62 protein-coding genes and 5 pseudogenes (1 of these 67 only partly in view) are annotated in these 54366 nt (G+C 61.3%); 28 read left to right on the plus strand and 39 right to left on the minus strand.

Annotated elements, in window-relative coordinates; genetic code table 11:
* Nucleotides 1-794: 794 nt before the first annotated feature.
* The gene (locus tag FJ414_RS21290) at nt 795-2153 is read left to right on the plus strand and encodes a phospholipase D-like domain-containing protein (RefSeq protein ID WP_140646294.1); all 1359 of its coding nucleotides are present in this window, start codon (nt 795-797) and stop codon (nt 2151-2153) included.
* Between the two features lie 310 nt (nt 2154-2463).
* Here FJ414_RS21290 and FJ414_RS21295 read toward each other — a convergent pair whose 3' ends face one another.
* Nucleotides 2464-2805, minus strand: coding sequence for a hypothetical protein (locus FJ414_RS21295; RefSeq protein ID WP_140646295.1), 342 nt, complete (start codon nt 2803-2805; stop codon nt 2464-2466).
* 120 nt (nt 2806-2925) lie between these two features.
* Between FJ414_RS21295 and FJ414_RS21300 the strand changes: the two genes are divergently transcribed.
* Nucleotides 2926-3111 (plus strand): hypothetical protein, encoded by a 186-nt coding sequence (locus tag FJ414_RS21300; RefSeq protein WP_140646296.1) that lies wholly within the window; start codon nt 2926-2928, stop codon nt 3109-3111.
* Nucleotides 3112-3317: 206 nt separating this feature from the next.
* Here the strand turns inward: FJ414_RS21300 and FJ414_RS32020 are convergent, their stop codons facing one another.
* Both FJ414_RS32020 and FJ414_RS21305 read right to left on the minus strand, forming a co-directional pair.
* On the minus strand, nt 3318-3674 hold the full coding sequence (locus FJ414_RS32020; protein ID WP_348640017.1) for a DUF6471 domain-containing protein: 357 nt from the start codon (nt 3672-3674) through the stop codon (nt 3318-3320).
* A gap of 445 nt (nt 3675-4119) precedes the next feature.
* A complete protein-coding gene (locus FJ414_RS21305) occupies nt 4120-4344 on the minus strand; it encodes a hypothetical protein (RefSeq protein WP_140646297.1) in 225 nt (74 codons plus the stop codon).
* 440 nt (nt 4345-4784) lie between these two features.
* Between FJ414_RS21305 and FJ414_RS31855 the strand changes: the two genes are divergently transcribed.
* Entirely contained in the window at nt 4785-5135 is a 351-nt protein-coding gene (locus FJ414_RS31855; RefSeq protein WP_246672458.1) for a hypothetical protein, read from the plus strand.
* A gap of 1004 nt (nt 5136-6139) precedes the next feature.
* Here FJ414_RS31855 and FJ414_RS21315 read toward each other — a convergent pair.
* Nucleotides 6140-6598, minus strand: a complete 459-nt coding sequence (locus FJ414_RS21315) for a hypothetical protein (RefSeq protein WP_140646298.1) — start codon at nt 6596-6598, stop codon at nt 6140-6142.
* A 151-nt stretch (nt 6599-6749) separates the two neighbouring features.
* Between FJ414_RS21315 and FJ414_RS21320 the strand changes: the two genes are divergently transcribed.
* Complete coding sequence (locus FJ414_RS21320) at nt 6750-7502, plus strand: hypothetical protein (RefSeq protein WP_140646299.1); 753 nt, start codon at nt 6750-6752, stop codon at nt 7500-7502.
* 44 nt (nt 7503-7546) lie between these two features.
* The gene (locus FJ414_RS21325) at nt 7547-7876 is read left to right on the plus strand and encodes a hypothetical protein (protein ID WP_140646300.1); all 330 of its coding nucleotides are present in this window, start codon (nt 7547-7549) and stop codon (nt 7874-7876) included.
* Between the two features lie 2 nt (nt 7877-7878).
* Here the strand turns inward: FJ414_RS21325 and FJ414_RS21330 are convergent, their stop codons facing one another.
* From FJ414_RS21330 to FJ414_RS31860, 3 genes and pseudogenes are all read right to left on the minus strand, one after another.
* Entirely contained in the window at nt 7879-8472 is a 594-nt protein-coding gene (locus FJ414_RS21330; protein WP_140646301.1) for an SOS response-associated peptidase, read from the minus strand.
* Between the two features lie 42 nt (nt 8473-8514).
* Nucleotides 8515-9339, minus strand: coding sequence for a Ku protein (locus FJ414_RS21335; RefSeq protein WP_140646302.1), 825 nt, complete (start codon nt 9337-9339; stop codon nt 8515-8517).
* 246 nt (nt 9340-9585) lie between these two features.
* Nucleotides 9586-9690, minus strand: a pseudogene (locus tag FJ414_RS31860) (ATP-dependent DNA ligase); the annotation flags it as partial.
* A 277-nt stretch (nt 9691-9967) separates the two neighbouring features.
* Here FJ414_RS31860 and FJ414_RS21345 point away from each other — a divergent pair.
* The 3 genes from FJ414_RS21345 to FJ414_RS21355 all read left to right on the plus strand — a co-directional run bounded on the left by FJ414_RS21345 (nt 9968) and on the right by FJ414_RS21355 (nt 10856).
* Nucleotides 9968-10159 (plus strand): hypothetical protein, encoded by a 192-nt coding sequence (locus FJ414_RS21345; protein WP_140646303.1) that lies wholly within the window; start codon nt 9968-9970, stop codon nt 10157-10159.
* A 197-nt stretch (nt 10160-10356) separates the two neighbouring features.
* Nucleotides 10357-10542, plus strand: a complete 186-nt coding sequence (locus FJ414_RS21350) for a hypothetical protein (RefSeq protein WP_140646304.1) — start codon at nt 10357-10359, stop codon at nt 10540-10542.
* Nucleotides 10543-10661: 119 nt separating this feature from the next.
* Nucleotides 10662-10856 carry a hypothetical protein gene (locus tag FJ414_RS21355; protein WP_140646305.1) on the plus strand — a complete coding sequence of 65 codons (195 nt, stop codon included), beginning with the start codon at nt 10662-10664 and terminating at the stop codon, nt 10854-10856.
* A 69-nt stretch (nt 10857-10925) separates the two neighbouring features.
* Here FJ414_RS21355 and FJ414_RS31550 read toward each other — a convergent pair whose 3' ends face one another.
* The gene (locus FJ414_RS31550; protein ID WP_181181668.1) at nt 10926-11099 is read right to left on the minus strand and encodes a hypothetical protein; all 174 of its coding nucleotides are present in this window, start codon (nt 11097-11099) and stop codon (nt 10926-10928) included.
* A gap of 272 nt (nt 11100-11371) precedes the next feature.
* Nucleotides 11372-12067 (minus strand): annotated as a pseudogene (locus FJ414_RS21360) (IS1595 family transposase); the annotation flags it as partial.
* Nucleotides 12068-12130: 63 nt separating this feature from the next.
* Here FJ414_RS21360 and FJ414_RS31865 point away from each other — a divergent pair.
* From FJ414_RS31865 to FJ414_RS21390, 4 genes and pseudogenes are all read left to right on the plus strand, one after another.
* A pseudogene (locus FJ414_RS31865) lies at nt 12131-12371 on the plus strand (IS1 family transposase); the annotation flags it as partial.
* Nucleotides 12372-12713: 342 nt separating this feature from the next.
* Nucleotides 12714-12989, plus strand: coding sequence for a hypothetical protein (locus FJ414_RS21370; protein ID WP_140646306.1), 276 nt, complete (start codon nt 12714-12716; stop codon nt 12987-12989).
* A 374-nt stretch (nt 12990-13363) separates the two neighbouring features.
* Nucleotides 13364-13672, plus strand: coding sequence for a hypothetical protein (locus FJ414_RS21375; protein ID WP_348640014.1), 309 nt, complete (start codon nt 13364-13366; stop codon nt 13670-13672).
* Nucleotides 13673-14703: 1031 nt separating this feature from the next.
* Nucleotides 14704-14979 carry a hypothetical protein gene (locus FJ414_RS21390; RefSeq protein WP_140646308.1) on the plus strand — a complete coding sequence of 92 codons (276 nt, stop codon included), beginning with the start codon at nt 14704-14706 and terminating at the stop codon, nt 14977-14979.
* Nucleotides 14980-15985: 1006 nt separating this feature from the next.
* On the opposite strand, the gene FJ414_RS21405 is transcribed toward FJ414_RS21390, so the two are convergent.
* The 15 genes from FJ414_RS21405 to FJ414_RS31870 form a co-directional block, all read right to left on the minus strand.
* Nucleotides 15986-16753, minus strand: coding sequence for an SDR family NAD(P)-dependent oxidoreductase (locus FJ414_RS21405; protein WP_140646310.1), 768 nt, complete (start codon nt 16751-16753; stop codon nt 15986-15988).
* Complete coding sequence (locus FJ414_RS21410) at nt 16750-17715, minus strand: sugar kinase (RefSeq protein ID WP_140646311.1); 966 nt, start codon at nt 17713-17715, stop codon at nt 16750-16752. Before FJ414_RS21410 ends, FJ414_RS21405 begins: the two co-directional genes overlap by 4 nt.
* A gap of 21 nt (nt 17716-17736) precedes the next feature.
* On the minus strand, nt 17737-18723 hold the full coding sequence (locus FJ414_RS21415) for an ABC transporter permease (RefSeq protein ID WP_140646312.1): 987 nt from the start codon (nt 18721-18723) through the stop codon (nt 17737-17739).
* Complete coding sequence (locus FJ414_RS21420) at nt 18720-19751, minus strand: ABC transporter permease (protein ID WP_140646313.1); 1032 nt, start codon at nt 19749-19751, stop codon at nt 18720-18722. Before FJ414_RS21420 ends, FJ414_RS21415 begins: the two co-directional genes overlap by 4 nt.
* On the minus strand, nt 19748-21274 hold the full coding sequence (locus FJ414_RS21425) for a sugar ABC transporter ATP-binding protein (RefSeq protein WP_181181669.1): 1527 nt from the start codon (nt 21272-21274) through the stop codon (nt 19748-19750). Before FJ414_RS21425 ends, FJ414_RS21420 begins: the two co-directional genes overlap by 4 nt.
* Nucleotides 21275-21342: 68 nt before the next feature.
* On the minus strand, nt 21343-22344 hold the full coding sequence (locus tag FJ414_RS21430; protein ID WP_210239677.1) for a sugar ABC transporter substrate-binding protein: 1002 nt from the start codon (nt 22342-22344) through the stop codon (nt 21343-21345).
* A 62-nt stretch (nt 22345-22406) separates the two neighbouring features.
* Nucleotides 22407-23066 carry an L-fuculose-phosphate aldolase gene (locus FJ414_RS21435; RefSeq protein WP_140646314.1) on the minus strand — a complete coding sequence of 220 codons (660 nt, stop codon included), beginning with the start codon at nt 23064-23066 and terminating at the stop codon, nt 22407-22409.
* A 27-nt stretch (nt 23067-23093) separates the two neighbouring features.
* A complete protein-coding gene (locus FJ414_RS21440) occupies nt 23094-23870 on the minus strand; it encodes an SDR family oxidoreductase (protein WP_140646315.1) in 777 nt (258 codons plus the stop codon).
* 202 nt (nt 23871-24072) lie between these two features.
* Nucleotides 24073-24927: a GntR family transcriptional regulator gene (locus FJ414_RS21445; RefSeq protein ID WP_246672459.1), complete on the minus strand. Its 855-nt coding sequence runs from the start codon at nt 24925-24927 to the stop codon at nt 24073-24075.
* A gap of 72 nt (nt 24928-24999) precedes the next feature.
* Nucleotides 25000-26244: an MFS transporter gene (locus tag FJ414_RS21450; RefSeq protein ID WP_140646317.1), complete on the minus strand. Its 1245-nt coding sequence runs from the start codon at nt 26242-26244 to the stop codon at nt 25000-25002.
* On the minus strand, nt 26241-26693 hold the full coding sequence (locus FJ414_RS21455; RefSeq protein ID WP_140646318.1) for a MaoC family dehydratase: 453 nt from the start codon (nt 26691-26693) through the stop codon (nt 26241-26243). The genes FJ414_RS21450 and FJ414_RS21455 overlap by 4 nt, the downstream gene beginning before the upstream one ends.
* Nucleotide 26694: 1 nt before the next feature.
* Nucleotides 26695-27129 carry a zinc ribbon domain-containing protein gene (locus FJ414_RS21460; protein WP_140646319.1) on the minus strand — a complete coding sequence of 145 codons (435 nt, stop codon included), beginning with the start codon at nt 27127-27129 and terminating at the stop codon, nt 26695-26697.
* On the minus strand, nt 27129-28280 hold the full coding sequence (locus FJ414_RS21465; RefSeq protein ID WP_140646320.1) for a thiolase family protein: 1152 nt from the start codon (nt 28278-28280) through the stop codon (nt 27129-27131). The genes FJ414_RS21460 and FJ414_RS21465 overlap by 1 nt, the downstream gene beginning before the upstream one ends.
* Nucleotides 28277-29926 carry an acetoacetate--CoA ligase gene (locus FJ414_RS21470; protein WP_246672460.1) on the minus strand — a complete coding sequence of 550 codons (1650 nt, stop codon included), beginning with the start codon at nt 29924-29926 and terminating at the stop codon, nt 28277-28279. Before FJ414_RS21470 ends, FJ414_RS21465 begins: the two co-directional genes overlap by 4 nt.
* A complete protein-coding gene (locus tag FJ414_RS31870) occupies nt 29923-30222 on the minus strand; it encodes an acetyl-coenzyme A synthetase N-terminal domain-containing protein (RefSeq protein WP_246672461.1) in 300 nt (99 codons plus the stop codon). Before FJ414_RS31870 ends, FJ414_RS21470 begins: the two co-directional genes overlap by 4 nt.
* A gap of 134 nt (nt 30223-30356) precedes the next feature.
* Here FJ414_RS31870 and FJ414_RS21475 point away from each other — a divergent pair, with 134 nt between their 5' ends.
* On the plus strand, nt 30357-31532 hold the full coding sequence (locus tag FJ414_RS21475; protein WP_140646321.1) for an acetyl-CoA C-acetyltransferase: 1176 nt from the start codon (nt 30357-30359) through the stop codon (nt 31530-31532).
* A 252-nt stretch (nt 31533-31784) separates the two neighbouring features.
* Here FJ414_RS21475 and FJ414_RS31875 read toward each other — a convergent pair.
* From FJ414_RS31875 to FJ414_RS21495, 4 genes and pseudogenes are all read right to left on the minus strand, one after another.
* A pseudogene (locus FJ414_RS31875) lies at nt 31785-32110 on the minus strand (tyrosine-type recombinase/integrase); the annotation flags it as partial.
* A 96-nt stretch (nt 32111-32206) separates the two neighbouring features.
* A complete protein-coding gene (locus tag FJ414_RS21485) occupies nt 32207-33163 on the minus strand; it encodes an alpha/beta hydrolase (RefSeq protein WP_246672462.1) in 957 nt (318 codons plus the stop codon).
* Between the two features lie 59 nt (nt 33164-33222).
* Nucleotides 33223-33504, minus strand: coding sequence for a hypothetical protein (locus FJ414_RS21490; protein ID WP_140646323.1), 282 nt, complete (start codon nt 33502-33504; stop codon nt 33223-33225).
* A gap of 55 nt (nt 33505-33559) precedes the next feature.
* Complete coding sequence (locus FJ414_RS21495) at nt 33560-33883, minus strand: DUF768 domain-containing protein (protein WP_140646324.1); 324 nt, start codon at nt 33881-33883, stop codon at nt 33560-33562.
* 289 nt (nt 33884-34172) lie between these two features.
* Between FJ414_RS21495 and FJ414_RS21500 the strand changes: the two genes are divergently transcribed.
* The 6 genes from FJ414_RS21500 (at nt 34173) to FJ414_RS21525 (ending at nt 38946) form a co-directional block, all read left to right on the plus strand.
* Nucleotides 34173-34499 carry a low affinity iron permease family protein gene (locus FJ414_RS21500; protein WP_140646325.1) on the plus strand — a complete coding sequence of 109 codons (327 nt, stop codon included), beginning with the start codon at nt 34173-34175 and terminating at the stop codon, nt 34497-34499.
* 293 nt (nt 34500-34792) lie between these two features.
* Nucleotides 34793-34966, plus strand: coding sequence for a DUF982 domain-containing protein (locus FJ414_RS32120; RefSeq protein ID WP_348640015.1), 174 nt, complete (start codon nt 34793-34795; stop codon nt 34964-34966).
* A gap of 160 nt (nt 34967-35126) precedes the next feature.
* On the plus strand, nt 35127-35288 hold the full coding sequence (locus FJ414_RS31880; protein WP_246672463.1) for a DUF982 domain-containing protein: 162 nt from the start codon (nt 35127-35129) through the stop codon (nt 35286-35288).
* A 514-nt stretch (nt 35289-35802) separates the two neighbouring features.
* Nucleotides 35803-35991, plus strand: a complete 189-nt coding sequence (locus FJ414_RS21515; protein WP_140646326.1) for a hypothetical protein — start codon at nt 35803-35805, stop codon at nt 35989-35991.
* Between the two features lie 317 nt (nt 35992-36308).
* On the plus strand, nt 36309-38423 hold the full coding sequence (locus FJ414_RS21520; protein WP_140646327.1) for a catalase: 2115 nt from the start codon (nt 36309-36311) through the stop codon (nt 38421-38423).
* Nucleotides 38424-38682: 259 nt separating this feature from the next.
* Nucleotides 38683-38946 (plus strand): hypothetical protein, encoded by a 264-nt coding sequence (locus tag FJ414_RS21525; RefSeq protein ID WP_140646328.1) that lies wholly within the window; start codon nt 38683-38685, stop codon nt 38944-38946.
* 28 nt (nt 38947-38974) lie between these two features.
* Here FJ414_RS21525 and FJ414_RS21530 read toward each other — a convergent pair whose 3' ends face one another.
* The 3 genes from FJ414_RS21530 to FJ414_RS21540 are packed head-to-tail and all read right to left on the minus strand — an operon-like array spanning nt 38975 to nt 40579.
* Entirely contained in the window at nt 38975-39187 is a 213-nt protein-coding gene (locus tag FJ414_RS21530; RefSeq protein ID WP_140646329.1) for a hypothetical protein, read from the minus strand.
* A 49-nt stretch (nt 39188-39236) separates the two neighbouring features.
* The gene (locus FJ414_RS21535) at nt 39237-39836 is read right to left on the minus strand and encodes a hypothetical protein (protein WP_140646330.1); all 600 of its coding nucleotides are present in this window, start codon (nt 39834-39836) and stop codon (nt 39237-39239) included.
* 14 nt (nt 39837-39850) lie between these two features.
* Nucleotides 39851-40579 carry a DUF4142 domain-containing protein gene (locus FJ414_RS21540; RefSeq protein ID WP_140646331.1) on the minus strand — a complete coding sequence of 243 codons (729 nt, stop codon included), beginning with the start codon at nt 40577-40579 and terminating at the stop codon, nt 39851-39853.
* Between the two features lie 415 nt (nt 40580-40994).
* Here FJ414_RS21540 and FJ414_RS21545 point away from each other — a divergent pair, with 415 nt between their 5' ends.
* Both FJ414_RS21545 and FJ414_RS21550 read left to right on the plus strand, forming a co-directional pair.
* On the plus strand, nt 40995-41591 hold the full coding sequence (locus tag FJ414_RS21545) for an isochorismatase family cysteine hydrolase (RefSeq protein ID WP_181181670.1): 597 nt from the start codon (nt 40995-40997) through the stop codon (nt 41589-41591).
* Between the two features lie 378 nt (nt 41592-41969).
* Nucleotides 41970-42887: a hypothetical protein gene (locus tag FJ414_RS21550; protein WP_140646333.1), complete on the plus strand. Its 918-nt coding sequence runs from the start codon at nt 41970-41972 to the stop codon at nt 42885-42887.
* Nucleotides 42888-42993: 106 nt separating this feature from the next.
* Here FJ414_RS21550 and FJ414_RS21555 read toward each other — a convergent pair whose 3' ends face one another.
* The 3 genes from FJ414_RS21555 to FJ414_RS21565 all read right to left on the minus strand — a co-directional run bounded on the left by FJ414_RS21555 (nt 42994) and on the right by FJ414_RS21565 (nt 45475).
* Nucleotides 42994-44004, minus strand: a complete 1011-nt coding sequence (locus FJ414_RS21555; RefSeq protein WP_181181671.1) for an HWE histidine kinase domain-containing protein — start codon at nt 44002-44004, stop codon at nt 42994-42996.
* Between the two features lie 59 nt (nt 44005-44063).
* Nucleotides 44064-44807, minus strand: a complete 744-nt coding sequence (locus FJ414_RS21560; RefSeq protein ID WP_140646442.1) for a Crp/Fnr family transcriptional regulator — start codon at nt 44805-44807, stop codon at nt 44064-44066.
* A 449-nt stretch (nt 44808-45256) separates the two neighbouring features.
* A complete protein-coding gene (locus FJ414_RS21565) occupies nt 45257-45475 on the minus strand; it encodes a hypothetical protein (RefSeq protein WP_140646335.1) in 219 nt (72 codons plus the stop codon).
* A 373-nt stretch (nt 45476-45848) separates the two neighbouring features.
* Between FJ414_RS21565 and FJ414_RS21570 the strand changes: the two genes are divergently transcribed.
* The 3 genes and pseudogenes from FJ414_RS21570 to FJ414_RS32125 form a co-directional block, all read left to right on the plus strand.
* Nucleotides 45849-46064 (plus strand): hypothetical protein, encoded by a 216-nt coding sequence (locus FJ414_RS21570; RefSeq protein WP_140646336.1) that lies wholly within the window; start codon nt 45849-45851, stop codon nt 46062-46064.
* Between the two features lie 216 nt (nt 46065-46280).
* The gene (locus FJ414_RS21575; RefSeq protein ID WP_140646337.1) at nt 46281-46661 is read left to right on the plus strand and encodes a response regulator; all 381 of its coding nucleotides are present in this window, start codon (nt 46281-46283) and stop codon (nt 46659-46661) included.
* A gap of 216 nt (nt 46662-46877) precedes the next feature.
* A pseudogene (locus FJ414_RS32125) lies at nt 46878-47036 on the plus strand (DUF6766 family protein); the annotation flags it as partial.
* A 299-nt stretch (nt 47037-47335) separates the two neighbouring features.
* Here FJ414_RS32125 and FJ414_RS21580 read toward each other — a convergent pair.
* The 3 genes from FJ414_RS21580 to FJ414_RS21590 all read right to left on the minus strand — a co-directional run bounded on the left by FJ414_RS21580 (nt 47336) and on the right by FJ414_RS21590 (nt 48782).
* Nucleotides 47336-47656: a DUF982 domain-containing protein gene (locus tag FJ414_RS21580; RefSeq protein ID WP_246672464.1), complete on the minus strand. Its 321-nt coding sequence runs from the start codon at nt 47654-47656 to the stop codon at nt 47336-47338.
* 91 nt (nt 47657-47747) lie between these two features.
* The gene (locus FJ414_RS21585; RefSeq protein ID WP_246672465.1) at nt 47748-48272 is read right to left on the minus strand and encodes a gamma-glutamylcyclotransferase family protein; all 525 of its coding nucleotides are present in this window, start codon (nt 48270-48272) and stop codon (nt 47748-47750) included.
* 198 nt (nt 48273-48470) lie between these two features.
* On the minus strand, nt 48471-48782 hold the full coding sequence (locus FJ414_RS21590) for a hypothetical protein (RefSeq protein WP_140646338.1): 312 nt from the start codon (nt 48780-48782) through the stop codon (nt 48471-48473).
* Nucleotides 48783-48942: 160 nt separating this feature from the next.
* Here FJ414_RS21590 and FJ414_RS21595 point away from each other — a divergent pair, with 160 nt between their 5' ends.
* On the plus strand, nt 48943-49146 hold the full coding sequence (locus FJ414_RS21595; protein ID WP_140646339.1) for a DUF2934 domain-containing protein: 204 nt from the start codon (nt 48943-48945) through the stop codon (nt 49144-49146).
* Nucleotides 49147-49315: 169 nt separating this feature from the next.
* Here the strand turns inward: FJ414_RS21595 and FJ414_RS21600 are convergent, their stop codons facing one another.
* Nucleotides 49316-49918 (minus strand): diguanylate cyclase, encoded by a 603-nt coding sequence (locus FJ414_RS21600; RefSeq protein ID WP_140646340.1) that lies wholly within the window; start codon nt 49916-49918, stop codon nt 49316-49318.
* 452 nt (nt 49919-50370) lie between these two features.
* Between FJ414_RS21600 and FJ414_RS21605 the strand changes: the two genes are divergently transcribed.
* Complete coding sequence (locus FJ414_RS21605; protein WP_226892159.1) at nt 50371-50946, plus strand: response regulator; 576 nt, start codon at nt 50371-50373, stop codon at nt 50944-50946.
* 52 nt (nt 50947-50998) lie between these two features.
* Here the strand turns inward: FJ414_RS21605 and FJ414_RS21610 are convergent, their stop codons facing one another.
* Complete coding sequence (locus tag FJ414_RS21610) at nt 50999-51430, minus strand: hypothetical protein (protein WP_140646342.1); 432 nt, start codon at nt 51428-51430, stop codon at nt 50999-51001.
* A 334-nt stretch (nt 51431-51764) separates the two neighbouring features.
* Here FJ414_RS21610 and FJ414_RS21615 point away from each other — a divergent pair, with 334 nt between their 5' ends.
* Together FJ414_RS21615 and FJ414_RS21620 are read left to right on the plus strand one after the other, a co-directional pair.
* The gene (locus tag FJ414_RS21615) at nt 51765-52820 is read left to right on the plus strand and encodes a chemotaxis protein CheB (RefSeq protein ID WP_140646343.1); all 1056 of its coding nucleotides are present in this window, start codon (nt 51765-51767) and stop codon (nt 52818-52820) included.
* Nucleotides 52774-54366 carry the 5' portion of a CheR family methyltransferase gene (locus FJ414_RS21620; RefSeq protein WP_140646344.1) on the plus strand. The gene runs 1980 nt beyond the window's last position, so only the first 1593 of its 3573 coding nucleotides appear in the window; its start codon is at nt 52774-52776; its stop codon lies beyond the right edge, outside the window. Before FJ414_RS21615 ends, FJ414_RS21620 begins: the two co-directional genes overlap by 47 nt.

Consider the following 54366-nt stretch of genomic DNA (forward strand, 5'->3'; position numbering starts at 1 on the left):
CCCTTGTGAGCATCATGCAGCAACGTGGCCGAGCAGTCGGCCTCGACTTTACGAATGGTCGAGCCGATTAGTACCCATTGTCAATCGGTGGCTGTGCGGGCAAACCCAGCCTGCTCCTTTCGACATCGGCGAAGGCTTCCGCTGAGGTCTGAACCTCGAACAGGTGAATGGTTGCGGTCCCCTTTTCGACGACGCGGACTACCCACTCAGTGCCGGCAGATTTCACCCGCACGTCGTCCGGTTCGCCGCCCACCATCCCATGCCACCGTGATACGAATTCAAGTCAGTACTGCTGACAACCAGCTATGGTGTGGATTTTGTCAATCCAACCCTTTTTAATGGTTGATATTCATATAGCTAATGACAACGAAAACACTCAATAAACTTGGAATTCGCGGCCTTTTACCAAGAAATAGACCATCTATAAGCCGCCACAATCAATGTTCTGGATCAGAGTTTTCAGTCATTTGGTCCAAACATCTCTGTTCTTTTATTACTGCTATGCGTTGACTTCGTAGCTCTTGATCACCCCTGACACGACTATGGCCAAGTCCGTCAGGATCGCGACGGACATTACGCCGGTCCAATTTGACCATCGCTTTCAGGTGAGGGAAAAGCCCGTGTTGACGACCGCTTTGCGGCGCAAAGCGGCCATGTCTGTTGTCGGCCGCAAGCGGTCGGACCGCTTCCGCCGCTGCAGCATTCATGTGTGGTGAATTGCGCGGGCGCAAAGGATAGCGGCCCTCGTCCTCAGCTCGGAACCTCCCGTCGCACTCGAAGTTCTTGTGTTGCACATGGCCACCATCCACAGCGCGGGCGGCACGGGGTGTAAGGGTTTGACTCGGGAAAAGCCGACCGTACTCAGAGGAAAGATCGGTCGTTGGTTCGACGTACTTAAGTATGTTGCCATCGCGATTGTCGTGAGTTCGATCACTGTGATCGTGATGAACTTGATCCCCGATTCCCGGAGTATCCGCGCAATCGTTCCCCACCGTTTTGACGCAGCCGATCCTCAATTCGCGAGGAGCATGACCAGCTATTCCCAGGGACAAATGTTCGACGCCAACGCGGTGCAGACGCTGGTCAATGGCGATGAGATCTTTCCAGCAATGCTGGAAGCCATCCGCACTGCGCGTTCGACCATCAACATGGAAACCTACATCTATTGGTCGGGAAAGGTGGGCTACGAGTTCGCCGTGGCCTTGGCGGCGAAAGCCCGAGAAGGCGTCGAGGTTCGTGTGCTCGTCGACTGGGTCGGCAGTCTCCCCTTCGATGAAGAACTGATCCACATCATGACGAGTGCTGGAGTGCGGTTCCAGCGCTACCGGCCCATCTACTGGTATACCCTGGATCGCGTGAACAACCGAACGCATCGCAAACTGCTCATCGTCGACGGTCGGATAGCGTTCACCGGCGGTGTCGGCATTGCGGACAATTGGCTCGGAGACGCTCGCAATCCGACAGAGTGGCGTGACACGCACTACCGCATCGAGGGACGTGCCGCAGCCGCATTCCAGGCGGCATTCGCCGAAAACTGGCTGGAGACCGCGGGCGAGCCGTTGCAGGGCGAGAAGTTCTACCCGCCGCTCGCAGCTGCGGGGAACCTGAGCGCTCAACTTATCTTGTCTTCGCAACCAAATGGCTCCGAAGACATGGAGCTGATGATGTTGGCTGCGATGGCTGCTGCCAAGGATCACTTGCGGATCGGAATGGCTTATTTCGTTCCGGACGACATCGCCCTGCAGCAGATACTGGATGCCCGAAAAAGGAGCGTGATCGTCGATATCATCGTCCCCAACTCGCTGACGGATGTTCCTATCGTTCGAAAGGGCTCGCGCTACTTCTGGGGCGAATTACTCAAGGCGGGCGTGCGGATTTATGAGTTCCAGCCCACGATGTACCATCCTAAGCTGCTGATCGTCGACGACGTCTGGGCGAGCTTCGGTTCCGCCAACCTTGATGAGCGATCCCTTGGTCTTAACGATGAGGCCAATCTGAATATCTATGGCAAGGACTTTGGACAAACCCAAATCGATCTGTTCAACCGGGACCTAGCACGGTCTAAGCAGATCAGCCTCGAGGAATGGCAAGCCCGCCCCTGGACTGAAAGGGTGACGGATTGGATGGCTAGCCGACTGCATTCCCAGCTTTAGCACACGATCGCCGCCCGATCGGGTAAGACCGTCGGAAGGTGGTCGTCGGCTGGAGGCCAGGAGATGCGAAGGAATCTGGCGGGAGCGGTCGCTATCGGCTGATCGGGTGATGTCTGCTTTCGTTGAAGCTTGTTAGGTGCTTGTCGAGCGCTGCGGCAATGCTCTGTAGAAAGCTGATCCACTCAGACGGGAATGATCTGGGGATCACCTTCAAAGTCCATGCCGTGCGCCTCTTCACAAGCCACGTGCCGCCGAAGAGAAAAACGCCGCGCATCGACGAGCCATAGTGAGGACTGGAGCGCCGCTCAGCCTACCGATTTGGACGGTCTTCCGCCATGACGTTGTAGAGCATGAGGAACGCCAACAGTGAGACGATACCGCCTAAGAGATCGGCCCCTGTCAGTCGGCAGAAATAGACGAAATCAAACGCTAGCACGGCCATCGCTCTATCCTCGGAAAACGCACTAGGATGGGAACCGTTAGACAAGCCTAATGTTCCGCTCCGGAGGAGCAGCGCCGGCCTAATCTGCGTTCGGTACCCGTCCTGCTTGACCTCATGAATCCAGTCTTCGCCCTTCGGAGGATCCCTGAAGAGCTTGGGCTTCATTGGATGGATAATGGGCAACCGTTCACCGTCGGCGCGCTCAAGCATCACAGCCCCAACTCTACGATTTCACTCAATAACGCGATGAAGTTTCAGTTCCATTAGCATTCGCTGGAACAAGTCTTCCCGAGAATCGGTTATAACCCAGCATGGCCTTGGAGATATCCGATGGGGAAGAAGGCGATCCTAATTGCCGAGAGCGTTTCGGAGGAGCGGCTGGTTGAGGCCGATTTTTACGCCCGGCGATGTGGGCTACCACGCGACGAAGTGCTTCAAATCATCGAAAGCGCCTACAGCGCGACGGGCTTCAAAAAGCAGGACAAATCTAAGCACCGCAAGCGTTCGAAACGGTAAATCGGAACATTTGCAATATACATGGTTCCTCCTGACCAGGAGGAGAACGCCATGGCAGACGAAGAGCAAACAACTCAAGGCGGCGTGAGAGCCCGCCCTGTGGGAAACGGGCTCTCGCCGGAACGGTTGCAATCGTTCCGACCCAGCGCGCTGCTCGTCCGAAGTGCGCCGTGCAAGAGCAATTTCTGAGACGGCGGAATGTTCCATTAGCAATCGCTTGACGTGCGCCGCCACCGCCCCAGACTCTTCGGATGAAGAACGATCCCGAGTGCCGCGCCGCGCTCCAGTTGATCAGGGCGACGATTGAGGAGCACTGCGGTATTATGGCGCGGCGACAGAACTAAACCCACATGCCAGCGGGTGGCTAGCATGATCGGCGCGGTTTTCTTCGGCATCATATGGATGGCCTTTGTCTCTTTGAAGCCGTGTGCCTTCATACGCTCGGCCAGCTCGTCATATGTCAGATCGGCCCGCGTTAGTTCGACCTTCAGATGACGCGCCTCCCGTTCGGCCCATTCTTGTTCCGTAGTTGCGAATCCGATGGGGACGAAAGCGATCCTAATTACCGCGAGCGTATCGGAGGAGCGGCTGCTTGAGGCCGATTTTTACGCCCGGCGATGTGGGCTACCACGCGACGAAGTGCTTCAAATCATCGAAAGCGTCTACAGAGCGAGAGGTTGCCCACGCCGCCTTAGGGTGATCCCCGAATTGCAATGAAGGGACCAGCCCACTCTGATGGAGGTTTCTGAAATGTGTTCGCAGACGGAACTTTTGAGTTCCAGGGTGGGACGTTCGTCTCACGTCCATACAGCTGACCAGCAAGGGGCAGCGATGCGCGGAACGACGCAGAATTTCCGTAGTTCTCGCACTGCCTGCCGCGCACGCCTTGCGTGGCAGGCTACTTCCCGGCTGCCCATCGGCATCGGTCGACGGGCCTTTGATTGGGCGGAAATTTACCATCCCTGGCGGCGGGTAGCCGTGCCAGCGTCGGGAGGGATGGCCATGCTCTCAGGTCAGCGTCGGTTCGCCCACCGTCATCTCGGTGAGAAAGGACGCGGCGATCAAGTCGTCCGCGTCGATGCGTAAGGAACCTTCTCCGCGCGCCATGATGGCCGCGACCTTCTGGAAGGTCTTGATCTCATGGTCGGTGATGCGGGCGTCCCGCATCCTGGCTTTGAGATCGGCGACACGCATTCCGAGCGAACGGGATGTTCCGATTTCTCGATTCGACATTTTGGTCAGTCCTCCTCCCCCCGCCCGTGCCTGTTTCGCCGCCGCCCGAATCCGCGGCCTGCCACAGTCTGGTGTTTGCAGTTGAGGAGCATCAGCATGCCCGCTTATGAGAATCCGCTGATATTATGAATGAACGATGAATGACACGCGGCTGTATTTCAGCCCTCGGCTGTTTCCCGTCCACAGCTCACCGTGAGTTGTTTGCCTACCGTGGCAACAATGGGGATGGAACATAAGCCACATCACCGGCTTAGTCCGTCGGGTAGCTCACCTCGCCAGACGGTCGCGCTGCCTTCGGGCTGCCCACAGCCCGAGAGCCCGCTATCGTCCCTCAACGGTGGCGGGCTCAAATCGGAGCTTCTCCTATCAGCGGAACCTAATGTTCGCCTGCCGCTTATGGCGAGATGAGCACTCGCGGGATAAATTTCTTCGACAAATGGATGGCAGAGCATCTGCCGGATGCGGTGACCGACGACCCGGCCGCGATAAACGATCTAGCCGACCAGGCTATGGAAGCCGCGGACCGAGAGGGCATCGCGATAAGCGAAATCTATGAGGAAGTCGGCAGCGTCTTCGAAGTGATCGCGGCGGCGATGCAGCATCGCGATGGCAGCTTGCTCGAGGCAGATCCCGCCACCTTTGATCTCTTGGCAGACCGGTTGTCCCGAGAAGCAAACATCTCCAACGAGCAAGCCCACGATCTTATTGGGCGTTTCGGCACCGATTGGGAAATGCTGCTCAACGAAGCCCATTTTATGAAAGAGCTTGAAGGCCGGCTGGCGAAGGAATGACAAAGCACGGGCAATTCGTTAGGGCTGCCGAAGCAGCAAGCGTCCACTGACACGAAGCGCTCTAACGAAATGCTCCAGGGGTGCTTAAGACTGGGTCGGATCACAAGCGCGGTAGCGCATCAGAGTCACGTCGCAAGCGAAAGCGCGGATCGCACAGCGAGAAACAAGAGAGCAATGGTTTCCAAGGTAGCCAATAGCCTTGGTGTCAGAAATGCTTTAGCGTACCCTTCTGTACTAGTTTGCAAGGGATGGGATAATGCAAGTTGATCGTTTTCGAAAGATGCTTCGGGAGTTTTCGAGGCAGGCTAGAACCGGTCAGATAGCGACTAACACCATCACGGGCAATGCCGTCGCTAACATTGCCGACCAGTTAGAGCGCGACTTGGGAAACTCCATCGCAAATCGCCGGATAAAGAGCGACACCACAATATCGTTCGCTCCTGATATTTGTCCCTGTTGCGGTAAGTAACCCGAATGACGGGATGTATGTGGCATCTCCGTATCCCAAAATGCGGAGCACCCGGCGCCGGCGGCGTGAACGTCACGCCGTCGAACGCGGCCGGTCCACCTAGGTTATGGTGTTACAGCGGGCCAGAATATAAAAGCCAACAACACCACGAATATCACCAGGGCTGCAACAGCGCCCCACATTAGAACATTTCGAGTGCCGCGCTGCTCTTCGTGTCGGGAAATATTGTTGGGCATTGTCGAATCCTGGTGACGTCGGTTTCATCAGCAACGCTAGCTTCATATGCTGGTTCCGAGGCCTTCAGCGAATTGGCCTCATGAGCCCAGCGCTCCGCTTCCGCTCGCGACAGCCCGATAAGCAAACTGTCGTAGCGGAGTGCGGGCAAATCCGTCGACCGGTCATATACCAGCCACTCATCGGCTGGATCACACATTGTCTCGAACCTCATCGCCGCGCTCCCATGCGTTAGGGTGTCCTAATCTTCGCTTGCCACCGTTGTTCCAACCTCAACCTGGAAAGTCGCTGTCCAAGCCGTTCATCGAGGCAGCGACAGGATTTCGAGGCGAACTGGTCCACCTCGATTACAACTTGTGCAAAAAAGCGCCCGCTCCACAGAACTGAACAGCGCGGCCTTGCCATAGCGTTTGATGAGCGCCTCGGGTTTCACCGATGCACGATGCGAGCAGTTTTTGCACCAGGCCCGAAGCGTGTGCCAGCTTCGGAGATCGCCAAGCGCCACATCGAGACCGGCGTGGATGCTACCGTCCACTATCGTCTCGAGAGGAACTGTTGGCTCGCCAGGTGTGAGCAGCTTCTCCATTGCGTAATTGGCGTTTCGATGAATGAGCAGCATTCCCGGCCGACGCCGAATTGCCGCCTGCCATCCGGCCTGCGACACGACGAAATCCGGTGATCGCGATATGGTTTCGATAAGGGCGACCTCGTCGCGATCCCACACCTCGATTCGGAAATTGTCCTCTGCTGTTTTCCACATAGCTCCGCAGCCGGACGCTTGGGCGACCGCCTATTCCTCCGAAATGCTGATCCCCTTTGAATAGAGAACAAATTCCTAGCCGGTCAATGGCAGCTTGACAGTTTTGTTCCTATTTTGTTCACTTCTTGCATGATAGCCACAGGAGGCAGGAATGCCGCTTCGACTGGTGATTGAGAATGCAACCTGGGAAGAGTTGTGCCGCGGCGTCGCGGCCGCGGAGGCTGTTTTCGCCCGCTCGGGAATTTCATACGAAGATGCTGTCAACGGGATGCTGGCAGCCGATCCCTGGATGAAAGAGAAATTTCCTGACTTTCCAGAGCCCAGCAAGAAACAGGAGACGGCAGCCAGCGTCTGGTACGAGGCCGAACGCGCCGCTTGCCAAGCTTGCTGTGCGGGATGGCCCGAAGACAAGGTCGTTCGCCCGCACCGGGTTTTGGGGATCGGTCCAGTTGAACCGAGGGTGAAGACGGCGAACCTTGCTACATGGCCGGACAGGCAGGGGCGATACCGGGAGATCATCGAGCGCTTGGAGACGGCCATCGGTCCCGACCGGCAACTCGATATCGATACCTGTTGCGTAATGGGCTGGATCGATGGGCCGTGCACACCCGAAGACGCGGCCGAAATGGAGCTCCCCTGTCTCACGGGCAAACTGGCACAGATTTTGGAGATCACGAAAAAATCCCTTCCCAAATGGACGATCGAAGTCGACCACGAACCATGCGATGCTCGCATCATCGAGCCGGATCGCGACAGGGATGAGCACGACGATTTGAGCGTGGCTGCGTGGCGTTGCTCAGATGGCTATCAACACATGGAGAAGCCTCCTGCCAACGCGGCAATTGCACTTACACTCGCGGCAATGCGCCTGCAGGCTGACAGTTTTCTGCCCCCGGCATGGTGAGACGAAATCGCAGTATTCCGCCGCCAACGGTCATCGATCGCGAGATGCCGCACCAGGTCGCCCTGCCCGACGACATCTGCACAGCATACAACTTCACGCTGATCCGACGGTTTCTCGAGGAGCAAGGGCTATCATGCCGGACGCGATCGGTGATTGCGATCTGGGAAGACGGCAAGCAGGAGCAATGGCGACTGCACTGTTTCGCAGATCGCGATGCCGCCGCCGCCTTCCTTGACCACTTCGGCGGGTTCATGTTCGATCCCAAGCATGACCGTGAGAATGGCCGAGCACGTGGCGCCTGGCGCCGCAACGGCGTCTATCAGCGGATCTTCGCGATTGGACCGCTCAATGTGCCGGAAATTCTGCGGAACTGAACTCAGGCGCGCTCTGGCCGCACCGTTTCAACGGATAATGATCCCGCCGGCAAGGGTCGCAACAACTCGCTTTCCGGTCTCGACAGATCGAGCCAGCCTCTCCAATTCTCAGGCTGAAGAACGACCACCTGCCGATTGTGATACGGCGCGACATCCGGCCCAGGATCGGTCGTCAACATCGTGAAGGTGGGCGGCTTGTTGCCGGCCGCCTCACGCCAGAGCCCGGCAATGGTTAGGAATGGAGCACCGTTCAACGTGAAGCGGTGTTTGGCTTTTGGATATTTCGTGCCCGTGAACTCGAAGAACGCCGATGCCGGCACGAGGCAGCGTTTGCTGTCAGCAAAACGACGTCCTTCGGACCGGAAGTTGAACACCGGCCCTCCCTTCGGGCCGGCCGGCGGAAAACCAAACGTCATCGACGCAAGTTCAACGCCGTCCCCGGCAGCACGCATGATCGGCGCCGGATCGTTGATGCGAATGTCGTCAGCTTGGGGAAGATCAAGCTCGGTTTGATGGGTCGGGATATTCAGCGCCAACGATTCCATCATCCGGCAATATTCTGCCCAGGCGACGTGCTGCTCGTAGTCGTTGCACATGGAGTTTCCCGCGGAAACGACGAAGATGATCTTGGGAAGCTACTAGGCCGATTTTCGTGCAGGCTTCGACTTTGGCGCCGGCCTAATGCCCTCCTTGGCGAGGCTCTTCTTCAGTACGGCGGCGAGGTCGACAACATTCTCCTCGGGTTTCGGTGCCGGCTTGGGCGGCTTCTTGCCCTTGCGCTTGGCGTCGATCATTGCGATCAACGCATCCTCATAGGTATCTTCGAACTTCGATGGGTCGAACTTAGTCACCTTCTTGTCGATCAGGAGCCCGGCAATTTCGAGCAAATCCTTGTCGTACTTCGGGCTCTTCAGATCGTCGAAGACGCTGTTTTCCGAAATCATCTCGTTATGCGTGCGCAGTTCGGTCAGCAGCATTCCCTTGCCGAATGGCTGAATAATCACCTCCCTGCCGCGCTGGTAGAGGACAACGCAGGATCGCGCCGCGACCCGCTTCTTGACCATGGCTTCACGCAGCACCGAAAACGCCTCCACAGCGGCGCCGTCGGCCGGAATGACGTAATAGGGCTTTTCCAGATAGCGCGTGTCGATCTCGTCAGTCGAAACGAACCCTTCAACATCGAGCGTGTGCTGCGACGTGAGCTTCAGTTTCTTGATTTCGTCCGGCTCGATTTCGAGAAACTCGCCCTTCTCCACCTCATAGCCTTTGATCTGGTCTTCCGCGGGAACCACGTCGCCTGTCTGCTCGTCGACATAGGCGCTCTTGACGGGAAGTCCGTCCTCGCGGCTCAGGATCTTGAAATGGACCTTGCCGGCCTCGGTGGTCGCCCCGACCAGCTTGACCCCGCAAGTCACCGATCCGACCTTGAGGAATCCTTTCCATACCGCGCGTGGTGCCGCCATTTGGCCAACTCATGATTTGTGGAACATCCTGACGGGGGAAACTTGGCCTCGCCACAATGGTTCCGCGTCGGCTCAAAGACGCGCAGATGCAAGAAGATGCCCGTCGTCGGAAGGAAATGCAGCGACGGGCATCTGGCCTGAGCCAACGGCGGCGAGAGGGGAACGCGTCCGCCTGGAACACAGGCCGGCAGGGCCAAACTTGTTCCCAGGTGAGCCGTGGTCCGCACTCCAATCCTCTCTGAGCTACTGAGAGCGGTAGCCGTCGAACTTGAGCTCGTGCATCCAGCCATCGCCTTCTGGCGGCTTGTCCACGAGCGTCGGCATCAACGGCGGTATGAACGTCAGACGCACCGAGGTTACCCCGACGCCATTTCGAATTTGATTCAATATGGCATGGCCGTTTCCGTTCCACCATGCGGATGCATATGCGCCGCTTCACGCGCCTGACCAACGGCTTCTCAAAGGGCGATTATCTGGTTGAAAACCCAAAGCGAAATAGGAATATAATCAGCACGGGCCGGCAAGCTATCTCTTGGTATGAAAACGTACAATCGAATCAGCTTGAACAACCGATCTCGACGGAATTATAAAAATCGACGTTACCCTTGCTCTCTGGGGAGGCACTGCGATGGATAACGTGGTTCTATTCCGCAGCCCGGCCGCGCGGGTCGAACTGGCGGAAGTCTCTGGCGAATGGCTCGTCCGCGTCATCGAAAACGACCAAGAACTCACCCGATCATTTGAAGTGGAAGAATATGCGCTATCCTACGCGGAAGGACAGCGCATGCGCCTAGGTCTGAATAACGTCACACGGTCTTAACAACGAAAAAGTCCCGGCGCTGAGGGGTCGGCGCCGGAGCTTTTGGGGCATGCAAGCCGCATCAGCATGACCTTGCGTTAGCTTGCGCTAAGTGAAATGGGAATATGGTCCTCGACAGGCCGCACAGCCAAAACTTTCGACTGGATTGGAACCTTCCTGGCTAACGGGAGTTGGATCCGATTCGGGGACGAAATCTCATGGCACAAAAGGCTAGCGGCGAAGCCATCCGCTCGATGATCCGAGACGAGCAAAACCGCCGCGCATTACACAAGCTTTTAGGGCTGGAAATCGATCCGGTGTTGCCGCTTAACTTCGTCTCGCTACTCAAGGCTCTTGAGGAAGCGGAGGAAGGCGAAGGGGATGACGACGACTCGACGCATTAGTGGCATCGTTGGCCCGCTCCTCGCTCATGCAACGGTGAGACTCGCGAAATAGGTCGTGTAGGGATATAAATCGCTCATTCGCGGGGGATGGTTTTCGCCCCGCCATTTATGAGGGGACAATGGCGAAACGCGGCCTATCTCCATTCGATGCCGACATCTTGCGGACGGCCTTCCATAAGGCCGTGAAGGACGAGAGCACGCCGGAGAGCAAGTGGCGAGAATTGGCCGCGCAGCTGATTGCTACATATACCGGCTCATCGACTGTCGATCCCGACTTGGTGGAATGGATAGTGCAAAGCGAAAGTCACCAGTAGGCGGCCGACGCTGTACCGGCATGACCTTACGTTAGCTTGCGCTCATATCGCGAACGAAGGGCGATTGCCTTAGTCCTTGGCCTTGTCGCGCTTCCGGCGCGCCAGTTCCTTTATCTGCTCGTTGGTGAGCTTGGGCGCGTGGGCGATCTTATTGACGGCAGCCTCAAAGGCTTCGTCGGATTGGTCGGTGCCGAGTTCGCGCGCAGCCTCCTCGAATTTCTCTTTTTGGGTTTTTTCTTTCATGATCCCTAATGCTTCGATGGCATCAGCCCTTTGATTTTTTCCAGCTTTTGAATGAACTCCGACAGATCGTCGGCGTTGTCGAATTGGTAGTGACCCGACACGGTTTCCCATATCGAAAACGATTGGTTTTAACGTCGGCTGAGCCGGCGGGGGGCGGGGTCTGCGGGAATGGGTCCCAAGCTGGCGATTGGTTTTTGTTTTCCATGACTTTACCCTTATCAACTTCGGGGTCAGGCTTGCCTGCACCCTCATCGGTTTCGGGCGATTCTAGAGTGCGTCACGACATCATGCGAGGCGAATTCCTGGCCAACGCGGCGATACATGCCAGCCTCGTCCGTCATCAACGCGCTTTCCTTGGCGATGTTGGCGCGGACAATCGGCATGATCGTGCCAATGCGGGCGGTATCAACGTGGAAGGAACGGGCGCGCCCACCACGCTCTACCAGCGTGACAAAGGTATTCTTGTGAGAGCCGCCGCCGGGCTTCACAGGAGTGCCCTTAAGACGACCAATGTAGGTCTCATCAACCTCGACGGTCTTGCCGTTGCTACCCATCGGGGCAAGCTCGCCAGACGCCATTGCAAGGCGAATGCGGTGGCACAGGAACCAAGCTGCCTCATAGGTGCATTCGAGTATGCGGTGCATCTGGTGAGCGCTGATACCCTTCTTAGAGGCGCACATAAGGTGGATGGCCTGTAGCCACTTGGTCAGCGGCAGATGGCTTTCCTCGAAGATCGTTCCCATGCGGACGGTGAACTGCGAGCGGCAGGCGCTGCACTTGTACAGGCCGTGACGCTCGACACCGTTCGGGTTCTTCTTGGAAGGCTTAGTGCGAACACCCTTCAATGCGTAGTGGCGATCAACGCTACCGCACTTGGGGCAAACCGGACCATTCGGCCACAGTATTGACTCCACATGCTCGAAAGCCTTTGCTTCGTCATGGAACTCGGGGCGGGACAGAATGGACATGGAAATCTCCTATGTCCTTACCCTACGTAATCACTTTGGGTTTGTCAACCAGATAATCGCCTCTCAAAGAAGGTGGAAGCCCACGCCAACGCGGTAGCGCTGCACTTCATGTATTACAACTTTGTTCGCATCCACGCCTCACTACCGCATGACGTCGGCAATGGCCGCTGGTGTGACTGACAAGCTTTGGGAGATTGGCGATATCGTCGCGCTAATCGAGGCTAAGGAAGTCGAGAAGACGACAACTCGGTGCCCTTACAAAAAGCGCGTTGCCGAAATAGGAACTGAGAGCCGCAACCATTAACATGGCTGGGTGGTTGGGCATGTAGTGGTCCCGGTTGCATCTTCGCTCATCGGGAAAAGCCGGAGTGAGGGTATGCCGGAGGCGCCTTCGGCTCTTCCTTTTTTTGCGGGAGTGACTGATGCAACGCGATCCCCTTACCGTCATCGGTAACCAGGAAGTCCGCGCGCAAGTGGCGAGCTACATCCATTCTTTCTGGTGCCGACGGATTGGCCAGAGGAGATTGATGCGCTTTTGAAGAGCCTGCACTGATCGCCGTCAAATTTCAAACTGACCCACTACCCAATCTCGGGAGAAACAAAGTTGCGCTGAGAGCGTTGGAGCTTGTTCACGGGCCAGAGCAGCATGACCAGATACTATTTCCACGTTGACAACGGCACCTTCGTCCCCGACCCTGAAGGGGTCGATCTCCCGGATTTAGACGCGGCGCGGCAGGAAGCAGTGCGCACTGCTGGCGAGATGATAAACGACAGCAAGCAGTCTTTCTGGGAGCATATGACGCCTTGGATCATGAATGTGACGGATGATGAGAATCATCTCCTGTTCACGCTTCAGTTCGCGGCGAAAGTGCCTTCAGGCGATGCGCTCTACATCCCGCGCATGGAGGCTGAGCGCGACTAGGGTTGAGCCCGACAAAGAAGCCCGCCGGCCAAAGCCAGCGGCAGAGTTACTGGAGTAGGGTTCGCTAAGTGGAAAGATGCGCGACAGGCTGGTCGGGGGACAGCGGAAAGCAGCGCGAACTCGGCAGCGAAACCGGTGGAAAGACATAAAAACTTATGTCAATGCAATTATGCTAATTTAGCTTCCGATTAGCCGACTCTCCCCTACGAGTCGGTTAGGCCCGGCGGTTTAACCCACGCACCCCAACGCGGAACTGTCGGGCCGCTAGCTTGGGGCGGCGTCCAGGCTTTGCGCCGCCAGGAAGGCAACGAATGAGCAGGCAGCGAGAATATTAGCGAAGGCTTGACGAACCCAGCCGTCGCACACTCAAGGGCATGGCGAAGGGTAACATCAACATTGGCGACGAGGTCGCGATCATGGCGACGGTGCGCCGGCGAGTCACCCGAGGATCGCGTCAGCGTCGCAATCCCTGGCTACAACCAGCCGCATTCGATCCTCGACCGGACATCGAAGGTCAGCAAGGGTCGGCCGATCGAGCTGGTGGCGATGTCACGCATGTCGATGGGGCAAAGGTCACCGTGAACCTCGGCATTCGTGTCACCGTCGATGCCAAAATAGTCACTCTGAAGACGCGCTATGTGCCTCCGAAGCGGAAGGCGCCGCTCATCGACAAGGCGTCCTAAAAGAAAACCCGCCGGCCGGAACCTGGGGGATTATGCAGTTCGGCTGATCGGTGATGGATCAAGCCGGCTCAGGCGGAGGCACAGACGGTCCGGCAACGATAACGGAAAGTTTGCCCTTGCGAACGAGGACGGGCTTCTCGTAGGTCTTCTTCGCTGAAAACTCCCCCAAGGTTGAAGATCCCTCAAACGCGGTGAAAATGACCGGCGCCACCGCTGGTTGTCAAGACAAGAAAGCCCGCCGGCCAAAGCCAGCGGGCAGTTACTGGAGTAGCCTGGGCGCGCAAACTGGCAACGTGCGCGGCAGGCTACTCAGCAACAGCGCAAAACCCGAGTAGTTCCCTCGACACCTGTGTCTTGCTCCGTCAGTCGTAATATCCGTCGGACGAACGTCTTATCCGCCAACTCATAAGTCCCGAAGGCGAAACATCTTCCGCAGATCTTCATTAGGAGGTGCTGGCGAGCATAGTCCCTTCGTCGCCAGGTCATGGATGCCCGCCACTACCTGCGATGATGGTGGGCATCCATCATTCAAAAGGTGCCGGATTGCCGCTTCCTCAAGAACTTGAAGACGAATATCTCACCTTTGAATGCCCACGATGCGAACGCGCGATCGTTCGAAAAGGCATATGGTTCAAGACCATTTCCTCATTCAAATGCCTGTCCTGCAAGGCGGCGGTGAGGCTTGGATACGCCGAGAAGCTACACCTCTTCGAGAAGCACAGGCATCTGATAGCGACCCGACAAACCGATGATGTAAAAGCCTCGCCGGCCGGAGCCGACGGGCGCTAAAATGCGGTGTCGTCAGCCTGGCGGCAGGACGACTACAACAGACGCCGTTGCAACGACTGCGGAAAGCTTGCCCTGGCGCACCAGCATGGGCTTCTCGCAGGCCTTCTTCATGGGAATTCCCCCGGTTTCGGTTGATCCCTCAAACACCATGACACTGTCCCCTGGCCTTCTTTGGTTGCCAAGCTGGGAGAAACAAAGTTGCCCCGCAACAGTTTGGGCCTGTCCAACAAGGGCAAAGCATCATGACAACCTATTATTTCCACGTCGACAACGGCGAATTCATCCCCGACGGAGATGGTGTCGATCTCCCGGATCTGGACGCGGCGCGGCAAGAAGCCGTGCGTGCTGCGGGCGAGATGATAAACGAGAGCAAGCGCTCTTTCTGGGAGGGTATGACGCCTTGGATCATGAATATGACGGACGATGAAAATCATCTCCTGTTTACGCTTCAGTTCGCGGCGAACGTGCCTTCAGGAAACGCGCTCTACATCCCGCAAACGGAGGCTGACCACGCCTAGACTAGGCCACCGCCCGACAAAAAACCCGCCGGCCGGAGCCGGGGTTGGAGGTAGGTTTGAAATGACCAGGAGCCATCCTGGCAATTCTCAAGTGGCAGGTGTCAAAGGTTCCGTCAAGGGACGCGGCGCCGAGCCAAGCGGTGCGCTCAAATATCAAATGAAAAAGCCCGCCGGCCAGGGCCAGCGGGCAAAGGTTGGCTATGGTCTCGACCCACCAAAGGGACGAACCAACACAATACGCGCAGCGGGCGGCGAGCGCTTTCACAAATGTTAAGGCACTGCTTGCTTCAGTTGACGCTGTTCCAACTGGTCAATCCGCTCAGTCAGGCGTTTGATGTAATCGGATAGGGTGTAGGTATTCCCGAATCGCTTGCCGGTTCCGCTCGCAAGGCCAGCCTCGCGCTTGCTCGTGAACTCCTCAACGTAGCCGTACCGTCCGACGATGACACCACGGACGAACCGGACAACTTCCGCCCGCCATGCCCATGCTGTGACGGCCGCATGATCGTGATCGAGGTGTTCGAACGATGGAGGCAGCCGCGCGAACCGCCACACGGTTCCCGGTCGACCGGGAGCAGCACGCCATGTCCCGGCATGGAATGGTTCAGCCTTCAGCTGCGGGCACTCAGCCTCCGGCAGCGGATCGACACACATCTATGGTGATGATCGACTCCGACAGAGCCGCGCCCGGCCGCCCACCGTCCCGACAACACCGCGCGGAGGCGCAACGAAGCGGTCTGTCCGTATTCACCCCAGAGTTCCCCGGTCGCGCCATTGCCGACATCTGCCAAAATCCGAAATCCCCATAGCCATCACCTGTGGCCCACGGGTTCCTTCCTCGGGGACTTTCGTACGCTTGCCGGTGCCCGAAACTCTTCACGGAAGCGGAAGGTCCGGTTAGGGGATGGTTGAGGTAAACTACGAAGCCGACGTTCCAGCCCGCATAGTCTCGACGGCTTCGGAGCGAAGCGGATATGGCGACCGCGCGGGCCAACTCAGCGAGCGGTCAGTGATAGTAAATGCCGCCGTCGACGTTGAGCGCCTGGCCAGTGACAAAGGCCGAGAGATCGGAGGCGAAGAACAGCGCCGGGCCTATGATATCCTCCGGCGCGCCGAGGCGCTTCAGCGCGGCGACGTCCTCCCAGTGGCGGATGGCGGCTTCGCTGCCCAGATTGTTCTTGCCCATTTCGGTCAGGATGATGCCGGGGCAGATCGCGTTGACGGTGACCCCGTCCATGCCGACCTCCTGCGCCAGCACGCGGGTGAGCGTTATCACCACCGCCTTGGTCGCGGCGTAGTGGCCCTGCGTCGGCACGCCCTGCCGGCCGGCGATCGACGCGATGTTGATCACCCTGCCCGACTTCCTGGCGCGCATATGCGGCAGCACCGCCTGGCACATCATCAGCACGCCCTTGGCGTTGACGTCGAAATGCGCGTCCCAATTGGCCTCGTCGAGATCCTGCAGCAGGCTGGGCTTGAGGATACCGGCATTGTTGACCAGCACGTCGATGCTTCCGGCAGCCTTGAGCAGCGCCTGCGCGGTGGCTTCGATGTCCTTCTTCTTGCTGACGTCCATCGTGTAGACATAGGCCTTGCGGCCGGCCGCCTCGATCTCGCCTTTGGTCACGTCGAGCTCGGCCGCCTGCGATTGCAGATCGGTGATGGCAACGTCGAAGCCCGCTTCGGCGAGCCCCTTTGCGAGCGCCCTGCCGATGCCACGGCTGGCGCCGGTGACGAGAGCCGTCTTGCCCTTGGCCTCAGGAAGAATGGTCATGCTGCTTCCACCTTTGATGTCTTGACCGGAAGCGAGTTCATCGCCGCGATCGTGTCGTCGAACGAAACGAGTTTGCCGTCGGAGCCGAGCCCCATCGCCACCTTGGCGGCGACGGCGCTGGCAAAGCGTGCGGACTGCCTCAGGTCCCAGCCCTTGACGATGCCGACGATGATGCCGGCGGTGAAGGAGTCGCCGCAGCCCGTGGTGTCGAACAGCTCGACCTCGAAGGCCGGCAGATGGAAATCGTCGCGATGCTCGGGCGAGACATAGACGCCGCCGGCACCGAGCGTGAGGATGCAGTTCTTCACGCCCCTCGCCTTGAAGAAGGCAGCGACGCGGGCCGGATCGCGGTCATGCGCCATCTCACCGGCCTCGTCGATGCTGGGCACGAAATAGTCGATGTAGGGCAGGCACGGCTCGACCAGCTTCCAGGTCTCCGGCGTCGCCTGGATGAGATCGAAAGTGATGACGCGGCCAAGCTCCTTGGCGCGCTTCAAGAGCCTGACGGTCGGCTCGCCGTCAAAGCGCTTCAGGAGGCCGGTGCCGCCGACATGGACGACGGTGGCGTCGAGCGCCGCGTCGAGATCGGCATAGGCGACCTCGAACAGGGTGGCGGTGCCGGGAACATGCAAGGCTGGCCGCTCGCCGTTCGGCCGCACCGGCAGGATGGTGGATGACGTCTGGACGCTGCCGTCACGGCGCACAAGGCTCGTCTCCAGCCCATATTTCTGAAGTTTGGCCAGGAACCAGTCGCCCATGTCGTCGGTGCCGAGCGTGGTGACCGCCCGGGTCTTCAGGCCGAGGATGGCGCAGTCCATCCCGGTCGCGCCGGCCGTGCCGGCGACAGTCATGCGGATTTCCTCAATATAGTCGGCGCGGCCGCCTTCGGGGATGCGCGAGACCGGCCGTCCCAGGATGTCGAGGACGTAGAAGCCGATCGAGCTGACGTCGAATTGTGGCATGGCTGACTGGACCTTTCGAACTCAATGGGCGGCGCGGCGCAGGCCGAAGCTTGCGGCCAGCACCAGGAAGACGAGCACGCCGATGCCGACCTGCTGCCAGTAGAAATTCCAGCCGACGAGCAGCAGCCCGTTCTTGACGATGGCGAGCAGCAGCACGCCGAGCAGCGTGCCGATCACCGAGGGCTTGCGCTCGCGGCTGAGCGTCGTGCCGATGAAGGTGGCGCCAATCGCGTCGAGCAGGAAAGCGTTGCCCGACAGCGGCACGTAGGACTTCACCGTCGCGGACAACAATATACCTGTGATGCCGGCAAGCAGCGCGCACAGCACATGCACCATCGACAATTCGCGCGGCACGCGGATGCCGGAATACCAGGCGACGCCGGGCTGGGCGCCCATGGCCTGGACATAGCGGCCGAAGACCGCGCGATGCAGCAGGAGATGGACCGCGACCGCCAGGACGATCAGCACGATGACCGGCGTCGGTATTCCGAACATAGCGGTGCGGGCAATGGCGTTGAATTGGTCTGCTGCATAGCCGCTTGTTAGATAGATCGGCTGGCCACCGCTGGTGGCGAGCTGCTGCGTGCTCTGCCCGATGAAGAGCACGCCGAGCGTCGCCAGGAAGGGGCTGATGTTGAGCCTGGTGATGAGGATCGCATTCAGCAGGCCGACGATCAGCGCGGCGCCGAGCCCGCCCGCGACGCCGACCGCGCCGCTGTAGCCGGCGGCCAGCAGCATGACGAAGATCATGCTTGCCATGTCGACGGACACGCCGACCGAAAGGTCGATGCCGCCCGACGAGATGACGATGGTCAGCCCCAGCGCCACGATCGCCAGCATGACGACGTTGTTGACCAGCACGTTGAAGAGATTGGCCGGCGTCAGGAAGGTCGGGCTCGCCACCGAAAAGAAGATGACGATGGCCGCGAAGGCAATGAGCACGCTGTATTTGGCGAGGAAGCCGCGCAGGCTCGCCTTGGCTGCGTTCTTGTTGGCCGAGACGCTCATCGCGAACCCTCCGAACCGCGGGCAAAGGATGTGATCGCCACCACCAGCAGGATCAGCGCGCCCTGCACCCCGTTGACCCAATAGCTGGAGACGTTGAGCAGTTGGAAGCCGTTGGCCAGAAGGCCGATGAACAGCACGCTGAGCAGCGTGCCGCCCATGGTCGGCACGAAGCGGCGGGAAAAGACCGTGCCGAGCAATGCCGCCGCCAGCACTGACAGGAGCAGCTCGCCGGAACCGGGTGTGCTGGCCGACAGGCGAGAGACGGTGAGGATGCTCGCTACAGCAGCACAGAAGCCGCTGAGGATGTACGTGAAGGAGACGTAGAACGGGACGCCGATACCGGCCGCCCGCGCTGCCTCGGGATGACCGCCGACAGCGTAGAGCCTGAGCCCGAATGCCGTGCCGTGGACGACTGCGATCATGATAGCGGAGAAGACGATCAGCGCCCAGGCAAGCGCCGAGATGCCGAGGAAGCTTCCCGAAACCAGCACGCCGAGCAGCGGCGAGGATGCGCCGACGACCGTGTTCTGGGTGAGCGTGAGTTCCATGCCGGCCGCGACATTGAGTACGGCAAGCGTCGCAAGCAGGGGAAGGATGCCGAGGCCGACCACGGCAAGGGCGTTCAACGCGCCGACCGCCATGCCGACGGCGATGGCCGCGAGCACCGAAAGAAAGTCGCCATAGCCCATCGACAAAAGTGTCGCGTAGACGGCGGCGCAGAGCCCCATATTGGCGGCGATCGACAGGTCGATGCCGCCTTCGGTGACATCGGAGCCGCCGCCGATGATGACGGCCGTCATGCCATAGGCGAGCACGCCTAGGATCGCCGACTGCTCGACGACATTGATCAGGTTGAAGGTCGAGGTGAAGCCCGGCGCGAAGATGACGAAATAGGCCATGATCGCGGCGAAGGCGGCGATCGCGCCAAGCCGCACGACCAGCGCGCCGAAGCGCCGGCCCGCGCTTTTGACGGCGGCTTGCTTTTCATCGGACGCGCCGACTTCGGTGTGGAGAACAGTCGCGCTCATGCGGCCATTCCACCGGTGATCGAGCGCGCACCGGACGAAGCGGCGAGCAGCGCGTCGCTGTTCATCGAAGGACCGGAGAAGCTGCCGGCGAGCCTGCCGCGATAGACGACCAGAACGCGGTCGCAGACGCCGACCAGTTCGAGCAGGTCGGAGGACAGAAGCAGGATCGCCGCGCCCTCTCCCGCCAATCGGTTCAACAGATTGTAGATCTCGACCTTGGCGCCGACATCGACGGCGACTGTCGGCTCGTCCAGCACATAGACGCGCGACTGGCAGCTCAGCCATTTGGCCAAAGCCACCTTCTGCTGGTTGCCGCCAGAGAGCTCGCGCACCAGCGCGTCGCGATGCGGCGTCTTGATCGACAGTTCCTTGATCAGGCCGTCGACCGCCTTGTTCTCCAAGCCGCGGCTGACCATGCCGCTCCTGGAGTAGCGGCGCAGGCTGGCCAAAGAAATATTCTCGCGCACCGACAGGCCAAGCGCCACTCCATGCGCGCGGCGATCTTCCGGCAGCATCGCAATGCCGTCGCGCACCGCCCTGACCGGCGTCGACAACGCAAGCTCCCTACCCTCGACCTTGACCTGGCCGCCATCGGCTGTCTTGAGGCCGAACAGACACTGGACGATTTCCTTGGCGCCGGAGCCGAGCAGGCCGGTGAGGCCGACGATCTCGCCGGCGCGCACGTTGAAGCCGATATTCTCGAAGCTGCCGCCGAGGCGGAGGGAGGAAACCTCCAGAACCGGGGCGCCTAGAGTGACCGAGCGCTTCGGGAACATCTCGCCGACATCGCGGGCGATCATCATCGAGATGATCTCGTCGATCGACGTCTGGCGCGGATCGACCGTGCCGACATCGGTACCGTTGCGCATCACGGTGACGCGGTCGCAGAGCTTCTCGATCTCCTGCATGTAGTGGGAAATGAAGACCACGGCGATGCCGTCGTCGCGCAGCCGGCGCAGCACGTCGAACAGGCTGTCGACCTCGCGTTTGACCAATGCCGCGGTCGGCTCGTCGAGCACCAGCACCGACGCTTTCTGAGCCAGCGCGCGGGTGATCTGCACGACCTTCTGCTGCGCGGTCGTCAGGTCTTTCACAAGGGTTCCCGCTGGCAATTCCATGCCGAAGAAGCGCTTCAACAGGTCCGCGGCCCTGCGCTCCATGGCGCGGCGGCTGACGAACGGGCCGAGGCCGATTTCGTGGCCGAGGAAGACAGCTTCGCCGACGGTCGCGGTCGGCACCAAAAGCCTGTCTTGGTGGATGAAATGCACGCCGAGCTTTTCGACCGAAGCCGGCGTCAGCGTGCTGACGGTCTCGCCGTTGATGAGGATGGTGCCGCTGTCCGGCTTGATGATGCCGGCCAGCACCTTGATGATAGTCGACTTGCCGGCACCGTTCTGGCCGACAAGGCCGAGGATCGAGCCGCGCGCGATCTCGAGGTTGGCGTTTTCCAGCGCGCGAACCGGTCCGAACCGCTTCGATATGCCCGTCATCGATACAGCAATGTCACGCTTTGCTGTCTGCATGGCCGTCAATCCTGGTTGGATATGACGGGCAGCCACAGTCGTTGGGCTGCCCGTCGTTTCGTTCCGTCCTATTTAACGCCAGCCTTCTCGGCGGCGTCGAGGAACGGCTTTCCTTTTTCGGCGGCGTTTTCCTTGTTGATCAGCACCGAAGGCACGAAAGTGAAGGGCGGCACCTTCTGGCCAGCCAAGTATTTGGCGACGTTGTCGACCGAGGTCTTGCCGATCTCATAGGGCTGTTGCGCTGCCACGGCGCCGGCGGACGACTTCGGATCCATCACCATCTTGATGACTTCCGGGCTGCCGTCGATGCCATAGGTCTTGACTTCGTTGCGGCCGGCGGCTTCGACCGCCTGCGTGGCGCCGATCTGCGGCACGTCCCAGCAAGCCCAGACCGCGCCGACCGAGCCCTTCTCGGGCGACTTGGTCAGCATGTCGGTGACGTTGGAATAGGCGCTCTGCACCGTATTGGGGATAACGTCGCGCAACTCGGGCTCGACGATCTTCACATCCGGGAACGAGGTCAGCACATATTTCAGCTGGTCGTAGCGGATCTTGCAGACCGGCACGCTGTAGAAGCCGTTGAAGACCAGCACATTGCCCTTGCCGCCCATGTCGGCGACCATCTGCAAGGCGATCTCGGCGCCGATATTGTAATTGTTGGAGGTCGTGTTGTTGATGGCGTGCGGGGTGGCGGTATCGACCGTGAACAGCGGGATGCCGGCATCGCGGATCTTCTGCAGCCACGGGTTCAGCACTTCGAGATTGCCGAGCTGCTCGATGATGGCGTCGGGCTTCTGCGCGATCAGCGTCTGCAGTTGCGCGATCTGCTGCTGGTCCTTGCGACCGGCGTCGAGCGCGATGACTTCGCCGCCGAGCTCCTTGACGCGGTCCTGGATGCCTTTGAAGGCCATCAGGTCCCAATAATGGTCCGTGCCGATGGCCGAGACGCCGATGCGCTTGCCCTTGAGCGACAGCTCCTCGGCGGTTGCGCCCGAGACGGCGGCAAGGCTGCAAGCCGCCGCCAACGCCAGGGCGAGTGCCTTGACGAGGCCTTTCATGGATCTGGTCATTTCATTTCCTCCCTTCTTGATCGCTCCGGGCCTTCCGGAGGATTCTGCCTGATGGCCGCCGCTCAGGCGGCGGCCTCTTTGTCGCGCAGGCCGTAGCTCGCCATGCGCTTGATGACGTTTTCGATCTCCTCGTCGGACAGCACCGGCGGCTCTCCGATCTGCAGGGCGCCGTGATACTGGCGCGCCAACGTCTCGACCTCGACGGCAAGCCACATGGCCTGAGCGAGGCTCGATCCGACAGCGATCATGCCGTGCTGGGCAAGCAGGCAGGCCTTGCGGTCGCGCAGCGCCTCCACCGCATACGCCGAAAGCTCTGCCGTGCCGAAGGTGGCGTAGGGCGCGCAGCGTATGTCGCTGCCGCCGGCGACCGCGACCATATAGTGGATCGCCGGTATCTTCCTGCCCATGATGGCGATCGTGGTGCAGTAGGTCGGATGGGCGTGAACGACGGCGTTGACCTCCGGCCGCGCCTTCATGATGTCGAGATGGAAGCGCCATTCGCTGGATGGCGGCAGGCGCCCGTCGACCTCGCCGTTCCACCCCATGAAGACGATGTCCTCCGGCTGCAGCGTGTCATAGGGCGTGCTGGTCGGCGAGATCAACATGCCCTCGCCATGGCGCCGGCTGATGTTGCCGGATGTGCCCTGGTTGATGCCCAGCGCGTTCATCTGGATGCAGGCATCGATGATGGCCTGGCGCGCCTCTAGATCCGAAACGGTCATGCGATATACCAATCCTTGCGAGGCCAATTACCAGGCCGTGTAACCGCCATCGATCGACAGGATCGCGCCGGTGACGTAGCTCGAGGCCGGTGAGGCCAGGAACAGGATCGCCGAGGCGATCTCCTTCGGCGTACCCAGCCGGCCCATCGGCGTCATGTCGATCCAGGTGTTGAAGAGCTCGGGACGCTCGCGCATCTTCAGCGTCATCTCGGTGCCGACATAGCCCGGCGCCAGCGCGTTGACGCGCACGCCCAATTTCGCCCACTCGACCGCGAGCGCCTTGGTCATCATGTGCACGGCGCCCTTGCTCACCATGTAGGACGGCGCCGTCTGCGGGCGGTTGATGATCAGGCCCGACATCGAGCCGAGATTGATGATGGAACCCTTGTTGCGGTCGACCATCGAGCGGCCGAAGGCGCGCGAGGCCCAGTAGACGCCGTTGACGTTGACATCCATCACCAGGCGCCATTCCTCGTCCGGCGTGTCGAGCGCGGTGTTGAGGCGCGCGATGCCGGCGCTGTTGACCAGGATATCGACCTTGCCGAAGTCAGCTACGACCTTGGCAGCCATCGCCTCGACGGCTTCCGGATTGGTGACGTCGAGCACGCGGCCATCGACGCTTACGATACCGGCGGACTCGAGCGCCTCGGCGCCGGCCTTCAGCCCATCCGCATTCATGTCGAGCAGGACGATATTCGCGCCGCAAGTTCCGAGCGCCTTAGCGGCCTCCAAGCCGATGCCGCTGGCGCCGCCGGTGACGACGGCGACCTCGCCCGTCAGGTCGAATTGCGACCGGTAATCCATGCACGTCCTCCATCAGGACAGGCTCGAGCGCGGGCAACATTTCGCCCTCGCCGCCGAGGCAGCGCCGCAAGCCGACCGGTCCTGATAATGCCTCCGGGGTCAGGCTCCTCCCGACCCCATGGCGAGCACGTTACAGAAGCTTCCGGGGTCCGTCAATCTGGTTATAACCAGAAAACAGCAATCTTTTTTGAATGATCCGTGATCAGGTGCGGTCGACGCCATTCACCGTCGCCGAAGGCTGCTCGACCGCCATGTGGATGCGAGCCACGGAGGAGTTGTAGAAGGCCTCATAATATTCGAGCGCGGCGCCGTCGGCGTCATAAGCGATCGACTCGATCTCGATCAGCGGCGTGTTGGCCGCGACACCCATCTGATCGGCCTCTTCCTTAGTCGGAAGTGCCGCGCGCAGCCAGCGGTCGGCGCGCTTCACGGTCAGGCCGAAGACGGCGCGGATGGTGCCGAAGATCGACTGGTTCTCCGACAGGATGTTTTCGAGGCCAGGCACCCGGTGCCCCGGCAGGCTGATGCGCGTCATGGTGATTGGGGCGCCGTCGGTCATGTAGACACGGCTGATGCGCACAACACTGCCATTGGCGGGAATGCCGAAAACCTTCGACTCCTTCTCGTTCGGCGGGCAGCGGTAGATCTCCAGCGTGCGGGTCGAGACCTTGTGGCCCTTGGCGGTCAGGTCGTCGAACACACCGAGATTGGCGGTCATGAAGTCGACATGCTCGCGCGGTGCCGCGACGAACATGCCCTTGCGCGGCATCTTGATGATGCGCCCTTCATTGGAGAGCGAGCCGATCGCAGCGCGCACGACAGGGCGCGAGACGCCGAAGAAATCGCAAAGCGCCTGTTCGGAGGGAATGCGCGAATTGGCGGCCAGCAGGCCGGTGTTGATCGCTTCCTCGACCTGGTTGCGCAACTGCACCCAGAGCGGGGCGGCCTCATCGCGGTTGAGCTTGACCTTGGAGCCGATCGAGCGGAAAGCCTCGGCCGCCTCGGCATCTTCCTGGTCGTAACGAGGACGCCCGCGCATTCTGGTTGCTTGTTCCATCATCGGTCTTCAGGCTGCGGGCAAACCGCCCGGTATGAATGTTTGCCGCGATTCAACGCCCAGCAGCGACTCCTAACGGAGCCCGCCAGCCATTTTCTCGCTCTCCGGCAAGTTTCGCAACCATAGCATCGCGGCTGCTCCCAGCAGCGGTCCGGGAACCAACAGCAGGAAGGCCCAGCGCCAGCCGCCGATGAAGTCGGCGAAACGCGGCGTCAGCCAGATGGCGAGCACCGTCAGCGCGAAACCGGCGCCCAGCTGCACCGAGAGCGCTGTGCCGACGAAGCGGCGGTCGGCAAGCTCGGTAACGGCGGCGGAGAACTGCGCCGAATCGCCGATCACCGAAACACCCCAGACGATAGCCACCAGCATGAACAGCCAGAGCGGACCGGTGAAAAGGAAGCCCATCAGCAATGCGCAGCCACCCGACACGATCATCATGCCGGCGGTGGTCGCCGTGCGGCCGACGCGGTCCGAAAGATAGCCGCCGAGCAGGCAGCCGAGAATGCCGGACGCGACGACGAAGAAGGTCGAGAGCGAAGCGGCAGCCGCCGTGCCGATCGCCTGCGCGTCGAAGGCCGCCCGCGTATAGGCAAGCAGCCACGCCCACATGGCGTAGAGCTCCCACATGTGACCGAGATAGCCGAGATTGGCGAGCAGCAACGGCTTTTCGCGAAACACCTGGCCGATGCGCGAGGGCTCGAAGATAGCCTTGCCGAAGGGATAGGGGCCTTCCTTGGCGAACAGCAGGAACAGCAGCGCGCCTGCCGCAGTGGCCACGCTGGCGGCGGCGACCACCGGCCGCCAGTCGAGCGCGGTCGAGACGGCGCGGAAGAGATGCGGCAGCGCCGAGCCGATGGTGAGCGCGCCGATGACCGCGCCGAGCGCAAGGCCCCGGTCGCGCGCGAACCAGGTGGCGACCAGCTTCAGCGCCGGCGGGTAGACGCCGGCAAGCGCGACGCCGGTGACGATGCGCGCGGCGATCACGCCGCCCGGCCCAGTATGAAGCAGCAGGCTGGCATTGGCGAGCGCGGCGACAAGGGCCGCGGCCGCCATCAGGCGGCCGAGCCGCACAAGATCGGGGAGGTTGACAAAGCTCGCCCCCAGCGCGCCGAGGACGAAACCGACCTGGACGCCATTGGTCAGCCAGGCCTCGGTGCTCGCGCCCAGTGCCAGCTCCCGCTTCAGTTCGGGAAGGATCGCGGTGGCCGAAAACCAGGTGGTCAGCGACAGGACGACCGCCAGGCAAAGCAGCGACAGCACCCGCCAGCGCTCGCTGTCGGACGCCACGCCAATCCGGCCGCCGCCGACCGTGCTCATGCGCTTTGCAGCGGTACAGTGAAGACCGTGGCCGTGCCGGTGAGGCAAAGCTCGCCCTGGCCATTGCGCACGCTCGTCTCGATCTTGCAGATCGGCTTGTCGTGCCGCACTTCCTTGACCTCCACGCGTCCGGTGATCTCCTCGTCAACGCCGACGGCCTTGACGAACTTCCAGGCCACTTCGAGGAACACGGTTCCTGGGCCGGGCAGATCCTCAGCCACCAGCGCATTGAGAATACCAGACGTGACGCCGCCCTGGACGATCAGCTTGCCGAACACCGACTTCTCGGCCAGCGCGCGATCGTAATGCAGCGGATTGCGGTCGCCGGTGATGTCGGTGAAGGCCTCGATGTCGCTCATGTTCGTGCGGCGCGTGCGCTCGGCGAAGGCACCTACCTGCGGGCGGCCCTTCACGACACCCACCCAACCGTCTTTCGTCTCGGTGCTCATTTCAGCTTCTCCTCTGCTCGGGTTCGACTGGTTTGAAGGTCGGCAGAACGCGGCCACCGATGGCTGTGGGCGCAAGCCGGAGCATGGCCCCGACCTGTAGCGGCCGTGTGCCGGGCAGGATGAAGCTCAGTATCGTCGGGCCTTCGGCCAACTCGACCAGGCCGACCACGTAGGGTGCCGCCGGCAGCCAGCCGGGATGCCCTGGCTTGTGCACTTCCGAAAAGGATTTCAGCCGTCCCCTGCCCGATGCGTCCTTCCAAACCAGACGCCCGCTCCAGCAATGCGGGCAGATCGGCCGCGGATAGAAGACAGCCTTGCCGCAATCCTCGCAGTGCTGGATCGTCAGCCGGCCTTCGGCGGCGGCATCCCAGAACGGCTTGGTCAGCGCGGTGATCGTCGGGCCGGCGGTCTTAAGCGTGTTCAAATCGACAGACATCAGGCGGCTCCCAGCACGAGCGCTGTGGCTTCGCTCATCGTCGCGCCATTGCCGGTGACCAGCGCGAGCCCGGCCTCGCCGATCTGGCGTTCGCCCGCCTCGCCGCGCAGCTGGCGCACCGCCTCGACAACATGGGTCATGCCGCCGGCGAGACCGGGCTGGCCGAAGCCAAGCTGGCCGCCATGCGTGTTCAGCGGCTTGTCACCTTTGTGGGAAAGGTCGTGGTCGCCGAGCCACGCGCCGAACTGGCCCGGCCCGCAGAGGCCGGCATCCTCGATCGTCGTCGCGACCATGTTCGTGTAGCAATCGTAGAGCGACAGAAGATGCATCTCGTCGGCATGCGTGCCGGACTGCGCGAAGGCCCGCGCCATGGCGCCCTTCAGCGGACCGGAGGTCAGGCTCGGCGCCTGGCTCACGGCGCGATGCGTGACCTTCTCGCCGGCGCCGAACAGATGCACGGGCAGCTTGCGCAACGACCGCGCGCGCTTGGCAGACGTGACGACGACCGCTTCACCGCCGGCGACCGGCATGACGATTTCGAGAAGATGCAGCGGCGAGGCGATCATCGGCGAGGCCAGCACCGCTTCCACATCGGCAGGCTTGCCGAAAAAGATGGCGTCGGGATTGAGCTGGGCGTTGGCGCGCGCCGCCGCGGCGATCATGGCGAAGTCCCGCGCGGTCGAGCCGTATTCCGCCATATGCGCCTGCATCAGCAGCGCGTAGGAGATGTTGGCGCCCGAGGCGCCGAAGGGCACGTCGAACTCGCGGATCGGATTGCGATTGGGCGAGCGGGGTGCTGCCTCCTCTCGGTTGTTGGCGAGCACGCACAGCACCGTCTCGCACATGCCGGCCTCGATCGCGGCCGCCGCGCGCCAGACCATGCCGGCGCCGGACGCGCCGCCGAGATCGACGACATTGGCCATGTTCGGCGCCAACCCCAGATATTCGGCGATGGTTGCCGGGACATGCTGCGGCGTCTCGCCGACCTGTGGCCCGACCAGCAGCCCGTCGATCGCGCCCGGCTCCAAGCCCGCATCGAGCACCGCCAGGCGCGAAACCTCGGCGATCATCTCCAGCGTCGTCACGCCGCGGGTCAGACGCTGCGGCTTCAACTCGCCGATGCCGACGATCGCTCCCTTCGACTGGATCATGCCGCCTTGCTCCGGTCGAGCGCGCGGTATTCCTCCAAGCAAGCCGGATTGGCGAGCGAAGCCATGTTCTTGACCGGCTGGCCTTCGAGCGTGGTGCGGGCGGCGCCCTCGACGCGCTTGCCGTTCAGCGTGTAAGGCACGGCCTGCACCGCGTGGATGCGATGCGGCACGTGGCGCGGCGACGCGCCTTCGCGGATCGCCCTGCGGATTTGCTCGGCAAGCTCGGAGGTCAGTTCAAAACCGTCATTGAGTTTGACGCAGAGCACGATTTCTTCGTCGCCCTCGACCGGCGCCCCAAAGACTAGGCAATCCTCGATCTCGGCGAAGTTCTCGCAGGCCGCGTAGATCTCGGCGGTGCCAATGCGCACGCCGCCGGGCTTCAGCGTCGTGTCGGAGCGGCCGTGGATGATCCCCGAGCCATAAGCCGTTATTTCGGCGACGTCGCCATGCGTCCAGATCTCGCGGCGGACGGCGAAGTAGGTGGCGTGATAGCGCGCGTCGCCGTCCTTGCCCCAGAAGGTCAGCGGCATGGACGGGAATGGCTCGGTGCAGACGAGATCGCCCTGCCGGCCGATGATCGGCGCGTTGCGCTCGTCCATCACGCCGACCGCGAGGCCGAGCCCTTTCACGGTCAACTCGCCACGCCGCACAGGATGTATCGGCGATCCGAGCAGAAAGCAGCCGATGATCTCGGTGCCGCCGGAGATGGAGGCGAAGATCATATCGCGCTTCACATGCTCGTAGACCCAGTCGAACTGTCCGGGCGAAACCGGCGCGCCGGCCGACAGCAGAGACCGCAGCGACAAGAGGTCGTGCAATCGCCCAGGCGCGTAATTTTCAACGGCGAGTGTCGCGAGATACTTCGGACTGGTGCCGAAATGCGTAACGTTGGCGCGCTCCGCCATTGTCCAGAGCGGACTGGGATCGAGGCCAGCGGGCGATTTCAGGATCGGCGCGCCGTCATAGAGCACTACCGTCGCCCCGCAGCCAAGGCCTGAGATCAGCCAGTGATACATCATCCAGGCGGTGTTGGTGTACCAGCTCATGACGTCGCCCGGACGGACGTCCCCGTGCAGCAGGTGCTCCTTCTGGTGCTGGAGCAGAACGCCGCCAGTACGATGGACGATCGCCTTCGGCGCGCCAGTCGTGCCGGAGGTGTAGAGCACATAGGCCGGATGGTCGAAGGGCACACGCTCGAAGGTCAGCGGGCCGTCGCCGCCGAAATCGTCGAACGCAACGCAATCTGCCGCGCAGTCCGGCCTGAGGCCGGATTCGCCGGTCAGCACCAGCGTCGTCACCGTCGGCATCGCGGCGACGATCTCGGCCAATCTGCCGGAGATGTCGTGCTCCTTGCCCGCATAGCGATAGCGAGATGCTGCGAACAGCACCTTGACGCCGATCTGGCCAAGACGGTCGGCGATCGCGATGGCGCCGAAATCCGGCGAGCAGGACGACCAGACGGCGCCGACGGAAAGCGTCGCCAGCAATGCGACGAGACCTTCAACGCGATTGGGCAGGATGCCGCCGACACAATCGCCCTTGGCGATACCGGCCGCGCGCAGGCCGTCGGCCATTCTAGCCACGAGCCGGCGCAATTCGGCAAGCGTGACGGTCCGGAAATGGCCGCTCTCGTCGGCCTCGATCACTGCGACCCTCTCGCCGTCGCCACACAACAGGTTTCGGCAAGATTGAGCGATGCCCCCGGCAGGAAGCGGCTCCCGGTCATCGGCGCATTGTCGTCGCGCAGGAAGGCGATCGCGCCGGACTCGCCGATGACCTCGGCGAAATCCCACACCGCGCGCCAGAACGCGCCAGGATCGCCGACCGACCAGCGATGCAGCGTCTCGTAGTGGCGCGGGTCGAAGCCGTTGGCTATCGAAAAGCGCGCAAGGTTGGACGATTGGAACGCGGCCGGCGCCGGCGTCCAAAGCACGGATGACATGGATTTCCTCCCGCAACGCAGGCCCGGCTCGACACCGCGGCCTTGCCTGCCGATGCGTTTCAGATTATTGGTTATAACCAGAATGTCAAGCTGCGATCGCGACCACGTGGACAGCGCTGGCGGAGGAGCAGACTATGGATGCCGTGCATATCGTTGCCGCGAAGCGGACTCCCATCGGCAAGCTGAACGGCGCGTTCGCCAGCCTTTCGGCGGCGGAGCTGGGGGCGCAGCTTATCCAGGCGATGCTGACGGCAACGCAGCTCGCGCCCGATGCCGTCAGCGAAGTGATCATGGGCCAGGTGCTGACCGGCGGCGCCGGGCAGAATCCGGCGCGACAGGCCGCGCTCAAGGCAGGCCTGCCGGTCAGCGTCCCCGCCATGACCGTCAACAAAGTCTGCGGCGCCGGCCAGAAGTCGATCCATCTCGCCGCGCAGGCCATTCGCTGCGGCGACGCCGATTGCGTGATCGCCGGCGGGCAGGATTCGATGACCTCGGCGCCGCATTTCATTCACGGCGCCCGCGCCGGCATCCGCATGGGCGACCGGACCGTCAAGGATTCGATGATCACCGACGGGCTGTGGGACGCCTTCCATCAGGTGCATATGGGCGTAACCGCCGAAGCGCTGGCGCAGCGCTACCAGATCACCCGCGAGGAACAGGACCGCTTCGCGCTGCGCTCGCAGGAGAAGGCGGACGCCGCCATCCGGGCTGGCAGGTTCGACGACGAGATTGCGCGGGTGTCGATCAAGGCCAGGCAAGGTGACCTTGTCGTCGAGCGTGACGAGCATCCCAATCCTTCCACCACCATGGAAGGCCTCCGCCGGCTGAGACCGGTCTTCGATGCGGCGGGAACGATCACGGCAGGCAGCTCGTCAGGCCTCAACGACGGGGCAGCGGCGGTGCTGGTGATGTCGGAGGCGCGGATGAAGGAACTCGGCCTGACCCCCCTCGCCCGCATCGCGTCTTATGCTTGCGCCGGTGTCGAACCGATGGACATGGGCCTCGGACCGGTGGCGGCCTCGCGCCGCGCGCTCGACAAGGCCGGCTGGCGGGCGTCCGACCTCGACGTGATGGAGATCAACGAGGCCTTCGCCGCGCAGGCCATCGCGGTCAATCGTGAGATGGGCTGGGACGAGGACATTATCAACATTAACGGCGGCGCCATCGCGCTTGGACATCCGCTGGCCGGCTCCGGCTGCCGCATCGTGGTGACGCTACTGCACGAGATGGTCCGCCGCGACGCGAAAAAAGGATTGGCATCGCTCTGCATCGGCGGCGGACAAGGAGTGGCAATCTGCCTGGAGCGGTGAACCTGACACTCTGAGCAGTAATTGCCTGAGGGAATTGGGCAATGGGCTTGGCCACGACAGCTTTTGGTCAACGATTAGAGCGCAAGACTACGGCCAACATAGGCGTTGCCGCCGAAGCTCGTTGCCACATGCAGGGCAGCTTTCCCGGGGTGATCGCCCGAAACCTGCACCTCCGCTTCCCACCCCAAGACAAGCAACGTAGTCTCGGGAGCTGAAACGGTCATCCGCGCTGCGACGGATGACCGCCCAGCGTCAGATTTCGGTCCGCTCTGCCAAGAGCAGTGCGTCCTCCACGTCGACGCCAAGATATCGGACAGTATTCTCAATCTTGAGTGGCCGAGCAGGATCGGGATGGTGCGGATATTGCCCGTCGCCTTGTAGATCATCGAAGCCTTCGCGCCGAAGCGAATGAGTGCCGTACTCCTCTGGATGCAGACCGATCGCAGTCACCAATTCGTCACGAGACGGGCGTACTGCGTTGTCCTCATGTGGTGTGCGAGATCGACCCGGCTCGGGAAAGCATCGTCCTCGACCGTGCCACCACGCCGTTCCAGCCAATCCAGCAGGCTTGCTCTCGAGGTCCTGCCTCAAGCCATCCGGGATTTATGCGCTGGCCTGCTGCAGCCACCCGGTTCCTGACCGGATGGCTCGTCGCAAGGCGACGCGGACGTGTCTTAGGAACCGGAGACTTGAATAGGGGCCCCAGAGACCGGGTCGGCAACGCTCGCGAGAGCGGCAACCTTGTCGATCATTGCTAGAACCGCCTGCGGCTTGCTTTGATGCACCATATGTCCGGCATCCCGGACGATATCGACCAGCGAGTGGTCTATCTCGGCGTGCAGCCGTAGCGCCTCGGCCTTGGCATCAAACAGCTGATCACCTGCGCCGGCAATTATGCCGACAGGAATGGCGATGTCGGCATATCGACGATTGGGGAACAGAGCCGACGCCAGCATCAGGAAGGATTCCGCAGAGATGGACCGCAGTTGCGAGGGGCGGCTCGCCAGCCCGCTTGTCGTTGCCGCGAAAAGCGTCGCGACCCTTGCCGGGTGGAATATCTTCTCCATCGCCCAGCGCCAGTTCAGCCTGACCAGCGAAGGCAGTATGGCGTGACGCAATACCGTCCCGATCAGCGGGACCGCCGGCAGCGCGGAGATGGCTAGCGCCAGCCTTGGCGGCGGATAGTGATAGCCAGCGACAAGGACAACACCGGCGACGAATCGGGTGTGCCGACGTGCCATCTCGAGCGCCACGGCGGCTCCCCATGAATGCCCGACAACCACATAGCGCTCGACGCCGAGTTTTTCGGCCGCGGCCTGGATGAGATCGGCCTGGGCGCCGGCGGTCCAAAATCTGCCCACCGGGCGTGGGCTCAGCCCAAAGCCGGGTCTGTCAAAGGCAAGCACACGATACTTCGCAGCGGCTTTGTCGAAGATGCCGCTTGTCGTGAAGTCCTCCGCCGAAGCGCCGTTGCCGTGCAGGAGCAGCAACGGTTGCCCGTGGCCCGCTTCCAGGAAATGCAGCTTGGTTCCGCGGAGGTGGATGAAACGCCCGAGCGGGCGTCCGGCCAATGCCTGTCTCGCGAGGAGATTGTTGTAGAGCGCCAGCCCAGCCGTTGCCGCTGCAAGCAACAGGAGCAGGTTCCGCTTGGACCTTGTCGTCACGAGAGCAGTCGCGTCGCTGCTCGCGATCAGGCCGACCCTTTCTGAGGCAGCTCGGTCTCTTCCTCGACCTGATCCCGCAGCGCCTGTCGTCCGGACTTTCGATCTTCAGCCCCAGGCGAGCGCTTTTGCCGTTCCAACTCGCGATCCACCGTCTTGCGCGATCCTTCCGCGGGGTCTTGCTCCGGCAATGTCTCTGTTTGCCGCTTCGCCTGATTATTGCTTGATTCCGATCCGACAGGATCGCTCTTTCCAGGGGACTTCATCATCGTATGCGTCTCTGTTCGTCGGAAGGGCTGCATGGCTGCCATGGACAAATCGGTGCCAAACCCTTGGCATCAGCCTTTGTTCCGCCGCTGCTGACCCTCACCGCAGGCCCTCGGCGTCGTCCGGCGCCTCGTGGTCGGGATCGGCAGCTTCCAAGGCATCGATAACCGGTGCCAGTGAATTCTCCTCATCGGAATTCGAGTCCGTCTTCGCATTTTCCGCGCCGGTTTTATCAAGCGCGCTTTGGATGGCCTCTTCGATGTTGCCGACCTCCTGCTCCCGCAATTCGCGACCGTAGCCGGCGGCGTCGGCGTCCTGCTCGAACTGCTGCGCCAGCATCGGAACGCTGACCGCGGTATCGGCGAGCAAATTGCCGACATTCTCTTCCAGCCAGCTGCGCAGGAATTCCTTCGTCGCATTCATGGAGCATCTCCTCGCAGCGAGATAACCGGACCGTGGCACTGAGGTTCCCGCTAATCCGAAACCGCGAGGAACGAACGGATCGATGGACGGTTGGGAACCCGAACATCCCGCGAAATTCCATGACCGACGATGAAAACGGTCAGCTTCTTGCTGGGTCGCCTGGAGACCGTGCGCCCAATGGACTTAACAAGTAAGCCTACCCTGGCTTGGCGACGCGTGGGGAGGCACTGCACCTCGCGTCGCCAGCCGCCTTTGCGGGAACCCGCATTGCTCTCAGCCGTTCGCACGCATGGCGACATTGCAGCTTCGAGAAGCGCTGACCAAGGTCGGCACGTTGACGTCCCGGCCAGCGGCATTTTTGATTCTGGGCGGCTATACTGTTTGTTGGCTTGTCTTTGAACGGGAAACGCTTGACTGGCACGGCGCCGCGACGCTGATCACGTGGGCAATGACGCTGCTTATCCAAAGGGCCGAGCATCGCGACACTCAAGCCCTCCAAGCGAAACTCGATGAGCTGATCAAGGCGAACGATGAGGCTCGCAACGAGATCGCCGAAGTGGACGACAAAGAGCCGGAAGAAATCGAGGAAATGCGAGGCTCCGGCGAACGAAGCTGACAAACTATCGAGCCGCGCGGGCACCCTGCCGAGCCCGCCCCCCCGGGCCGAAAGCAATTTCATCAACAAGATCAACGGTTGCAGTGGGCCCGGAGGGTGCTAAAGAAAATCAATGGGTTAGCGGATGGTTAGCCAACCCATACCCTGGTCCGGCGAACCAAGGTAACCGCTGTCGGCTCCTTGCCTGCCCGGAAGCTCAATTGTTCGTTCGATTTGGAGGATCTTATGAACGATCGGATGTTCGACAGCCCTGTTTTCGTAAAAAGTGAAAACAGCCTCATCCAAGAGATCGCGTGTCTCGAAGACGCTTTGGAATTTTGTATGAATGGCCAAAGCATAAACGCGGTCCGATCTACGACACCGCCCTTCGCGCTCGCCAGCGGGCCTTCGACAGTGATTACCCGCTGACGTCGGCGCAGTCCGCGTTTTCCGGCTTTGCCAGGTCTGCTAAATCGTCGAGGACGTGAGTGCTCCGCCGCCTTGGATGACGGGCACGAGCGGCCGCGGTGGTGGATTGACAGCCTGAAGGCATCGGGGATGTAACGGAGCTCGCGATGCTTTCCAAACCTTTCGAAAAACCAGTCCGCGTGTGGGTCGGGTTGGGACTTCCCGCGTCAACTCAATACGGTGGTCGAGGCCTACCAATTCGCGGTTGACTGGTGCGGCAACAGCCCGGAGCAGGGGGCAGCCATTCGGGCTTGCAAGGCCGTCTTGGCCGGAGACATCGACGCGGAGACGGCGAGGAGCATTTTTGTGGGCCTTCGCGCGTCGGAAAGACATTTTCGTTGAAGACCGGGACCTCCCGTTATCGGAAACGGCCGCCCCACTCACGCTTATGCCGGCGGAGCGCCTGACGGCAGTTCGGCGCTCTGCATTCCGCCGCCCTTTCATGAACTCATGATAGATGACGACAACCGATACCGGGATCAGACCGCCCAAACATGAGGTCAATGCCGCCCATTATGATAGTGATTGCCAAGATGCCCTCGCATCGCGCCTCGACGAAACTAATCGAAATGGCTGAGAGGGCCGGGTGGAATAGAAACAGGGTGGCTTCGGCGCTGATGGGCTGCAAAGAGGCTTAATAGCGATAGCGCGTCGCGGTAGCGGCATCCCTCGGCCATTCTTTTTCAAATCGCGAGAACGGCACCAGCGGCCACGGGCTGACAATTCGCCATGGTCATCAAAGGCGAATTGCTGGCGAGAGGTTTTGGGCCTCGTCGACGGCGGAACGTCGTCGGCGGGAACCTTATTTTCCCCAATGGGTTAATGTGCTGTCGTTAACTTATGTTAGGAAGAGGCAGTGGCACGGAAGGTTGATGAAGTGCTCAGTCCGGAAGAGTTGTCTTCCGACACCACAAAGGTGGAGCGCGAAATAGCCGTGGCTTTGGATGCGTTGGCACACCAAGAAGCGCCTTCTCGAATGCTGGAACTGGCGCGAAAGCTGGACGCTGCGATCACGTTGCGTGCGCGCAAAGCCCGTCCGAATTGACGGCCAGTGACGACGTTCTGATCGCGCCGCCTCGCCTGTGAACCTTCCATGGGCAATCGGATGAAGAGCTAATTTCAAAGGCCGAGTTCCTGCAGCGCTGGTGGCGCCGAAATCTCTTACCTGGCACCGAGAGAGGGTGCCGGCTCGCGCATCCTCTCGGATAACCCGGGCTGTCCCCAAGCCAGCGGAGCAGAGGAAGGATCGGACGCTGTTCCAAGCTAGCTCACGCCACGGCATGCCTCGCTAAACCGGCTGGAACATTCGCCCATATTGCTCGTTCGGCAACATCATTTCAGCGAGCACAAGGGACACCGACAATGCCGAAGAAAGCTTCCCCGGCCGACGCTACGACCGTGGCTGAGATTCATGACCAGGAACTTGTCCGCGGCAATGGCGGCGAACTGCATCAGGTGGCCGAAGGCGAGGTCGAGGTGCAGACGACGGCGCTTGGTACGCCGATCGCGGATGACCACAACACGTTGAAGATCGGCGAACGTGGTCCCACGCTGATCGAGGATTTTCATTTCCGCGAAAAGATCTTCCACTTCGATCATGAGCGCATCCCCGAACGCGTGGTCCACGCGCGTGGCTACGGCGCCCATGGCTTCTTCGAGACGTATGAGTCACTCGCCCAGTATACGAAAGCCGATATCTTCCAGCGGGCCGGCGAAAAGACACCAGCCTTCGTGCGTTTCTCGACCGTCGCCGGCAGCAAAGGGTCTTTTGATCTGGCGCGGGATGTCCGGGGCTTCGCCGTGAAGCTCTACACCAAGGAGGGGAACTGGGATCTGGTCGGCAACAACATCCCGGTCTTCTTCATCCAGGATGCGGTCAGGTTTCCGGATATGGTCCATGCCGTGAAAGAGGAACCAGACAGGGCGTTCCCGCAGGCCCAATCCGCGCACGACAATTTCTGGGATTTTATCTCGCTGACTCCGGAATCGATGCACATGATCATGTGGATCATGTCCGACCGCGCCATTCCGCGGTCCTTCCGGTTCATGCAGGGCTTTGGCGTGCACACGTTCCGTCTGGTTAACGCCAAGGATGAATCGACCTTCGTGAAATTCATCTGGAAGCCGAAACTCGGCATGCAGTCGGTGGTCTGGAACGAGGCCGTGAAGATCAACGGCGCCGATCCCGATTTTCACCGTCGCGACCTCTGGAACGCCATCCGGTCCGGCGATTTTCCGGAATGGGAGCTCTGCGTGCAGCTCTTCGACCAGGATTTCGCCGAGAGTTTCGACTTCGATATCCTCGATCCGACCAAGATCATTCCAGAGGAGGTCATCGAGCCGCTGCCGGTCGGCCGCCTTGTTCTCGATCGCATGCCGGAGAATTTCTTCGCCGAAACCGAGCAGGTCGCCTTCATGACGCAGAACGTGCCGCCGGGCATCGATTTTTCCAACGATCCCCTGCTGCAGGGACGCAACTTCTCCTACCTCGATACGCAGCTCAAGCGTCTGGGCAGCCCCAACTTCACCCACCTTCCCATCAACGCGCCGAAATGCCCGTTCCATCATTTCCAGCAGGACGGCCACATGGCGATGCGCAACCCGGCTGGCCGCGCCAACTATCAGCCGAATTCCTGGGGCGAGGGGCCGCGCGAGGCGCCTGAGCGGGGCTTCCGCTCCTTTGCCGATGCGGAGGAGGGACAGAAGGTCCGGCTGCGGGCGGAGAGCTTCGCCGATCACTACAGCCAGGCCCGGCAATTCTTCCTCAGTCAGACCGAGCCTGAGCAGCGTCACATCGCGATGGCTTTGACGTTCGAACTGAGCAAGGTCGAGACGCCAGTCATCCGCGAGCGAATGATCTCCCATCTGCTCAACATCGACGAGACGCTGGCGGTCACTGTCGCCGACAAGCTCGGCATCAAGACGATGCCTCCCGCAGCCGATGCCGCCGTGCCGACTCGCGATGATCTCGAGCCGTCGCCCGCACTCAGTATCATCAATAACGGGCCGGACAGCTTCAAGGGCCGTAAGATGGGCGTGCTCGTCAGCGACGGCATCGATTCCGTCCTTCTGCAAGCGGTGCGGGATGCGGCGCACGCGGAGGGCGCCAAGGTGGAAATCGTGGCGCGCAAGGTGGGGGGTGTCGAGGCCGGGGATGGCAGCTGGATCGAAGCCAACCACATGATCGACGGCGGACCGTCGGTTCTCTTCGACGCGGTCGTGCTGCTCGTATCTGAGGAAGGCGCCGAGATGCTGTCCAGAGATGCTGCCGCAAAGGACTTCGTGTCTGACGCCTTCGCCCATCTGAAGTTCATCGGCTTCGTCGCGGAGGCCGGACCTCTGCTGGCAAGCGCCGGGGTAGCGACCGATGCGGACGAGGGGCTCATCGAGCTTAATGGCGGCGGTTCCGCGCGCTCGTTCGTCGAGGCTTGCCGCAGGTTGCGGCTATGGGCGAGGGAAGGTGCCGTGAAACTCTGACGTGTTCATCCGACCAATAGAAATACAGGACTTTGCCGGAACATTTCGAGCGCATGCCGGTTCGAGAGAAGATCGCCCTCCCTCCAGCGATCCGGGGTCCCATCAAGGCCCATGAGGGCCCGTTGCCGCATGCAGCATCGGGCCCTTCTTCGTCTGCGGATATTCGGTTGCGGCGAATCTCGCGAAACCGGGCGCGGCGGGAACAAGCGGGATGTCTTCCGGGTTCTTTCGAGAGAGGAAACCGTCGACAGGAGGCCGCATGAGCGAGGCTATGACGACCTCAAATCACGAAGTGATCCGAGCATGGATCGAGGCGCGCGAGGGCAGGCCAGCCATCGTCGCGGCGCCGGGGAAGGCCGCGATGCTGCGGGTCGATTTCGGCGGAGGCGATGAAGATCTGAAGCCGATCGAATGGGAAGATTTCTTCAAAGTGCTGGACGACGACAACTTGATGTTCGTTCACCAGGACATGACCTCGGAGGGCAGCACCAGCCGCTTCAACAAATTCGTCCCGCGAGAGTAGCGATCCGGGAAGTGACGGGCTTCGACAATTACTGAACTCCCGGCATTTTGCTGGCGTCCTGGAGATTCTTCGTGATGCCGGCGGCTGGCGAGGTATCCTGCGGCGCATTCCCGCCTTGGTTTTGTTCTGGTGTGCGTTTGACGGGCGCTGTTTGCCAGCCGGTGCCGACATAGACGAAGGCCGAGTAACAGAGCGCCATGACTATAATCAGCAGCAGCAGCGGCAAAAGCACCCGTTTCATGCCGAACTCCTGACGGGCTTTGCTGTTGCACCGCAGGCACCGACGACGCTCATGCTTCCCGCCGTCGCGCAGCCTCGCGCTCGACATCTTCAGCCGAATAATCGCCAGCAGCCGGGTCGAACGCTGCCCATCCGCCCGCCTGGTATTCACTACGGCGGTCGGCGATGTTGACTGACGCGGAGCTGCGGAGAACTTCCCGGGCTTCCGAGGCGAGGTCGTCCTCGACGCGAGCCGTCACCAGCGTGCCGCCGCGGCGGACGCCTTCGGCATAGACATGCGCGTCTTCCTCCGGCACGCCCGCATCCGTCAGGCTGCCGATGATGCCGCCGGCGGTGCCGCCCACAATCGCTCCGGCGACGGCGCCCGCGGCTGTTGCCGCCAGCCAGCCCGCCGCGACCACCGGCCCGACTCCCGGTATCGCCATGGCGCCCAGGCCTGTTGCCAGGCCGCCAGCGCCACCCACGACCGCGCCGATGCCGGCGCCGCTTGCGGCATCCTCGGAGGCTGGGGAATGCGTGTTCTGGTACCAGCCGCGGGCATTGTTGGCCATGATGCTGATGTCGGATGACGGGACGCCGATGGACTCCAGCGCGCCCACGGCGTCAGCGGCGTCGTCATACTCGTCAAACAGAGCGGTGATCGTTTGCATGTCGGTTCTCCTGTTTATTGTTGGCTGGCAAAGACGTTGCCCTGATAGTCGAGCGCAACGGCGGTGCCCTTGCCGTCCTTCGTCGCCTGACCGCGCCAGATGCCCTGTTCGTCCTTGGCGAGCGCCGAGACGTCCCCGTAGCCGGCATCCTCGATGCGCTTCTTCGCCTGCGCTTCGGTGAAGCTGTTCGCGCCGGGGACAGGAGCGGATGGTTTGGGCGTCGATGCCGATTTAACCGCCGGCATGCCCGCGCTGCCGCCGGCGATCTTCTCGATCATGTCCTGATGCATCTTCAGCGTCGGCAGCGTCTCCGCCGCGAAAGATTTGAGGGCGGGATTGTCTCCATCCTTGGCGTACGCCTCGAACAGGCCGACTGCGTCTGCATGCGCTTTGCGCTGCATCTCTACGTAAGGCTGGTCCAGTGAGGCCGTCGTGCTCTGCAATCGTTCCAGATCGCTCTTATGCTTGGCATCGGATTGCGCCGGTACCTGCAACTTCTGCTCGCCGGCGATCTTCTGCAGCTTGGCGTTCGCCGCGCCGTGATCGGTGATCATCCGCTTGGCGAAATTCTTGATCTGCTGATCCTTCGCGTTGTCCTGCGCGATTTTGCTCGAATCCACTTCGAACATCCCGCCGATGGCTGCCTTGTTGACGAAGGTCTGCGCGTCGTCGGCCGCGAAGGCCGGAAAGGCAAGCATCAACGCAGCGGCCGCCGATGGGATAAAGAATGTCCGCGTGCTCATGGGGCAAGGCTCCTTTGGTCTTGGTGGCACCGAACAACCGTTCTTGCCCTTTGTTCCCCAGGCGCCTCATTCCAGGCTCTGAAAATAGCCCGGCCGCGGCCGGGCGGATCGTGAGTTGGATCCGTTTGGTGTCGAAGTGGCTTGGACGGCAAGTTAGATGCTTCAGCCAACCCGTTGGGCTCTGCCTCCGCGAGCTGGAGGGCGCGGCGTGGGTTTGTACCCTCCATGATCTCGCGCCTTCTCGAACGCGAACGGTGCGCGGCCATGGCCAAGGCGCACGCGAGGGAATTCGAACGCATCAAGATGTATCGTTCGCACGCGCAATACGCGTCTTAGCCTGTCGCATCAAAGAGTCCAGCCCGACGCGGGATTTCGACACGCGAACTGCTTCTCGCGATTTCGAACGCGCCGCGATTTGAAGGCAAAATACTTTGGCAGCGCTCTCACCGATCTCGGAGAAAGCCGTCCATATCTCCGTAAACATGCAGCAGATGTCACGCCGCTGGGGCCTTGGGCGGTCGAATGGCTGCCTGCCACAAGTTCACAGGCTGGTGCGCAAGCGACCGGAAGCCACGATCTTCACCAGGTTCATCCCGGCGTTGAATCCGGGCAAAGGCCATGGTCAGTGGAATATGAGCCTCTGGCGGAGATGACGATCGCAAGGGCCGGCAAGGAGATGGTCGAACTTCTGCCCGAGCTTGCCATCCACATCCCGCCGGCGTGCCTGTTCGATAAACCGATCTATTCACCGTGGCTGAGCGGCGAACTTGCTCGCGTGCTTCAGTCCGAAGGCGTCGAGGAGGTCATCGTCAGCGGCGGCGAGGCCGACATGTGCGTTCTGGCGACCTTGCTCGGCTCTGTCGATCTCGACTATCGAACGATCTTGGCGGAGGACGCCATTTGCAGCACGTCCGATGAAGCCTATGAAAACATCCTGAAGCTCTTCACCAAGCGCTACTCCCACCATGTCGAGGTGGCGCCGGTAGACGCTATTCTTGGATACTGGCATTAGCCGCCTTGAGCGATGTTGGTACGGCCATTTTGACTGTCCTGATTGCTGAGTTCTCCGGGAATATCTAGGCAAAACCTCAGTTCGACCGGCGATGGCGCATGTCGCGTCCCCATGCGCCATCTCAGGCCTCAATTGTCTGATCGAGGCCCGCCCGTTCCCCCTTGCGGGCGGGCTTTGCCCGCTGAAGCCCCCAGCTTTGGATCAAGTCGGCGCTTCATCCGTCGAAAGGAACGAAAGCCAAATCCGGGAATTAGGTACAAGCATCTGAACATGATTTCCAGGAGGAAGAAATGGGACGAGGTATTCTGCTCTGGCTGCTCGGCGTTCCAATCCCGATCATCATTCTTTTGATGCTTTTCGCGCGTTAGGAGCCCGACGATGACCAATGCATTTTCCGGGGTCGATGAACCGGCCGCAATCGAAACGTCGAGCTCCGCGGTCAGTTGGGGTCCCATTGTGGCCGGCGCTTTTGCGGCCTCAACCCTTACAGTCGTCCTGATGCTCGTAGGGTCCGGGCTTGGCCTGACCATGATGTCGCCCTGGGGCAGCGCCTCCCTGACGACATTTGCGGTCTCGACCGCGATCTGGCTTGTCATCGTGCAATGGCTCTCATCCGCGCTGGGAGGCTATATTGCCGGGCGGCTTCGCACCAAATGGGTCAACGTCCACACCGACGAGGTGTATTTCCGTGATACGGCGCATGGCTTCCTCGCTTGGGCCTTGGCTACCTTGCTGGTGGCGACCGTCCTTGGTTCGGCGATCTCGGGGATTGTCGGCGCAGGCACCCAGGCCGCGACCGGCTTGTTGAGCGGCGCCGCCACCGGCGCGGCTTCGCGGGCCTCGGCGCAGTCGCCATCCGCCAATGACTTGGCCGGATACTTCGTCGACTCGTTGTTCCGGCCGGCCGACAACGCAGCCGCTGCCGCGCCTCCCGCGGCTGGCGCGCCCCAGAACAACGCGGACATCACGGCCCAGGCATCACGCATACTGGCGGTCGGCGCCGCGAACGGGGAAATGAGCGCGGACGACAAGGCTTATCTCGCCCGCCTGGTAGCGTCGCGCACGGGTCTTCCACAGGCTGATGCGCTGAAGCGGGTCGACGACGTCTTGGCGCGGATCGAGGATGCCAAGAACAAGGCCAAGACGGCCGCCGATAAGGCTCGCAAGGCAAGCGCCACGACCGCGCTGATCGGAGCTTTGTCTCTGGTAATCGGCGCCTTCATCGCGGCCGTCGCCGGAGTGCTTGGTGGCCGCCAGAGAGATGAGGACGAGGCCCGCTTTTTGCGAAACGGCTGACGGATATCGCCGGGCCTGGAGCATTCCAGGAAAGTGTGAGCGGCTTTCCTCTCGGAATTGTTTTGAAACAAAGAATAGAAGGGCAATTCAGCCGCCGCCCGTGGTGCTACTGGCTGCCGATGGCCTCAAGCGGGATGACAGCCATGAAATTGAGACCGCTCGGAGCGATCCGCAAATCCACCGTCGCTCCGAGCTCGTAAGGCAAGGTGTGCTCCAGCACCTCCAGGCCGAAGCCGCGCCGCTCAGCGGGGCTGAAATCATGGGGACTGCTTTCTGTCCATGTGAAGCGGAGCGTGTCTTCTTCCAGCTGCCATTCGATGTCGATGCGGCCCGCGCGACTTGAAAGTGCTCCGTACTTCAGGGCATTCGTCGCCAGCTCGTGAATGGCCAGCCCCATTGTCTCGGCGGCCTTGGGCGCCAGAGCCACGGACGGGCCTTTGATCATCAGGTTCTCGTCTTCCCGGCCACCTGCGGCGCGCAATTCTTCCGCGACGATCGACGCCAGATTGATGCCGATGGACGGGCGCCGCGTGATGGCTGCCTGCACACGGGCGAAAGCGTTGATGCGACCCTCCAGATGAGCCGCCGCCTCGTCCAGCGATTCGCTCTTTTCCATCGTACGCCGCACGATCGAACGGATGACCGCCAGCGTGTTGCGCGCATGATGCTGCAATTCAGCGAAGCGCGCCTGCTGCCGTTCCTCGGCTTCCCGCTGACGCGTGATGTCCTGGCCGACGCCACCGATATGGGCGACCTTTCCCGCTTCATCGCGCATCGGAAAATCGGCATCGCGCAGCCAGCGTATCTCGTTGTCGGCTGGCCGGCATATGCGGTATTCGAAGGTCGCGCGTTCGCCCTCGCGAATGCGCTCGATCTGGCCCAGCACATACTCGCGATCTTCGGGCACGATAAGCTCGATCCAGGTGGCGAAGTGGTTGCCGGCCAAGGCCTGTTCACGGCTCATCCCGTAAATGGGATCGAAAGCGGGCGTCAGGTATTCCCACTGCAGCGTCTCGGCGTTGCGGATCCACAATACGTCCGAGGCGGCCTCTCCGAAATCCTGCAGGTTCTCCTCGCCGTCACGCAGTCGGGCCTCGGCAGGCGCATGCTCGCGCATGGCCGCGTTGACATTGGCCAGACCGCGTTCAAGCGGCTTGTTGGGCGGGCCCTTGGACATCACTCCTCATTAGCATCGAGATGCCTGCCTTCGCGATCGAGATGCAAATAGTTGGGATTGAAAAGCGCGACGTCCTGCAATGCCTGGAGATTGGGAATGGTGAGCGTCCTGTCCTTCAGCACAATGAGGTTCGAAGCGCGCAACTCCTGCAGCGTACGATTGACGTGAACCGTCGACAGACCCAGCGTCTCGCCCAACTCCGTCTGCGTCAACGGGAATTCGCAACTGCTATTGCTTGTGCAGCCGGCAGCCTCCAGCCGGATGAACAACTCGCATAACAGATGCGCCATCCGCTCGAGCGCATCGCGCTGGCCGAGGTTGACCGTCCACTCGCGCTGGATGGCCGCCGCGACGAGCAATTCCCACCACAGTGCCTGAGTGATGCGCGGGTGCCGGATCATCATCTCGTCGAAAGCGGCGCGTGAAATTTCCGAGACTACGACCGGCGTGATGGCACCGATCGAGTGGTCCATTTCCTTGAGGATGAAGACGTTGAGATCGCACAGATCGCCGGGGAGGAAAAACGCAATGATCTGCCGGCGTCCGTCTTCGAGGGTCTTATAGCGGTAGGCCCAGCCCTCGTTGATCAGATTGATGAATTCAGGTTTCTCGCCTTCATGGATAATGTCTTCTCGGGCGGAGAAGCGCCGGACGCGTTGCGCCGCGATTTTGACCAGCATCTCCTTGTCGGCATGCGAAAGCCGCGTGAATTTCTCGAGCTTGCGGATCAGAGGTCGCCTCATCCTTATCCTCTTGTCCCGTGGTACACAGAATGATCCGCCGGCGACCTTACCTATGTTAATGTCCAGCATGGGCGCGGCGACTCGCCGTCGGGGGAGGCAGGCCAATGGATTAGAAGGTCGCCGGTGCTCGCGTGCTCGAGATGGAAGACAAGTATTTTTCTGGGCCAGGATATCACCAAAGCGCTCGCTGCGCTCGGTCTGGCTGTCATCGGTCCTGTCGCGACCAACTATGAAGCGATGGAAGCCTGTCATGATCGCGTCGACGCCGCCGTCCTCCCTCTGGACCTCGCCACCGTCGACTTTGCCGGCGGCTGCCGCTGGTTTTCGCCACCGGCTACGACGCGAAAGTCGCAGACCTGAGAAGCCTTACGATCCTATGGAACTGGCGCGTCACATACCGGAAATGACACGCCAGCCATTGCCGGCACCGCTGAAGGTTCGTCGCCGGATCAGTTGCCCATCAAGTCGAAGCTCACGACATGGCCGTGCTTTACGGCCGATCGCGCGATCATGTTGCTCAATTGCGGGCTCTCGACCGAGCAATCCGGCATGACCGTCAAGATGGCACGCGTGGCCGCGGCCACGGACACCGGCGAGCGGTTCGAGGAACGCGTTTCCATGTAATGTTCGATGAGTTCGTTGAGCCGCACAGGATGATATTTGATCACGCCGCAACCTCCCTTAGCCGCGCTTTTGCTGTCTTGCAGTTGATAATTGCGCCCGGCCTCGCGGCCACGCATTAACCCATGAGAGGAAGGCGGAAATTCTTTGGAAGCTTCGGCGCGGCAAGGGTCCGATCAGGAGAAAGGGCCCGCCTCGCCTTGGGGGTAGAGTTAGGCGGGCCCTCCGGCTCTCTTTGGCTGCCGCCGTTTTGTCAAGCCAGGGCTGAGATTTATCCGAACCGGGAAAGAGTCGCTTTAACCTGCGTTATGTCGGGCACCGGCGCCGAGCGCAGATATCTTCAGCGTCACCGGCGGACCCGGTCGAAATGGCGCCCGGGATCGCCCGCGATGCGTCCAGCCGAACAATAAGAAGGATAAAATGATCTCCGCTCCCAACGGCTCTGGTTTTTGCGATATCACGGCTGTAGCGCGTGAGCTCTCGCTGTCCGATCTGGCGGTGCCGATCGAGGACATCGTCCGGTCGTTTTACGAAAATCTCCACGAGGGCGAACCCTGCCCCCCGGCGTTGATCGAGGCCCTCAAGCAGGCGTTGCAGAACCCGGCACGCGAGGAAACAGACGCAAATGGTATCTGAAGATGCGCTGCCATTGAGATTTCGCGACGCTGAGCCATATTCCTTTCCGCTCCGACATGCGTCGACCAGTAATATCGTCATGCCAATATTGGAGCGGGAGGCTGGATTGCGGAAAGATGGCAAAGGGAGTCATCCGCCGCGTCAATTTGGCGGTCGCCGGGGGCAGCAAGAAGCGCTCCTAAGGGTGACACGGTGTTTGGAGGAGCACTGGCTGTGATGGGAGGATCTGATCTCGGCGGCCGCACTGTGCTGGTCGTGGAGGACGAATATTACATCGCCCTCGAGGCGGCGCGCGCGTTGCGCTGCGCCGGCGCCGAGGTCATCGGGCCATGTCCATCCGATCGGGCTGCAAGGGCTGAACTCGAAGAGCGGCGCCCCCATGCGGTTCTACTCGATATCAACCTCGGGCCCGGGCCGTCATTCAGCCTGGCCGATTCCCTCAAGGATATCCGTATCCCGTTCGTTTTCATCACCGGCTACGATAAGGAGGTGATCCCCGACCGGTTCGACGACATCGAGCGGCTGCAGAAGCCGGTGCAGCTCCGGCAAATCGTCGGCGCCATTTCCAAGGCGCTGGGAGACGCTCAAACGCAATAGCAGCCTGTTGCCGTTTTGCATGGCTGCCTAAGGTCGACAGCGGCTTTGGAGGGACGGCGACGGGTGCGCGCCTAGCGCTACCATGCGGGATTTACAAAGCGGGTTCGTGAGCGGCAACGCGGGTGTCTGCCACTCTCATCGCCAGAGCTGTGACGAATGCAGCGGCGCCTGCATCGCAACCATGCCTGGATGGTGCGTTGGAGCTGATGATCGCCTTGGCAGAGCGATTTTTTGTCGACGGGCGTCCTGGTGCTGTTGGCTATCTGGCTGAGAGAGCGCGGCTCCCCCGAGAGCAAGCCAGTACATGCGCCACATGCGAAGCGGGTCACTGACAGCCGGGGCACCACCGTTCGCCGTGATCGCCATTCTGTCTGATGACCACGGGCTCATCGACTGAATGGAACATGCGGCTTGCTTCGCTGTTCGGCGCTATGGATGAATTGCGCTCGCATAGCATTCAATTGTACCTGGAAGACCTTCTCCGGACACGCAGGCGCGCGGAGCGTCTGATGGCTGAAACCGGCTCGGCCATTGCCCAGGCCCAAATTCTGCTGCAGCAATCCCGCGTGCTGCTGGACAGGATCGAGAGAGACAGAAGCCTTTATCCGCTCTGGCGAAATGCTCAAGGCGCCGGGAGAGGGGCTCGCAGGCGAAAATAGCGGCCGACCTTAAGTCTAGTCGCCAAGGAAAATCCTTGCGTCTTTTGCGGCGGCGATGAAGGCCTGGCGTGCCACGCGTGGAGGCTTCCCGTCCCGCAACACCGACAAACATGCCCTGATTGCATGATGTCGCGCGCTGGAGTCCGGTTGCGGCCAAATATGCAGAAGGATGTCGGCCGCATCCAGCACAGTGACCACCACCCGATCACGATCGACCCTGCCGGGCTGCACGATAACCGGTTTGCGAAAACGTTTGATGCGTTCTGTGCGCATGATCGTTTTGCCGCTGACGATTTCGCACAAAAAGAAGCGCGTAATTGCCGTCGCAATCAACAACCTATGTTAACGCAGTGCCGTCATTCATGGGGCAATGTTGATTTGGCCTTTGTGCCCTCACCTAGGCTGGGCCCGGCCCCGCAATCCTGTGTCACGGACAACATCGCGGGCCGGGCTTTGCCGGGTCCTCCCGGATGAAACGCCGATCCTCGTAGCGGTCGAGCAATCCGGATTGGATCGGATCGGCAAGGCTGCGAGACTTCATGTAGACATGTGCCAGCGTGCTTGACCCGTCCGCGACAGGATCGATCTCGATCAGAATGCGAAAGTTCCCCGGTTTGCCGATTGACTCAATGCTATCGAGCTTCGCCAGAACGCATCCATCGACGATATAAAGCTCGCCGCTGACATGAAGGCCGCTCCCGGGCTCATTGAACATCATCGGGGCGAAGCGTGGCCCTGCGATCAGCATCGGATATCGCTGTTTGGTACGGCACGGGCCGATAAATCGCGCGCCCGACAGGCCTTCATCGTGGAGCGGAAAGCCTCTTTTCAAAGTGCCGAACACGAACACGTTCTCGGCCAATGGTCGGCTGGACATCTCAATCGACGGGCTTTGACCGGCGGCGAAGCCTGTCGCGTTGGTCGAGATGCACCCGTTGGTTGTCTCCAGCAAGTAGCGAACGCGGCCCAACGGCCGCCGCCCATTCTCGCAGGTACTCGCGTGACGCTGCTTTGTTCATAGCATCGATTCGCCATGGTTGCGGCGGCTCCGGACGGTTCCAGAGCCTCACAATCCGCCGCCGGATCGTCGGCGGCGGCAGTACCTGAACTTAGAAGTCATGGCTATGTTCCGCGACGACCGCGGCGCAGTTCATTCCTTCACGTAGGCGCCGGACTGACGACCACTCCTCGGCGCCTTGGCGTCCTTGGAATGCTCCGCGACAGAGGGACCGGCCCCTGAACTCTTTTGCGTAGCCGGGCTGGGGGTGGTCTGGCGCGGCGGATTGCGGCCCTCCGACTGATGGGTCCTGTCCTCGACCTCGCCCTGTCGTCTGGTGAGACCCATGCCTTCGCGAGGCTTTTCATTCTCGGCAGCTTCCTGCGAAAATTGGTCGGCAGGATCCGGATCGCGATTAGCGGGATATTTTGTGGCGCCCGTCTCGCGGCGGTTCTGATTGTTCATGGCTGATCTCCATTTCCCATGGAGAGGTAACAATGGCGCGAAGGCGACGTTCCCGATCCAGCACGATACATGGCACCCAAGTTTTGACCGGACGGAACAAACGTGCAGGCAATCAACTAGGCGCGGGCAGCGCTACCGGAGGTGCGAAAGGAGGCTCGTCATGGACGGGGAAGACCGCATCAGGCAACGCGCCCATGAAATCTGGGAGCGTGATGGTCGCCCCGAGGGCCGCCAGCAGGAACACTGGGATCAAGCCGTCCAGGAGATCGAGCCGGAAGGTTCGGAAGTCGAGCGCGGCCCGGTGGCGCCCGATCCCGCAGTTGGCGTCGTCTCCGACCCTGCCGCCAACAGGCCGGGCGGCTGAAGCACCTCGGCCTGCGGATGCGTCGTATCCTAATTGCACCTGGCATTCTGGTGATCGTTCTGGTCGCGCTATGGGTCTGGTTGGACCAAAACGGCGGACGCCCGCGCGGTGGCGCCCAGCAGCCATCGCCGCACGCTATCGACCAGAATGGCCGAGAGGATAGCTAACCTCACCGCGTCGCGGTGTCGCCGGGCTCATGCCGTCTGGCCTTGGCAGGCACCAGCCGGCCTGAGTTGGCGCGCAAACCTCTGAAGAACTCCTCCACATAGGGCAGCAGTTCGAACAGCACGATGACGATCATCACGGCGGCAATATATGTCACCGGCAGTTGCTGTTCTTTCCAGGTTAGATCGAGGCGAGCCTTTTCCGTTCCGGCGCCGAACAGAGCCAGGAATTGGTCCCAATGCAGCGCCACCACGATGACCAGACCCATCAGCGGGATCATTTCCAGGAAGCTGTGCACATGCTGCTCGATCGGGCTCACCGTGCGCGCGGTGGTCGCATAGCGAACGTCCCACAGCGCCGTCGCTTCGTGGACGAAGAAGGTGACGATCATCACGGCGATCACCAAGGCATTCACCTCCAGGAACATTGCCGCAAGCAGCGGGATTCCAACCTCGGCGAACATCAGCAAATGAATGAGCGATTCCTTCGCACCGGTCGTCGATTCGATGTGGGTGGCGCGATGGCAGAGCCAGTCGGCAAAGCCCGCAATCAGCCAGACCGGCAAGACGAAATACATTAGGATGAGCACCATCGGATCAGCTAGCACCGCGTGTCTCCCTGTTCTCCGCGTCGCGCTCGAGCTTGCAGCCTCGCGATCGAGCACGTTCGGCTCGTTGCCGTATTTCAGCATCAGCGCCAACACCACCCCGCTTGGGATTCTCGCTCTTTCCGGAAGGTCGCGGACGCATTCGGCATTTCGACCCCGTTGTCGTCCCTGGGAGCTTCGCCGTGCGACGTCATAGTCATGGTTCCCGGCCGACCTCACGCCGAACCGCAGGCCGGCGGAATGGTTCCATGCCTGTCGGATCCCGATCGAAGCGCGCGCAGTGAACGGCTGGAACGGTTCACACGTCGCCGCGTTCTACCAATTGGGTTCCCTGCGATCTCGTGGATATACGCGCCGGGTATCGACCCGGCATGCCCCGCGACTGAGGTCTCACCACAATGAGAATATGAACTAAGGAGCTTCGTGTGCGAAACCTCAGGGGACTTCACCTCTTGATCGCGGAAGACGAGTGGCTGGTGGCCAGCGATCTGGCGACTTTCTTCGCTGACATGGGCGCTATCATCCTCGGACCGGCAGCGACAGTGGAGCAGGCCGGGCGACATGCAAAGGCGGCGGACGCAGCGATTCTGGATATCAATCTGCATGGCCGCCACGTTTTCCCGGTAGCGGATGAATTGATGCGGCGCAACGTGCCTTTCGTCTTCTTCAGCGGGTATGACGAGATCGCCATCCCCGAGCGTTTGCGTTTCGCGAGCAGCCTGAGCAAGTCGTCAAACCGTGCTGTCGTGGTCGATGCGCTGTTCCAGCCGGAGCCCTCTGCAGAGCCATTGACCTTCGCGCAGCCGGCGACCGCGGCGGAGGACGTCGTAGCGCTGCTCCCCAAACTCCGGCTCACCGCGCGTCTGCTGCTGGACGATGCCGGCGCTTCCGACCGCCTTGTCGAGCACACTTTGGAACAGGCGCTTGAAGATATCGACAAAAGGCCCGAAGGGTCGTCGATCGCCGACTGGCTGAACACCATCATGCGCAGGATGGCGCGGCTGCGCGGAGCTTGTCTGCTGCACTGATCTCAGACAGCCGAGCCGCCGGCGACCTGCGTTCGCCGGGCGACCAGCATTCTCAATGCGTCAGGCGGCTTCTGAGCCAGCCGAGAATCCGGTTGCCTTTTATGATCCGGCGGACCCGCGCGGCAGCCCAGCTGGCTTGCATCGTCGCGCCGGCATGGCAGCTGCACACGACGTCATGCAATTGCCAATCGGACAATTCGAAAAAGCGCTTCGCCTCGCCGTAGGTGTCGGACTGCAAGCCGGCCGCGCGCAGCAACGGATCATCGAACGCAACCGCGAGCGGCGATCCGTCCGCGCGCACGCGTTCGCGAACCTCGGGATCGACATATTCGGTGCCCGTTAGCGCGGACAGGCACCGAAGGGGATTGCGGTCCAGCAGTTCCGCCCACCGCTCGATCCGCTGCGTTCTCGTTGCAAGCGGAATCAATCCAAGCCGGTCGACGACTGCCACCGATTGAAGTTCATATGAGGTCTGATGCTTCATTGCTGTCTCCTGTGGTTTGAGGCCGATATCTGCACTGCGCGGCAGACCTGCCGGGCCGGAAGCCCGCGCCTGCGAGGGACAGGCGCGGGCCGATCAGGGTGTTGCCCACCGATCTTCGACAAACGCCTGGCGTGGCGTCTGAAGCGAACCCGAACTGCCAGTCCTCCGCTATGTTCCAGCCATCCTCGCGATGATGAGCCTGGGCCGGCAGCGAATGGAACTTCGTGCAGATTGCATGGTTGAACATCTGACCAGTCGTTTGAACCGCTGAACCGCGGTGGCGCCATCACTGCATCGAAGCGGTTCTCAGCCAAGCTTGGAGGCTTGTTGGCGAATGGCCCGTTCCAAAGGCCCATCGAACAACCACAATATCATCGTCATCGGGGCGTCGGCCGGCGGGATCGAGCCGCTGAAGCGGATTGTCAACGACCTGCCCGCCGATCTGCCGGCCGCCACGTTCGTCGTGGTGCATATCGGCCAGGTCAGCTACCTGCCGGAGATCCTAGACCGCGCGGGCACGCTCGAAACGCAGCCGGCCAGGAACGGTGAAGAGTTCAGGACTGGCTGCATCTATGTGGCGCCACCCGGCTTCCACCTTCTCCTTCACGATGGCCATATGATGCTGCGGCGCGGCCCGCGCGAGAACCTTGCCCGGCCGGCCATCGACCCCTTGTTCCGCTCGGCGGCGCTGAGCTACGGTGCGAGTGTCATCGGGGTTCTGCTTTCGGGTTCGCTTTCCGACGGCACCGCCGGGTTAAGGGCCATCAAGTCCGTCGGCGGGCTGGCTGTCGTCCAGCACCCCAAGGACACGCTGGTGCCGGGGATGATTGAAAGCGCGCTGCGCTATGTCGACGTCGACCACTGCCTGCCCGCTGCCGAGCTCGGCCCTTTGCTGGCAAAGCTTGCGGTCGAGCCGCCCGGAGAATCCTTTCCTCCCCCGCCTGTGGTTAGATTGGAAGCGGCCATTGCCGCGCAGGAGCATTCGACGATGCAAGAAGCGGATCGACTTGGCGAATTGTCAGTGTTTACATGCCCGGAATGTCACGGGCCGTTGTGGGAGATCGAAGACGGTGACATGCTGCGCTATCGGTGTCATACCGGGCATGCCTTCACCACCGACGCGGTGATGGAGGTGCAGGCGGTGGAGGCCGACGATATCCTGTGGAGCCTGCTCCGCTCGCATCAGCAGCGGGCGGCGTTTGCCAAGCGAATGGCAGAGCGGGAGCGGGCGAAGCTCCGCTCCGAACTCGCCGCCGAAATGGGCAGGCGGGCGAAGGAATATGAGGCGGATGCCGCTGTGATCGAACGCATCCTCGAAAGCAGGCGGGTTCAGGTAAGGGGCAATGGCGAAGTCAGCGCGGAAGGCAAGTACTCACAAGGCAAGGGTTAGTTCGCGCGACGATGAAAAACAGCCGGCGTCCTTCCCCATTGTCGGCATCGGCGCATCGGCGGGTGGGATCGCGGCATTGCGGAGCTTTTTTCCCGAGGTGCCCGCCGACAGCGGCTTCGCCTACGTGGTCATCCAGCATCTCGACGCCGAGCATGAAAGTGCACTTGCCAGCATCCTCCAGCGCTCAACCGCGATCGCAACGCAAACAGTTGCCGAAAGCGTAGAGATCAAAGCCGATAACATCTATGTGATCCCGCCAGGTGTTTCGGTGAGGATTGAAGAGCGGCGCTTTCACTTGGTCAAGATCGCGGCCGAGCGCGACAAACGGGCGCCGATCGATGATTTCTTCACCTCGCTTGCGCAGGAGCAGGCCGAGAACGCCGCCGCAATCATTCTTTCCGGAACCGGCAGCGACGGCACCGTCGGCCTGAGGGCTATCAAGGAGCGCGGCGGACTGACCCTTGCGCAGGAGAGCGCCGAATATGACGGGATGATGCGCAGCGCCGTCCAGAGCGGCCTGGTCGACATGGTGCTTCCCGCGGAGGAGATGGCCGGCAAGCTGGTCAGCTATTTCACTCACGCGAGCCGCACCGAAACCGAGCGGGATCGACGCAAGCGCGAAGTGACCGAACAGCTTTCGCGCATCGTCGCCCTGCTTCGCTCGCGCACAGGCCATGATTTCAGCGGCTATAAGGACAACACCATTTTGCGGCGCATCCAGCGCCGCATGCAGGTGCTGCAGATCGACGATCCTACCGTCTTCTATGAGCGGCTACGCGAGGACCCGCAGCAGGTCGATCTTTTGTTCCAGGACCTGTTGATCGGCGTCACCAGCTTCTTCCGGGACCCGCAGGCTTTCGAAGCTCTCGAACGTGTGGTCATTCCCCGGCTGCTCGAGAGCCGCAAGCCTGGCGAGACGATCAGGGTATGGGTGCCGGGCTGCGCCACCGGCGAGGAAGCCTATTCGATCGCCATGCTCTTGAAGGAAAACGCGCCGCGCGGCGCCGCCTCGCCCAACTTACAGATCTTCGCCACCGACATCGACGAGCGCGCGCTGGAAGTGGCGCGCGCCGGTCGCTACTCGGCGACGATCGCGCCGGACGTTGCGCCGAAGCGGCTGAAGGAGTTCTTCTCGCGCGAGGACGGTACGTACCGCATTTCCGCCGACTTGCGGGAGATCTGCCTTTTTTCGGCGCACAATCTCTTGCGAGATCCGCCCTTTTCCAAGCTCGACCTGATCGCGTGCCGCAACCTTTTGATCTATATGGGCCCGGAACTGCAGGAAAAGATCGTCCCGATCTTTCACTACGCATTGCGCAACAACGGCTATCTCCTTCTCGGTTCCTCGGAGAACGTCACGCGCCATCCACAGCTGTTCTCGACGGTAGATAAGACAAACCGCATCTTCCAGAGGCGCAACGGGGCCACCACACATCGGTTGCCGGAATTCCCGCTCGCTGCCGCGGCGAGATCGACGGATCCAAGTGCGCGCCGGCGGGCAACGACCGAAACCCTGCAGGAAATCGCGGAGCGTTTGCTCGTCGAG

It is taken from the genome of Mesorhizobium sp. B3-1-6, assembly GCF_006439555.1.
Classification (GTDB): Bacteria; Pseudomonadota; Alphaproteobacteria; order Rhizobiales; family Rhizobiaceae; genus Mesorhizobium.

Excerpts from the sequence above, each read along its gene's own strand:
- FJ414_RS21305 (WP_140646297.1), bottom strand. The coding sequence starts at position 4,344 with ATGTCGAATCGAGAAATCGGAACATCCCGTTCGCTCGGAATGCGTGTC.
- FJ414_RS21335 (WP_140646302.1), bottom strand. The coding sequence starts at position 9,339 with ATGGCGGCACCACGCGCGGTATGGAAAGGATTCCTCAAGGTCGGATCG.
- FJ414_RS21460 (WP_140646319.1), bottom strand. The coding sequence starts at position 27,129 with ATGTCTGTCGATTTGAACACGCTTAAGACCGCCGGCCCGACGATCACC.
- FJ414_RS21550 (WP_140646333.1), top strand. The coding sequence starts at position 41,970 with ATGACCAATGCATTTTCCGGGGTCGATGAACCGGCCGCAATCGAAACG.
- FJ414_RS21530 (WP_140646329.1), bottom strand. The coding sequence starts at position 39,187 with ATGAAACGGGTGCTTTTGCCGCTGCTGCTGCTGATTATAGTCATGGCG.
- FJ414_RS21295 (WP_140646295.1), bottom strand. The coding sequence starts at position 2,805 with ATGCTTGAGCGCGCCGACGGTGAACGGTTGCCCATTATCCATCCAATG.
- FJ414_RS21330 (WP_140646301.1), bottom strand. The coding sequence starts at position 8,472 with ATGTGCAACGACTACGAGCAGCACGTCGCCTGGGCAGAATATTGCCGG.
- FJ414_RS21320 (WP_140646299.1), top strand. The coding sequence starts at position 6,750 with ATGCCGCTTCGACTGGTGATTGAGAATGCAACCTGGGAAGAGTTGTGC.
- FJ414_RS21350 (WP_140646304.1), top strand. The coding sequence starts at position 10,357 with ATGGCACAAAAGGCTAGCGGCGAAGCCATCCGCTCGATGATCCGAGAC.
- FJ414_RS21575 (WP_140646337.1), top strand. The coding sequence starts at position 46,281 with ATGGGAGGATCTGATCTCGGCGGCCGCACTGTGCTGGTCGTGGAGGAC.
- FJ414_RS21315 (WP_140646298.1), bottom strand. The coding sequence starts at position 6,598 with ATGTGGAAAACAGCAGAGGACAATTTCCGAATCGAGGTGTGGGATCGC.
- FJ414_RS21520 (WP_140646327.1), top strand. The coding sequence starts at position 36,309 with ATGCCGAAGAAAGCTTCCCCGGCCGACGCTACGACCGTGGCTGAGATT.
- FJ414_RS31550 (WP_181181668.1), bottom strand. The coding sequence starts at position 11,099 with ATGAAAGAAAAAACCCAAAAAGAGAAATTCGAGGAGGCTGCGCGCGAA.
- FJ414_RS21430 (WP_210239677.1), bottom strand. The coding sequence starts at position 22,344 with ATGACCAGATCCATGAAAGGCCTCGTCAAGGCACTCGCCCTGGCGTTG.
- FJ414_RS21405 (WP_140646310.1), bottom strand. The coding sequence starts at position 16,753 with ATGACCATTCTTCCTGAGGCCAAGGGCAAGACGGCTCTCGTCACCGGC.
- FJ414_RS21535 (WP_140646330.1), bottom strand. The coding sequence starts at position 39,836 with ATGCAAACGATCACCGCTCTGTTTGACGAGTATGACGACGCCGCTGAC.
- FJ414_RS21450 (WP_140646317.1), bottom strand. The coding sequence starts at position 26,244 with ATGAGCACGGTCGGCGGCGGCCGGATTGGCGTGGCGTCCGACAGCGAG.
- FJ414_RS21540 (WP_140646331.1), bottom strand. The coding sequence starts at position 40,579 with ATGAGCACGCGGACATTCTTTATCCCATCGGCGGCCGCTGCGTTGATG.
- FJ414_RS21435 (WP_140646314.1), bottom strand. The coding sequence starts at position 23,066 with ATGACCGTTTCGGATCTAGAGGCGCGCCAGGCCATCATCGATGCCTGC.
- FJ414_RS21300 (WP_140646296.1), top strand. The coding sequence starts at position 2,926 with ATGGGGAAGAAGGCGATCCTAATTGCCGAGAGCGTTTCGGAGGAGCGG.
- FJ414_RS21495 (WP_140646324.1), bottom strand. The coding sequence starts at position 33,883 with ATGAATGCGACGAAGGAATTCCTGCGCAGCTGGCTGGAAGAGAATGTC.
- FJ414_RS21570 (WP_140646336.1), top strand. The coding sequence starts at position 45,849 with ATGATCTCCGCTCCCAACGGCTCTGGTTTTTGCGATATCACGGCTGTA.
- FJ414_RS21355 (WP_140646305.1), top strand. The coding sequence starts at position 10,662 with ATGGCGAAACGCGGCCTATCTCCATTCGATGCCGACATCTTGCGGACG.
- FJ414_RS21525 (WP_140646328.1), top strand. The coding sequence starts at position 38,683 with ATGAGCGAGGCTATGACGACCTCAAATCACGAAGTGATCCGAGCATGG.
- FJ414_RS21290 (WP_140646294.1), top strand. The coding sequence starts at position 795 with ATGGCCACCATCCACAGCGCGGGCGGCACGGGGTGTAAGGGTTTGACT.
- FJ414_RS21390 (WP_140646308.1), top strand. The coding sequence starts at position 14,704 with ATGACAACCTATTATTTCCACGTCGACAACGGCGAATTCATCCCCGAC.
- FJ414_RS21590 (WP_140646338.1), bottom strand. The coding sequence starts at position 48,782 with ATGAACAATCAGAACCGCCGCGAGACGGGCGCCACAAAATATCCCGCT.
- FJ414_RS21410 (WP_140646311.1), bottom strand. The coding sequence starts at position 17,715 with ATGCCACAATTCGACGTCAGCTCGATCGGCTTCTACGTCCTCGACATC.
- FJ414_RS21475 (WP_140646321.1), top strand. The coding sequence starts at position 30,357 with ATGGATGCCGTGCATATCGTTGCCGCGAAGCGGACTCCCATCGGCAAG.
- FJ414_RS21615 (WP_140646343.1), top strand. The coding sequence starts at position 51,765 with ATGGCCCGTTCCAAAGGCCCATCGAACAACCACAATATCATCGTCATC.
- FJ414_RS21445 (WP_246672459.1), bottom strand. The coding sequence starts at position 24,927 with ATGGAACAAGCAACCAGAATGCGCGGGCGTCCTCGTTACGACCAGGAA.
- FJ414_RS21465 (WP_140646320.1), bottom strand. The coding sequence starts at position 28,280 with ATGATCCAGTCGAAGGGAGCGATCGTCGGCATCGGCGAGTTGAAGCCG.
- FJ414_RS21455 (WP_140646318.1), bottom strand. The coding sequence starts at position 26,693 with ATGAGCACCGAGACGAAAGACGGTTGGGTGGGTGTCGTGAAGGGCCGC.
- FJ414_RS21610 (WP_140646342.1), bottom strand. The coding sequence starts at position 51,430 with ATGAAGCATCAGACCTCATATGAACTTCAATCGGTGGCAGTCGTCGAC.
- FJ414_RS21325 (WP_140646300.1), top strand. The coding sequence starts at position 7,547 with ATGCCGCACCAGGTCGCCCTGCCCGACGACATCTGCACAGCATACAAC.
- FJ414_RS21345 (WP_140646303.1), top strand. The coding sequence starts at position 9,968 with ATGGATAACGTGGTTCTATTCCGCAGCCCGGCCGCGCGGGTCGAACTG.
- FJ414_RS21560 (WP_140646442.1), bottom strand. The coding sequence starts at position 44,807 with ATGAGGCGACCTCTGATCCGCAAGCTCGAGAAATTCACGCGGCTTTCG.
- FJ414_RS21370 (WP_140646306.1), top strand. The coding sequence starts at position 12,714 with ATGACCAGATACTATTTCCACGTTGACAACGGCACCTTCGTCCCCGAC.
- FJ414_RS21490 (WP_140646323.1), bottom strand. The coding sequence starts at position 33,504 with ATGGCAGCCATGCAGCCCTTCCGACGAACAGAGACGCATACGATGATG.
- FJ414_RS21595 (WP_140646339.1), top strand. The coding sequence starts at position 48,943 with ATGGACGGGGAAGACCGCATCAGGCAACGCGCCCATGAAATCTGGGAG.
- FJ414_RS21425 (WP_181181669.1), bottom strand. The coding sequence starts at position 21,274 with ATGCAGACAGCAAAGCGTGACATTGCTGTATCGATGACGGGCATATCG.
- FJ414_RS31855 (WP_246672458.1), top strand. The coding sequence starts at position 4,785 with ATGGCAGAGCATCTGCCGGATGCGGTGACCGACGACCCGGCCGCGATA.
- FJ414_RS21440 (WP_140646315.1), bottom strand. The coding sequence starts at position 23,870 with ATGGATTACCGGTCGCAATTCGACCTGACGGGCGAGGTCGCCGTCGTC.
- FJ414_RS21500 (WP_140646325.1), top strand. The coding sequence starts at position 34,173 with ATGGCGACATTGCAGCTTCGAGAAGCGCTGACCAAGGTCGGCACGTTG.
- FJ414_RS31870 (WP_246672461.1), bottom strand. The coding sequence starts at position 30,222 with ATGTCATCCGTGCTTTGGACGCCGGCGCCGGCCGCGTTCCAATCGTCC.
- FJ414_RS21375 (WP_348640014.1), top strand. The coding sequence starts at position 13,364 with ATGGCGAAGGGTAACATCAACATTGGCGACGAGGTCGCGATCATGGCG.
- FJ414_RS21555 (WP_181181671.1), bottom strand. The coding sequence starts at position 44,004 with ATGCGCGAGCATGCGCCTGCCGAGGCCCGACTGCGTGACGGCGAGGAG.
- FJ414_RS21420 (WP_140646313.1), bottom strand. The coding sequence starts at position 19,751 with ATGAGCGCGACTGTTCTCCACACCGAAGTCGGCGCGTCCGATGAAAAG.
- FJ414_RS21415 (WP_140646312.1), bottom strand. The coding sequence starts at position 18,723 with ATGAGCGTCTCGGCCAACAAGAACGCAGCCAAGGCGAGCCTGCGCGGC.